This is a genomic window from Mesorhizobium sp. L48C026A00, from assembly GCF_000502375.1.
GTDB lineage: Bacteria > Pseudomonadota > Alphaproteobacteria > Rhizobiales > Rhizobiaceae > Mesorhizobium > Mesorhizobium muleiense.
The window spans coordinates 167,592-216,380 of the sequence record NZ_AYWU01000010.1; the positions used below are offsets into that span (position 1 = coordinate 167,592).

Consider the following 48,789-nt stretch of genomic DNA (forward strand, 5'->3'; position numbering starts at 1 on the left):
TATATTTGCAGAGCCGTGCGCCGATCAAAAACAGCATGGCTACGGCTACCGCGTTCGACGCGCGCATCGCCGTCGGCAGATCGTCGATGAACAGGAACGGCATGCTGGGTGGAAGCGTCGATAGGATGACCAGCAAGCAGATTGAAACTGCAGCTCTGACAGCCCGAATGTTCACAATGCGGCGATTGTCGGATGCTGGAAGAGATCTGATGCGCGTGACGATACTTTCGGCGTCGGCCTCGGATGTGACCAGGCGGACGTCCTTCGGCAACTCGGAGAGGAAGACGCGCCGCGCCTCTGCCAGGGGCATGACGCGGATGGCCTCAAGGAAATTTAGGCGCTTCACCCGCTCCACAGCTGTCGTCAAGGCAAACATGACGCCGTCGACAATTCCCCAAGCGAGGTTGCAGCCCAGGGCAGCCAACAGCACGGCCCCACCTTGTCGCCTTCGCCAACCGCTCATGGTGCCTGTGAAGGAAAGCGCCATCAATAGTCCGAAAATTACCTCCGACAGACGGTCAATGGGGTCGAGCACGGGTCTAACGGAATCGGGACCGTTCATGGCAGGACAACCGGCACATGACAACACTTGAGCAATCGCACCTTACAGCAAGCGATTTCCGTTTGGAGGCTAATTCCGCTTGCCGAGTTCCCGTGCTTTGGGCAGAGGCGAACGAGTGGCTCCGCTTCAGCATCGTGGCGCGGCGGTGTAGAACCTGTCCCATAGCGCATCCTTTGATTCGGATGGCAATGATGCGCCATTAAAGTCCGGGAGGCCCATGCCGCGCGCGGCCAGGGCGAAGATGATAGCCCCGAGCGCGACCGCCCACCATCTCGCCGTAAAGTCGGCTGACGCGGGGATTCCGGTCGCGACATAGAAGCCTGGCAGAATCGCCAGGCCGAAGAGCAGCACGCGCTTGGCCGGTGCTCGAAAGGATATCGAATAACATACCAGCCGACGATCCCGAGCACCCATACGATCTCGCCGACTGAACTCGCTTCCATGCTCAATCTAGCTCACCGGCGCCCTTTCGGCGGTATGGACGTCTTGAGGAGGCGCGGGTGCCTCGACATTCTCGATCTGCTAACGGGGGGCCGTTGCCGCGGGGGCGTTTCCGGATTCAACCCCCGGCGGGCCGGTATAGCCGATCGCATTCGGCCCGCCATTCATCTGTCGAAGCTTTGTGATGAAATCACGCGGCATAAGCCAGATACCTGGCGTCTTGTAGCCCATGAAGCTTGCGATGTCGGCCACGAAGGCGTTGCAATTGTAGAGCGACGCGTGCCAGAGCGGCGACTTGGCCTGCAGCTTGCGTATATATGCCACGACCCTCCTGTATTCAGGTTCGGTAAGCGGAACTGTCCAGCTCGCCGACCGGTAGGCGATTTCCAGATCGCCGTCGGTCCATCCGGTCGAGGCCGGCATCGGCGCGAGATGGCCGAGCATATAGATATTGGGATCGTTGGATTTCGGCGCGAGCCCGGCGACTTCGGCATTGATCATCTTTCCCGATTTGTCCATGCGCCCGAAAATCACGAAGGAGTGCCCGTATGTATAGGCGTAGCGGGAGCGGAACTCGATGAAGTACCGGCCTTCTGCTGAATTCACCGTGCTCGTCGGCGCCCCGGCAGCCGCTAGGGTCCGATCATCGGACGTGAAATTCAGTTGAGGTTTATTCTGCGATTGCGATTGGCATGATGCCGCCGCGAGCGCGAGCAGGGCCACGGACAGTGAACGGCCACTTACAAGCGTCATTTCATTCCCGAACTCCGAGGAGCGCAGATCAAAAGCGGGGTCCTGCCCGCCACTGCCGACCTCACGACCGAGCCGAAGAGTCGCCCGATCCGGATTGCTGGCTGATGGGAAAGGCCAGCGGCTCTTTCCCCATCCCGACCTGGGCCGGTTTACTTGTACACGGGCGCCGGTGCAGGCTCTTCGACGACGACAGGCGGCGGAGCCTTCCCCTTCCCCTTCCCTTTGCCGATGTCCATATTTGCGCAGCCGCTTAGGCTGGCGACGGCGAGCGCCGCAACCACTGCGATTAGAATTCTGCTCATCACATATTCCCCTCGGGCGAATCGGTTCAAGCTACAACACGCAAACTAACGGGGGACTACACCGCAGCTAGTGCAGGAAAGACACACCTAGCCAGTTTAACTGTCGGTTGATGGTTGGGAGAGGCATCCTGTCGGGTTCCGTTGCAAAATTGGGCTGTGTTGCAAAGTTTTCGGTAACCAGGCGCATGGCATGGCCTCTGGTGTTTCGCCGGAGAGTTCAGATGTTCAAGGGCCGCCATTTCGACTAGTCCGTCATTCTGCTTTGCGTTCGCTGGTATCTGGCCTACGGCTTGAGCCTTCGCGATTTGAAGGAAATGATGGCCGAGCGCGGCATCGGTATCGATCATTCGGCGATCCACCGCTGGGTCATTCACTTCTCGCCCTTGCTGCTGAAAGGCTTCAATCGGCGCAACTGTGCCGTCAGCGGAAGGTGGCATATCGACGAAACCTATATCAAGGTTCGCGGCCGCTGGATGTATCTCTATCGCGCCATCGACAGCGTCGGCGACACCGTCGAGTTCTGGTTCAGCGAACATCGTGATCTGCCGGCGGCCAAACGCTTCCTGCGCAAGGCGTTGCAGCGTCACGGCCACCCCGAGCGCATCGTCATCGACGGCAGCCAGACGAATCGCGAGGCGATCCTTTCCTGTGACGCGGAAAGCCGGCTGCGGGATCGGTCGCGGTGGCAGCTCAAGCCGATCCGCATCCGAAAGAGCCAGTACCTCAACAACCGCATCGAGCAGGATCACCGGCGCATCAACTGCCGTGTGCGGCCTATGCTCGGTTTCAAACTTGGCAAGCGCTATCGCCAGGCTGGGCGGGATCGAGATGATCCACATGATGCGAAAACGACAGGCGAGGTACGCCTTCAATCCAAATCCGCCATCGCCGAGCAATTCGAAATCATCGCCGTCGCGTGAGGCTGGGGTCGTTCCCAGAGTTTCTATTGCCAGACGACAATTTTGCAACGGAACCGTTCAGATCATTGCTGCACCCTCACCACGGGCGCCATTGCCGCGCGAGCGGCTTAGTCCAAGGGTCAATTCTTCCGGTCTGCGAACAGGAAGGACGCGCCATTTCTTGACATTGCCGGCGCTTCTCCGAAGCTGACCTTCCCCGAGGCAAGAGCATGGGCAAGTCCTGACCTCAGAGCAGGCATCCTCTCGAGAAGCGCGATGCTCGTCGTCCGGCCACCCGTTCCACGCCGATATCTCCGTTTCAGCGGCCTCTTCCAAAGAGATTCCGCCTACTCCATCGATTTGGGATATAGTTGGGAGAACAGGGCAGCCCCCCGCAGCCGAAAAGGAGAAGGGGCGTGGACATCGCGAAATGGCTACGGAGCCTCGGCCTGCAGCAATACGAGCAGGCTTTTCGCGACAACGACATTGAAGCTGAAACGCTTCCCCAGCTCACGGCCGACGATCTCGTGCTCGCCGCTATCGCCGCCCTGCGCGCGAATTCGGATACAGCGGCCACCTCGACCACGCGATCCCTGGCGGCGATCTCAGGGACAGCCCCGCCGCTTCCAGAGGCTGAGCGGCGGCAGGTAACGGTCATGTTCGTTGACGTCGTCGGCTCGACGGCACTCGCAGGCCGCCTAGATCCGGAGGACATGCGCGAGATCATCGGAACCTACCATCGCTGCGTCGCCAGACTGAACCGAAATTCCTGGAGTAGGATACAGTTAAGTACCTTCCTTGCCGAGGAGTTACACCCTAGCTAGACTAGGTTGAGAACCCATAACTGACATCGGCAAGGTCGCTCGATTGTTGAGCGCTGGCAAAGCGGCGTGAAAAAGCCCTCGATTGTTGCAATCCAACGCCTCGACGTGGTCGCAGGCCTGACGGCCTCAGCCGTCGTCCTGCCAAAGGCGATGGCCTACGCGACGGTTGCGGGCCTGCCGGTGAGTGTCGGACTTTACACGGCCTTCGTGCCGATGATCGTCTACGCGTTGCTTGGCACATCGCGCGTCCTGAGTGTAAGCTCTACGACCACCCTTGCGATCCTCGCTGGGACACAGCTCGGGCTCGCAGTTCCGGACGGTGATCCGGATAAGCTGATCACGGCAACTGCGACGCTCACCGCGCTGACCGGAGCCCTGCTGATCGGGGCCTCAGTGCTTCGCCTCGGGTTCGTCGCCAATTTCATTTCGTCTCCCGTTCTGACCGGCTTCAAGGCCGGTATCGGTCTTGTGATCGTACTCGATCAGGTGCCGAAGCTGCTCGGCGTGCACATTGCGAAGGAAGGCTTCCTCCGCGACATTCTGAGTGTGGCGCACCATTTACCCAACACGTCGCTGCTCACTCTGACCATCGCCATCGCGGCAATACTGGCGCTGTTGGCGATGGAGCGGCTCTGGCCCCATTCGCCGGCTCCCCTCGTAGCGGTGAGCGCGGGGATTGGGCTCTCATGGTTCGTCGGTTTGGATTCTGTGGGCGTCGCGATTGTGGGGTTCATCCCACAGTCGCTCCCGTCGATCACCCTACCGACTCTCAGCCTCGTCCAGCAACTCTTGCCGGGCGCGCTCGGCATCGCATTGATGAGCTTCACTGAATCGATCGCCGCTGGGCGAGCCTTCGCCGCCCCCGCCGAGCCACTCATCAAGGCCGACCGCGAGCTTCTTGCAACAGGGGCCGCCAACTTGGCGGGTGCGTTGTTCGGCGCCATGCCGGCGGGCGGTGGTACTTCCCAGACTGCCGTGGTCCGCGCGGTCGGAGGACAAACGCAGAAGGCATCTCTCGTCACGGCCTGTGCCGCGGCGGCCACCATGCTGCTCCTGGCCCCGCTGCTCAGCCTGTTGCCTCAGGCTGTGCTGGCGGCAATCGTGATCGTCTACTCGATCGGACTGATCAAGCCGGCCGAGTTCGTGTCGATCCGCAAGGTACGGCGAATGGAGTTTCGATGGGCGCTGGCGGCCTTCCTTGGCGTACTTGCCTTCGGCACGCTGCAGGGCATCGTCGTGGCGATCGTTCTGTCGCTCGTTGGCTTGGCCAGTCAATCGGCCAACCCAAATGTCTACGTGATCGGCCGCAAGCGGGGCACCGACGTAATCCGTCCGTTGTCACCCGAGCACCCGGACGATGAGACATTCGAGGGCATGCTTATCCTCCGGCCGGAGGGACGGCTCTTCTTCGCCAATGCCCAACGGGTCGCGGATCAGATCCAGGCCCTGGTCGTCGAGCACAAGCCGCGCGTCCTCGCGCTCGACATGAGCCGGGTCTTCGACATCGAGTATTCCGCCCTCCAGATGATAATGGAGGGTGAACGCCGCATAACCGAGCAAGGAATGACGTGTTGGATATTGGCGCTGAACCCCAGCGTACTCGAATACATCCGGGCCTCTGGCTTCGCCGATCGACTAGGACCCGAGCGTCTATTCTCCAGCGTACGGGGAGCGATCCAGCACTATACGACGAGTTTCAATCAAAACTAGGCACCCATTGGCGCTCGGTCGTGAGCCACCTCTCGGTGGGCGTGAATATGACTGGGGATCCTGCCGTGAAGAGCGGTCGGATGGAACTTCGCTGATCATCCCATGTACTCTGTCAGGCGCGAGACAGGCAGCATTGGCTTGGCTCGAAGGAAGGCACGTGCGAAGACCGGGCATTCAGCCGGCCACAGCCGGTGTCCTAGCTGAGATAGTAGGTCAAAGAATAAGACTACATTCCTCAAAGATCAGTGTTGCAAGTCATATGCTTGACCCGTCGATCGTAGTTGCTCAAGTGTTTTTCCTGCGCAACTTCCCGACCCGTCTCCGCCCACCGGATCGGCCTTGCCGCTTACAGTTATGGTGCCGGCCTGCCTGTCTGGCGAAATATAGACGGCAACCCCGTCTTGGCCAATTGTGGACAAATAGAAAGCACGATGCAGGCCGCTAACCTCGCAATGTACTAAGAAAGGAAAGTCATCAAATGATCCCTCGCTGGCATGCGCGATGGCCGCTAACTGCGACAACGCAGTGGCGGCGAAAGTTGCTCTTATGACCATACCACGCGCCTTCACGCGAGGATTCCGCCAAGACGCGACATATGCCATTTGATTGGACCCCACTTTGCTCGCCGTTATTTTTGATGCCGGTTGTGACGGTGGTGTGGACAACCACGCTATTCCCACATCTGCTCTATGAGTGGCTCTTCCCAAACCAAGTTTCGCGCATAAAGTGTCATCTGGCAAGTTTAGGCTCAGCGCAGAAGTCCGTCACCCAACTAAGGACTCAGACCGGCACTTCACCCTTACACAGCCAGACGGGCGGATGCGGACCCGAGCGCCACCAACTTCTTACTGAGGGGCGGCGCGCCGACGTTCTTTGGATTCTGTGTTGCGTGCGTGTATCTTGTGGTCCTGCCCAGGGTCAACGACAGGAGGGTCATACGACTGACGGCAAGACCATGCGGGCTCTTCGATTTGTCGGGTATCAGAAGCCCTTTGAGGTTTGCGACGTACCAATTCCGGAGGCTGGGCCAGGCTCTGTACGCGGGTGGAGATTACCGGGAAGAATGCGCCGTTCATAAGATGGCACGGGACGCGGCAAGTGGATTAGTCACTGAACTGGTTCAAGGTTCCGCAACCCGTCGCTGACTAGCTGCAGCGTGGCGATCAGGCGCTTGTATTCCTCGATGATATCAGTCGAGAAATGCGCGAGTTGGACTGCATCGCCCCAATGGTGTGACGCTTCCCACGCAATCATGTCGCGGCAAAGCTCAATCTGTTGCTCGCGGATTGCTATTCGGTCGGCATTGGTTGGACGCAAGCGCCATGCTCCCGATCAAGAGCCGCCGGCTACGCGCTCGGCTATTGCGAACGCCTGCAGGTTCTTGACCTTGCCGTGGTCCTGATCGGCGGTTGCAATAATCGAGAAGAACGCCGCGCAGGCGATATCCTTCATTGACGCGTTCGGATGCGCTTTCATTGCCGCCTTGGTCAATTGCTTGGGCGTCATGTCTGGCGTCACGACCCGCATCAGGGTGTCGGCAATAGCCTGCATCTCGCCCGCTTCCACAGCAAAACTCCACTTGGCGACGCCAAGCATATTAGCAGGATTGCGGGGAAACCCCATCAACCAAAGTTTGGTCCGTCAAGTATACAATCGCCGCGTCTTCCGGAGGCCACAGCCGGGCCAGCGATCTCCATGCAGCGGGGCCGGTCACTTCCAGAAGGGGCGGGTCTCGTCGAGGCTTCCCCACAAGGTTTTTGCGCCAGCCCAACCAAATTCGGCGCGCGCCTGACTCGCTCCGATCACCCATCCGATGGCGCGTTGCGCGGCCGCATCGCCGGCGCCGGGCGCTTCCGCTCCCGTCAACATGGCTCTGACGACCGCCGCGTCGTTCAGGTCGCCGAAGACTGCCTGAAGTTTCTTCAATTGCTTCAGGAACGGTTCAGCACGTTTCGCCGGGTACAAGGGAGAGAAGAACTCAACCGCATAGCGCAGCTTCTTTAGTTCCTTGCGCAACTCGTGGCGCTGCTCCACATCGAGAGTCTCCAGTCCACGTGCGTGCTTGCTAACTTTCTTCCAGCGCTTGCTGAGTGCCTTGCCAGCCAACTCGACGACCGGCGCTGCAAGCCGCTCGGTCTGGCCAAAATCTTGAGGAACGAGCCAGCCTCGCGCCTCCACGAAAGGCGCCAGGTCGTCAGGAACGCCTGCACGCGCGCGTCGGGGAGAACCTTGCGAAGGTGATCGTGCAGTCCCCCAGCCTGCCTCGAGAGAGCAGCGGCAAGGGGCGGCAGACCCGGTTCATCCGCGTGGGCCTCGGCCTCCCGCCGTACGATATTGTTCGCCACCATATCGATATCCCTGAGACGCCCGACCTCCTGGCCAAGCCAGCGGGCTTCCATGCTGAGCCGCGTCATTTCCGGGCTCTTCAGAACGGAAGCGCAGACAGAGAACGCGCTTCGCAATCGGCGCAGGCCGATCCGCAACTGGTGCGGCCCTTCGGGATCGTCCAGCTCCCGGATCACCACGACATTCGTGGCGACCTGATCGAGGCACTCGCGAAGGACGTCGCGTGCCGCCTGCTCGGCGATCTGAGCCCGATCGAGTGCAACGTCCTCGGCATTGCGGGGCGCGAGAGGCGGGTCGATCCATCCCTGTTCCGCGAGCAGATAGCCGCGCGCCGCCTTGGAAAGGCGGGAGAACCTCAGGCCCCCCTCAGGAACCAGTAGATGTGCAATGTCGAACAGTCCGCCCAGGCTGTCCTCAATGAGTTCGATCTCGAGTTCACGCAACTCGGCCGAGCGCCCCCCGGCGTGGATTTCGCCGATGTCTATTGCCAGTTCCGCACGCGTGCCGTCCTCAAGGGACAACTCGCTGGCGGAACGCCTGATCACGGTCTCGCAGACGAACTCAAGCGGCGCGCCGTTCACGCGGCGAACGACTTCCTCTCGGACCGCTGCGTCCGGAATCGCTTCGAGAAACAGCCGCCCGCCCGGAGCCGGGTTCTCCACCTCGCCAACCTGCGACAGACCGCCATGCTGCTCTGGCTTGGTCTTGACGGTCTGTATCCAACGCCGCCCGTCGCGCCGGAGTCTGAGCGCAATTCCTGCCTTCTTCAGCGCATGATCAGGGGTGTCGAGATAGATGCTTCTGAGTGTCCTGGTTTTCGGGCGGCCAGTAACCAGCTTCAACGCCTTCGCGCGCGCGCCCAGTTGGCTCGACGTCAGTTCGTCGAGGAGAAATTTTAGCTCGATCTCGCTCATTGGCCGAGTGTTGTCAGGCCCGGTACAAGGCTATAGAGTAGCTGAAACTAATAAAATAGCTATGCCAGCTAAGGATTCAACCCGGTGGGCTTGCGCCTTCCCGTGCTTACGAGCCTTTCCGGTTATCAACCGGGCTGGGTGCGGAGCGATGTCTCTGCCGGGCTTGCAGTTGCCGCGGTTGGGCTTCCCAGTGCCATCGCCTATCCTGCGATAGCGGGCCTGCCGCCTGAGACCGGCATCTACGCGAGCATCGCGCCGCTGGTTGCCTACGCGATCTTTGGCCCCTCGCGTCAGCTCATAGTCGGTCCGGACGCGGCTACGATGACGGTGCTTGCGGCGGTTTTGGTCGCCGTTACCGCGAGCGTGCCAGTCGGGCTCGAAGTGGAGCGAACTGCGATCGCAGCAATCCTCGCGCTTGGCGTCGGTTTGTTTTGCCTGGCGGCGTGGGTGCTTCGGCTCGGCGTTCTTGCAACCTTCCTGTCGCGTCCCATCCTGACGGGGTTCTTCATCGGCATCTCGCTTTCGATCCTGATCGGCCAAATCGGTCGCTTCACCGGAGTCAAGGTCGAGGCGGAAGGCCTGCTCGCACCGGTCCTCGAACTTCTGCGCAAGGCCGGATCGATACATTGGCCGTCTCTTCTGCTGGCCTTGGGGATGTTCGGTTTGTTGCAGATCGCGCGGGCCATGCGTTTTCCGGTTCCCGGGCCAGTGCTGGTCGTGGTCCTCTCCGTAGTGCTTTCGGCCGTTTTCGACTTTGAAGGACGCGGCATCGCCGTAGTCGGCGATATTCCGACAGGGTTGCCCTCGTTGTCGTTGCCAGCGATCGCTGACCTTCCGATCCAGACATTGGCCCTCGGCGCCGCGGCGATCTTCCTCGTGAGCTACGGCGCCGGCATCATTACGGCCCGCAGCTTTGGGGCAATAGGCGGCTACCCGGTCGATCCGAACCGCGAACTCATCGGATTTAGCGCTGCGAACATAGGGGCGGGCCTTTTCGGCGCCTTCCCGGTGACGGCCTCCGACTCGCGCACGGCGGTCAACCTTACCGTTGGCGGACGCTCGCAGGTGACGAGCATCGTGGCTGCCGCGACCCTGATCGCGACACTGCTGTTTCTCGGTCCGACCCTAAGGATTATCCCGATCCCTGCGCTCGGGGCGATTCTTGCGGCTACTGCAATCAGCCTGATAGATCTCGCCGCCCTTAGGCAGATTTGGCGCATCAGCCGCATGGAGTTCGTCTTCGCCCTCATTGCGATGTGGGGTCCGATCGGTCTGGGCGTCCTTAACGGGGTTGTCATCGCGATCGGCGCGACGCTGGTCTATGTTTTGCGCAAGCTGATGTTTCCCCGCGACGCTATGCTCGGCCGTGTTCCAGGCCATGACGGTTTCTACAAACTGCATCGAACGCCCGAGGCCCGTCAGGTACCCGGCCTCGCCGTATGCCTCATTCAAGGCAGCCTGCTGTTCTTCAACACCGACTACGTCGCATCGCGGCTGCGGTCCATTGCCGAGGAATTGCCGGCAGACACACGCTGGCTGCTGATTGATGCAAGTGCAATTTCCCAGATCGACAGCTCGGCAGCGGCAATGCTGGAGGAGCTATGTGACGAATTGCGCAATCGCGGGATCAGGCTTGGCGTAGCGGAGCTTCACGCCGAAGCGCGCGATATCCTTGTTCGCGCCGGCGTGATCGAGCGCATTGGCTCCGACATGGTCTTCGACATTCTCGAAGAGGCGTATCATGCGTTCGAGGCCCAAGCGTGACAGTTCAGGGACTCTCCTGCTGTCACCCAACTGTCATTTTAATGGCTGCGTGCCAGTGGAGCGGAGGAAGACATGATTAAGAAGAATAGAGACAGGGCGGCGGCTACGATATCCGAACCGGCGGAGGAAGCGAAATCGGGAGGAAAAAAATATGCGAAGGAACTCGCCCGGTTGCATGTTGAGCTTGCCCACCTTCAGGCCTGGGTGAAGAAGTCTGGTGCCCGCATCGCGATCATTTTCGAGGGCCGTGACGCCGCCGGGAAAGGCGGCGTGATCAAGCGCCTGACCGAGCGGGTCAGCCCACGAGTGTTCCGCGTCGTCGCCCTGCCGGCTCCGACCGATCGAGAGAAGACCCAGATCTACATGCAGCGCTACATCCAGCACCTGCCCGCCGGAGGCGAGATCGTGATATTCGACCGCTCCTGGTACAACCGTCCTGGCGTCGAACGCGTCATGGGTTTCTGTAGCGACAAGCAGGCGCGGCGCTTTCTCGAACAGGCGCCGACGTTTGAAACCGCCCTGGTCGAAAGCGGCATAACGCTGCTCAAATACTTCCTCGATGTGAGTGAGGAAGAACAGGAGCGGCGTTTCCGACAGCGGGCCGACGACCCCCTTCGACAGTGGAAACTGAGCCCGATGGATGTCGAATCGTACAACCGCTGGTGGGATTACACCCGCGCTTACGACGAGATGATCCGTGCAACAGACACAAGGCATGCGCCCTGGTGGATTGTGCCGTCAAACGACAAGAAGCGCGCGCGCATCAACTGCATTTCGCACATTCTGAGCTCCATCCCCTATGAGCGCGTCGAGTTCGAAAAACCTAACTTCAGCAAACGCCAGAAGCGGCCCGACAACTTCGTGGACGATGCAACTCCGCGCAACCTGGTGCCGGACGTGTTCTGACCGAGTGGCACTCGGAACCTATTTTGTTTCCGGGGCCCAACTGAGAAAGAAGCCGATGTCACCAGGTATTCCGCCTGGGAAGTTAATAACCATGGCTTTAAGCTTGTAACCTTGCGGCTTCGCATTCTTCTGGTAGCGCTCATAGAGCTGCTTGGCCTTGCCCTGGAGCGTTTCGGGCCATTGCGGATCAGCGCTGTTGATGGCTCGGCCGCTGTCAGTGCAAAGGGCCGACGGAAAACTATATACTAGTGCTTCGTACTTGCCGTTCTTGACAGCGTTCATCACCAGGCGGCGGACCATCGCGATTTCATTGTCGTTCACCTGGTCCTTGAGGAAACTTTCTGTGAACTTCGTGAGCTCCTGATTTTCTCGCGCCCGCAGCTTTTCCTGCTTGTCTGCCTCCGCCATCTGCTCCTCTAGGAGAGCCATTCGCAATTGCTCAGCGCTCGGCGGCGCCGCATTTATGTCTAAAGCTGTGTCTTTGATGTTGGCCATTTTCTCCTCCACTCGAAACCGTTCGAGAATAGAACACAGAGGCAGATCGACGTCTTGCCAGGTTCGTTGGGCTCAATTCATGCCCACCCAACCGCAAGACGTAAATCAGCAGGGTAGTCGACTGAGGCAGGCTGCCAGCCGCACGTTGAAGGGATCGGCCGCCGCGGCAAGAAGTCTTGTCTTCGCAGTCCAGCTACCATTCCATGATGCCATGTGGGCACATCAAGGTCAAATTCGCGATAGGCGGTAGAATGTGTCGCGACAGGCCGCGCTAGTAGCAATTACCGGAATCGGCTTCCCGGGGCGAGCATGGGCGATAGGACCTGTTTGAGTGATACCCATTGCCATAATACCGGTCGCCATAATACCGGTTGCGGTAATACCGGTCGCGGTAATACGGTTCGCCATAATAGGATCCGCCATAATAGGATCCGCCATAATAAGGTCTGCCATAATAAGGTCTGCCGTAATAGGTTCCGCCGTAATACGGATCGCCGTAGAAGCCGCTTCGGTAATACCCGCCGTAGTAGCCGTTGTTGTTGGCGATCATGCTGCCGAGCAGCGCTCCAGCGACAAATGCGCCGGCGGGGAACCAAAAGTCGTTGTGCCTATGGTATCCCGGACGATAGTGGCGGTAGCCGCGATAACCCCTGTACCAGCCATCTCGAATTTGGATGACATCGGACTGCGCGCTTTGTGCCCTGGGCACGAAGATCGGTGCGGCATCAACTGGAACAGTGCTCGTAAGTGCAAAAGTGGCGACCAGGGAGGTCGCTATGCCTGACAGGAACCTCATGATCGCGTCCTCGCTGGTGGCAATGTTTGCCGTATGCGAAACGTCGTCATTAACTGGAAGAAACGTCGTCGATCCAAATTTTGTTCCCGAGACCGGCAAATTGTCTCAAGCCGCTCCGAACCTTTGACGGTCAGACAGGCCGCCGTCCCCAGAGCTACGGGCGCCGGCAACATCGATTCGCCTGCGTCCGGATGGGGATCCCCGCCGCCGAAAAACTCCCGATGCGTTTTAAGCGAGAATACCAGACCCAGTGAGTAGATGATCAGTTCGGTGAGGTTGCCCAGCGTCGCATTGAGAAGGCCGCCCACCCGTATCGCCCGTCTTGGTCGCCACCGACTCGGTGGCGTAGCTCAGCAGCGCGGCCAGCGGCACGATCGCCAGCACGGAAAGCACAAAAAGCAGCGTGTGTGCTTCGGGCTCGAGTGCTTGGGCGACGAACACCGCAGGCACAAAGGCCAACAACCAGAGAACGGGATTGTCACGGATTTCTTTGTGCAAGGGGGGCCATGGATACGATCAGCGAAATACTGCTTGTCTTAGAACGAGCGCTGGCTGGTCCATGGCTTCAACCCCGCTAGCAGGCTTCCGAGCCATCAGTGCTGGTTGCCAAAAATGTCAGCTATCAGGCAGCGAAATGGGCTGATGAAGGGCGGCTTCGGGTCAACTTATTCCGTAGCGCGAGCGAATCTGGACGACTGGAACGGGTCGAAATCGGTATCTCGTCTTCGGTACCAAGCGCCAGATTTTCAGCACTAGTATCTATTTGGCGCCGAGCCTGGCCAGCACGGCCTTCGGGATGTTGTATTCCCGGATCACCGCGTCGTGCTTGCGCAAGCCGCACAATTCGCGCTGGATGAAATAGCCGTGGACGGCCTCCGCCGCGTCCCTGAGCAACCGAGCACGATGTTCGCCATCGCCGCCGTGTTCACGCAACTTTGCCAGCGTTTCATCTACGCGCCGGCCGGCGCGGCCGAGCGCCGCCGCCTTTTCGCCGAGGATTTCATGGCCGAGCAGGTCGAGCGCGCTCTCCCGCGCTCCCGACCGTCCGAAATTCAATGGCATTCGCACCGACATGTTTCACTCCGGTCTTCCTAAATCTGGCCCTACTCCGCCGGCCGCGTCTCCTCCAGCACGCTCTCCTCGTTGAACAGGAAGCCGCCGGACTGCCGCTTCCACAGCCGCGCATAGAGCCCGTCGAGCGCCACCAGTTCGTCATGCGTGCCTTGCTCGACGATCCGGCCGCCGTCGAGCACCACCAGGCGATCGAGTGCCGCGATGGTCGACAGCCGGTGCGCGATGGCGATGACCGTCTTGTTCTCCATCAGCCTCGCCAGATTTTCCTGGATGGCCGCCTCGATGTCGGAATCGAGCGCCGACGTCGCCTCGTCGAGTATCAGGATCGGCGCGTCCTTGAGGAAGACGCGGGCGATCGCCACGCGCTGGCGCTGGCCGCCCGACAATTTCACGCCGCGCTCGCCGACAAAGGCCTCGTAGCCCTGGCGATCACGATTGTCGCGCAAGTCGAGGATGAAGTCGTGCGCCTCGGCCTTCTTCGCGGCCGCGACCACCTCGGCGTCGGTTGCTTGCGGCATGCCGAGCTTGATGTTGTCGCGCAAGGAACGGTGGAAAAGCGCGGTATCCTGGCTGACGACGCCGATATTGGCGCGCAGCGAATCCTGCGTCACCCTTGAAACATCCTGGCCGTCGATAGTGATCTTGCCGGCCTCGAGGTCGTAAAGGCGCAGGATCAGATTGGCCAGCGTCGTCTTGCCGGCGCCGGACGGCCCGACCAGTCCGACCTTCTCGCCCGGCCGCACGACAAGGTCGATGCCGTTGAGCACGCCGAATCCCTTGCCATAGTGGAACTCGACCTGTTTCACGTCGATGCGGCCGCCGGCGACGACAAGCTCCCTGGCGTCAGGTGCGTCGGTCAGGCCGAGCGGCTGCGAGATCAGCGCCTTGGAATTTTCCAGCACGCCGAGATTCCGCAGGATGCCGTTGAGCTGCATCATCAGCCGTCCGAGCAGCATGTTGAGCCGCAACACCAGCGACAGCGTGAAGGCGACGGCGCCGACTGTGATCGAGCCTTCGACCCAGAGATAGACGGCAAAACAGGCGATCGCGGTGATCATCATCCCCGACAGAGTCGTCAGCGCCATGCGCACGCCGGTCAGCCTGCGGGTGAACGGACGCAGCGCGTCGAGATAGATATCGAAGCCGCTCCTGATGTAACGGTCGTCGCCGTCGGCCGAGAACAGCTTCAGCGTCTGCACGTTCGAATAGGAATCGACGAAGCGGCCGGTGATCATCGAACCGGCCTCGGCGGTTGCCTCGGCATGCTTGCGGATCGCCGGCAGATAGCGCTTGGCCAGCCAGCCGAAGGCGGTGATCCAGATCACCACCAGCACCGCCAGCCGCAAGTCGAGGCCGGCGACCAGCACCAGCGTCGTCACCGTATAGACGACCATGAACCAGACGACCCCGATGAAGCTTTCCATCAAATCGCCGGTCGCCTGGCCCGCCTGCCAGACCTTGGTCGCGATGCGGCCGGCGAAATCGTTCTGGAAAAAGGCGTAGGACTGGCGCGAGACATGACGGTGCGCCTGCCAGCGCACCAGATTGTAGAAGCCGGGCGTGATCGTCTGCTCGTCGACCAGCGCCGCCAGGCCGACGACGATGGTGCGGACGACCAGCACCACGGCGGCCATGAAGACAAGTTCGGGACCGGCGGCAGTCCACAGCGCATCCCAGCTGCGCTCGCCGGGGAGCTGGTCGAGAATGTCGACCAGCCTGCCGACGAAGTAGAACAGTCCAGCCTCGACCAGCGGCGCAATGCCGCCGATGACCAGCATGGCGAAGAAGGCGACCTTCGCCTGGCCGACATAGTGCCAGAGGAAACCCCTGACGCTGACCGGTGGCCGAAGCCCCGCGGGCTCCCTGAACGGATAGACCCAGTTCTCGAACCAGCGATAGACGGCAATCATCATTCTGCTGCCATCATTCTGCTGCCCATCACTCTGCTGCTTGACCCTTGACGATGGCATCGTTGGCGGCGGCGCCGTCGTCGAGCAGGAAGCCGCCCGATTGGCGCTGCCAAAGCTGCGCATAGAGCCCGCCGCTGGCGACGAGTTGCTCATGCGAACCTTCCTCGATGATGCGGCCCTTGTCCATGACGACGAGCCGGTCCATCGCCGCGATGGTCGAGAGCCGGTGCGCGATGGCGATGACGGTCTTGCCTTGCATGAGCTTGTAGAGGTTCTCCTGGATGGCGGCCTCGGCTTCGGAATCAAGCGCAGACGTCGCTTCGTCGAGAATGAGGATCGGCGCGTCCTTTAGCATAACGCGGGCAATGGCAATGCGTTGCCGCTGGCCACCGGACAATTTGACGCCGCGATCGCCTACATGCGCATCGAAACCCGTGCGGCCACTGGCGTCCGAAAGCCTTGATATGAAATCAAGTGCCTCGGCGCGGCGTGCTGCCTCGACCAGCATCTCGTTGTTGGCGTCCGGCCGGCCATAAAGGATGTTCTCGCGCACCGAACGATGCAGCAGCGAGGTGTCCTGCGTGACCATGGCGATCTGGGCGCGCAGCGAATCCTGCGTCACCGCCGCGATTTCCTGGCCCTCGATCAGGATCTTGCCGTTTTCAAGGTCGTAGAAGCGCAACAGAAGGTTGACCAGCGTCGACTTGCCGGCGCCCGAGCGGCCGACGATGCCGACCTTTTCGCCCGGCTTCACCGTCAGCGACAGGCTTTCGATCATGCCTTTCTGCTTGCCGTAGTGGAAGCGGATGTCCTCGAAACGGATCTCGCCCTTGGTCACGACAATGTCCTTGGCGCCAGGCCTGTCTTCGACGACGCGCGGCAGCGAGATCGAGCTGATGCCGTCCTGCACCGTGCCGATATTCTCGAACAGGGTGGACATCTCCCACATGATCCATTGCGACATGCCCCAGAGCCGAAGAACGAGGCCGATGACCAGAGCGACAGCGCCGATCGTCACTACCTGGCCGAGCCACAGCCACAGCGAGATCGCGGTGACCGAAAACAACAGCAGTGAGTTTAGGACGTAGAGCAGGCCGTAGAGCTGCGTCACCAGCCGCATCGACCGGTAGACCGTATCGAGAAAGCCGGCCATGCCTTCCCGGGCGAAGGACGCCTCGCGCCGCGCATGCGAGAACAGCTTGACCGTCTGGATGTTGGAGTAGCTGTCGACGACGCGGCCGGTCATGGTCGAGCGCGCGTTGGCCTGCTCCTCGCCAACCTTGCCCAATCGCGGGATGAAATAGCGCAAGAGCAAGACATAGCCGGCAAGCCAGACGGCAAGCGGTGCCGCCAGCCGCCAGTCGGCCGAGCCGACAATGAACAGCATGCCAAGGAAATAGACCACGACATAATTGAGCACGTCGATGAGCTTGATGACGCATTCGCGCACGGCGAGCGCGGTCTGCATCAGCTTGGTCGCGATGCGCCCGGCGAACTCGTCCTGATAGAAGGCCATCGACTGCTTGAGCAGGTACCGATGCACCTGCCAGCGGATACGCATCGGATAGTTGCCCATCAGCGTCTGCTGGTTGAGGAGCGCATGGAACCAGACCGTCGCCGGCAGGGCGAACACCACGATGAAAGCCATGCCGGCGAGCTTCCAGCCCTCGGTCTGCAGGAATGTCTCGCGATTCTGCACCGACAGCCAGTCGACGATCCGGCCCATGAAGCCGAACATCCACACCTCGGCAAGGGCGATAGCCGTCACCAGCATCGCATCGATCGCGATGTAAGGCCAGGCGCCGCGCGTATAGTGCACGCAGAACGCGATCAGCGTCTTCGGCGGCTCGACCGGCTCCTCGGCAGGGAACGGATCGAGCCTTGTTTCAAACCAGCGGAACATTGTCTTGGTACTCACATGCTCGTTTTCGCTCTCGCCGCGCGGGAGCGTGTAGCGTCCTGGGAGCGCATGGCATCATGGGTCGCGTGGCAGCAAGGACCGGCGTCCCGGAATCACCCGGGCCGCCGATCCTGCTTCGCGCAATATAGGATGTCGCGGGCTTTTCGCCGACAGGCTCGTTTGACGATCCTGACAGCGCTGTGTCGACCACCCGGAGTTTCGCGCCGGTTTTCGCGCCAGGGCGGATCAGCCTAATGATCCGGCGCACCAGCGACGGCCGGCTGCGGTCGGGAACCGCGCGCGAGAAGTCGACGTCCGGCAGCATGCCGCGATGCGGGCGCCGGCGGGTTTCGGCGTGAACCGCCGACGAGTAGGTTTCGCCGACCAACAGCGTCCAGGTCGCCATCCTGCGCTCGTGCAGGTTTCTTGAACCGGGAATTTTGCAGGGATCGAACATCGGTCCGCCCTCCATGTGAAAATAGGGAAAAAAATCCGGCCTGTTCGCAGCTGAATGGCCAGCGAAAGACGGGGGTTGAACAGCGGCGTGCTCAGGCGGGGCGTTCAGCCCCTTCGACAGCTTGAAAAACATCGCAGGATTCCTTCGAAGACCGAAAAAGGGTTTCGGCTAAGAATCGGTGCGATCGAAGTCTAAAAGGTCAGGAGAATCGTCGAACCGAAACCGCCGGCAGGCTGGTAAGCCCACATGAGGGGCGCTGGATGTGCATGATCATCATGAATTACCCCTCCATCGGTTCGGGTTGACAATGCCCGGCGTATAACCGACTTCGCAGAAAATGACCACCCGCCGGTCCAGAAATTTCCAAAACCGCGAACCTGTTGTGGCCGATCTGCCACTTATTAGAAGGATGCGGAAATGAACAACCGTCTCCGCATCGCGCTCTACCAGCCGGATATCGCCGGCAACACCGGGACGATCCTGCGCTTCGCGGCTTGCCTTGGTCTCGGCGTCGACATCATCGAACCGGCCGGGTTCCCGCTCTCCGACCGGGCGCTGAAACGGGCCGGCATGGATTATCTCGAAATGGCGGCGCTGACCCGGCATGTCGACTGGCAAGCCTTCGAGAACTGGCGCAGAGGCGAAGCGCGGCGGCTGGTGCTGCTGTCGACCAGAGCCGCGACCGCCTACACCGATTTCGCCTTCGCCGATGCCGACATTCTTCTGTTCGGCCGCGAATCCGCAGGCGTGCCTGACCGTGTCCACGAAGCGGCGGATGCGCGACTGATCATCCCGATGCAGCCGGGCGCGCGCAGCATCAACGTCGCGCTTTCCGTCGCCATGGTGGCCGGCGAGGCGATCCGGCAGCTCGGATAGGATTTGCAGATCTTCAGTGGGCGCAGCCAACCCGGCCGCTTTCTGGCCCCCGGCTGCTTCCTGGCCCCCGGTTGCTTCCTGAACAATGACCGCACCCTCGCTTGTCACTCGTACCCAGGCGCACATCGCCTTCTCCTGCGGTTTGCATATCAAGGGTTTCTTCGTTACAAGCTCAACTAAACTTTAGGTCAAGCGGAAAATTAAAATGGCTGCGGTGACGGAATTGACGGTCGGCCAGGTGGCCACGCGCAGCGGGGTGGCAGTGTCGGCGCTGCATTTCTACGAGGCGCGCGGATTGATCCGCAGCCACCGCACATCAGGCAACCAGCGGCGCTACGGCCGCGACGTGCTGCGGCGGGTGGCGATCATCAAGGTGGCACAGGAGGTCGGCATCTCGCTGGCCGAGATCGGCGAGGCATTGGCATCGCTGCCTGAAGGCCGCACGCCGACGCGCGGGGACTGGAATGTGCTTTCAACCGCCTGGCGCGACCAGCTCGATCGCAAGATTGCCCAGTTGAAGAAGCTGCGCGACGGGCTGACCGACTGCATCGGCTGCGGCTGCATGTCGATCGACAAGTGCCCGCTGCGCAACAAGGAAGACCGGCTGAGCGCCCAAGGCCCGGGCGCAAGGCGGTTGTTGGTCGCTCGCTAATCCGCCGCCGGCAATCGCCTGATGGTGAATTCGATGACGTCGCCCGGCCGCTCGAACCAGCTTTCGATCTCGGTCCAGTAGGCCTGCTTGGGAAAGCGCTCGAACCACTCCTTCGCCTTGAGCCGCGCATCGGAGCGCGGCAGGACGAAGGTCTCGCGCAAAAACCCGTCGCGCGGCATGCGCTCGCGCTCGGCGCGCGAACGGTCGAGCCTCTTCTTCAGGCCATCCAGCGGCGGTCTTGCCGGAGTGCGCACGAAAGAACTCCATTCACACTTGACCCTTGCACCTAAGAGATTAGGGATCGCGGCCGGAAAAGACGAGTCATTTGTCGGGGTACGCCCGACAACAGGAGACAGCATTTGCAACGACCCGAAATACCGGCGGGGCTGCCGGCCGACATCGAACAGAAGAAGATGAAGGCGCGGCTGTGGTTCGAGACGCTGCGCGAGCGCATCTGCGCCGCCTTCGAGCAGATCGAGCAGGACCTGCAGGGGCCGCAGGCCTCATGGTCGCCCGGCCGCTTCGAAAAGACGCCGTGGCAGCGCGACGCCGGCAAGGGCGGCGGCGGCACCATGTCGATGATGCGCGGCCGCGTCTTCGAGAAGGTCGGCGTCCACACCTCGACGGTCTATGGCGAGTTCTCGCCGGAGTTCAGGAAGCAGATGCCGGGCGCCGAGGAAGACCCGCGCTTTTGGGCGAGCGGCATTTCGCTGATCGCCCATCCGTGGAACCCCAACGTGCCGGCGGTGCACGTGAACACGCGCATGGTCGTCACCTCGCGCCAATGGTTCGGCGGCGGCGCCGACCTGACGCCGGTGCTCGACCGTCGCCGCAGCCAGGGGGACCCGGACACGGTCGCCTTCCACCGCGCCATGCAATTTGCCTGCGAGAAGCACGCTGGCGTCGCCGACCACGCGAAATTCAAGGCCTGGTGCGACGAGTATTTCTATCTGCCGCACCGCAACGAACCGCGCGGCACCGGCGGCATCTTCTTCGACTGGCTGCATTCGGACGAGGACAGAGGCGGCTGGAACGCCGATTTCAACTTCGTCCAGGATGTCGGGCGCACTTTTCTCGTCGTCTACGGGCATCTGGTGCGGGCCAATTTCAACGACAACTGGACCGACGGCGACCGCGAAGAACAGCTCATTCGCCGCGGCCGCTATGTCGAATTCAACTTGCTTCACGATCGCGGCACCATCTTCGGGCTGAAGACCGGCGGCAACGTTGCCGCGATCCTGTCCAGCCTGCCGCCAGAGGTGAAATGGCCGTAAAATCTCAGTGAGTTGGACGTGAGTCGCAATCGGGTCCAAATCGCAGGATTCTGGCGGCGAATGTGGCGCGCAGAATATCTTTTTCGTCTAATATCCATTTGAAAAAGCAAGACTATTTTTCGTTACGGGCCGGGAAACGCCGGCGGTTCTCGCCTCCCTGGAACCGCGACCCGACGCGACCGGACGGCCCATGATTGAGTGGGGCACCTCCGAAAAATGGTGCCTTCATTTCCAGGAGAGCATGCCATGCGCAAGCTTATTATGTCGGTTGCGGCTGCCGCCGTTCTTGCCTCTGGTGGCGCTGCCTTCGCAGCGGTCAAGCACACCACGGGCACGATCAAGACTTACGATGGAACGGCCATGAGCCTTGTTCTGGATAACGGATCTACCTTTACGCTGCCCAAGGCCTTCAAGAATCCTGGCCTGAAGGCTGGCGAAAAGGTCCGCGTTTCGTGGGACATGAGCGGCAAGCACAAAATTGCCGAGGCAGTCAGGATCGTGAAGTGATGGCCTGCCCGCTGGAGCAAGACGAGGTCTTGCCTCCGGGGTAGCGTCAAGAGGGCGGAGCAGCGATGCTCCGCCTTTTTCGGTCTCTGCAGCAACCAAAACCATCCGATCGTGTTATGCTGGTTCGGCCAGCGCATGACCCGAAAACCGAACCGGTTTCCGACAGAGATCATGCGTCGATCAAAGGTGCTGGAGCTTCCGTGTCAGAGCAGATGCGGCACTCCGAGGAGGAAAGGGAGAAATCCGATGAAGGAATTCCACTGCGGCTCGCTGGTTCCGGGTTGTGACTGGCATACGCGCGCCGACGAGGAAGCCGAGATCATGCGTCGTGCCGTCGAGCATATGCGTGAGACGCACGGCGAGACGATCATTCGCGAGACGATGATCGAAGCGATCCGTTCGCGCATCGAAAAGGCTCGCGACGCGGCCTGATTTGCCTAATTTTCGAGTGCTTCTGCGGCGCGCTTGAGAAGTGCGCCGCGATCCAGCGCAAAGCCGGACTCGATCCACTCGTTTTCGAGGTTCTTCAGGGTTGCGCCGAGTTTCGGCCCGGGCGACGCGCCAAGCCTCGTCAGATCGGCGCCCTTGAGCGGAAAGTCGGGCTTTTTCCATTTTCCGGCAAAGGCCAGCAGCCGCGAAAAGCCGCCAGCTTCCAGCAGCGCGTCGTTGTCCTCGACGGCGCGGGCTCGAGCGGAAGCGAGCGACAGCCGCAAGCGATCGACAAGGCCCTGACGATCGCCGCGATAGAGCCGTTTTGCGAGTTCCGCTTCGGTCGTCTTCGGCCCGACGGGCGCTGTCAGCGCCCACTGCCTGAGGCGACCGGCGTCGCTGACGGAGGACCTCAACCGCTCGGCGAGCGTCTTCATCCGCGCTGCGTCCGGCGGCACGATCGCTTCCAGCCTGAGCAGCGGGTCCAGCGTCCAGCCGAGATCCTTCTCCGCCCTGGTCAGCGCATGGATCGCATCGATGCCCCATTTCTCGCTCTCCGGCAGAACGCTGGTGAGCACGCCCGCCTGGCGCATCCACAGCAGGGCGCGCGATGGATCGGGGGCCGACAGCAGCTTCTTCAGTTCGGACCAGACGCGCTCGACCGAGAGTTGGCCAAGCCCCTCCTTGAGCCGGGCGCAAGCCTTCAGCCCTTCGGCATCCGGCCGGCCGTCGCCATACCAGGCGAAGAAGCGGAAAAAGCGTAGGATGCGCAGATAATCCTCGCGGATGCGCGCCTCCGGATCGCCGATGAAGCGCAGCCGGCGCGCCTCGATATCGGCAATGCCGCCGACCAGGTCGACGATCGTGCCGTCGGCCTCGGCATAGAGCGCGTTGATGGTGAAATCGCGTCGTTCCGCATCGGCCTTCCAGTCGCGCCCGAACAACACTTTTGCCCGCCGTCCGTCGGTCTCGATGTCGGCGCGCAGCGTGGTCACCTCGAATGGCTTGCCGCCGGCGACAATCGTGATGGTGCCGTGCTCGATGCCGGTCGGCACCGCCTTGAAACCCGCCGCCTCGGCGCGGCGGATGGTCTCGTCAGGCACGGTTGTGGTGGCGATATCGACGTCGGCAACCGGCTGGCCGATGAGCGCATTGCGCACCGCACCGCCGGCGACGCGCGCCTCCTCGCCGCCATCCGCCAAAGCCGCCAGCAGGCGCTGCAAATGCCGTTCCCCGAGCCAGTCGGCTTTGCCCGCGAGCGACACCCGGCCGCTCACGTATAGAGCCTTTCATAGAGCGTGCGGATGATGCCCGCGGTGACGCCCCAGATGCGCTGTCCGTCATAGGGCATTTCGTAGAAGACCCATTCGAGATCGTTCCACATGCGGCTGTCGCGGCCGTGGTTGGCCGGGTCCATCAGAAAGCGCAGCGGCACTTCGAAGGCGGCGTCGACCTCCTCGGAATTCAGCGTCAGTGAAAAGTCCGGCCGCACTATTCCCAGCACCGGGGCGATCCGGTAGCCGCTGCCGGAGACGTAATCGGGCATGCGGCCAATGATCTCGACCCGATCCTGGCCAAGCCCGATCTCCTCGAATGTCTCGCGCAATGCCGCCGCCTCCGGGCTCGGATCGGTAGGATCGATCGTGCCTCCGGGAAAGGCCACCTGCCCCGAATGGCTGCGCAGCTTTTCCGCCCGCTTGGTCAGCAGAACCGTTGCATCGCGTCCATGATCGACCACCGGGATCAGCACGGCGGCATCGCGCAGCGCCTTTGCGAGCTTCAAACGCGGATGTCCCGGGTTGAAGCGATGGTCGCCATAATCGTCGGCGGCATGCGCCAGCGGCTGCGCCGCGACGCTGGCGCGAAAATCCGCGGCCGAAAACGGCGCCGGCGTCACTTGGTCCATAGTGTCACCTGGTTCATCGCGTCACCTGGTCCATCATGCCCCGGTTCATTTGGCCCCGGTCCATTTGGCCCCGGTCCATTTGGCGTCGCCCTCTCATGCGCTCAGCCGCTGCAGCTTTTCCGCCGGCATGATCGGATAGACCGCACCCTTCGAGCGGACGGCAAACATCCTTCGGCCGCCGACCTCGATCTCCTCGCCATGCTCGACCAATTCATACATGACCGGCCGCGCCAGCAGCGCCTCCAGCCGTCCGCGCACCAGCACATAGGGTTTCAGGCCGCCGGTTGCCTCCTCGTCGACAAAGCGCAGCGGATGCTCCGGCCCGGCCTCGACCACATCGCCGACATTGGTACGAAAGGTGATGACCTGGCCATCGCCGGTGCCGCAAACATCCATCTCGACGGCTATGAAGGGCGCGTCGACCACGCGGATGCCGACCCTTTCCACCGGCGTCACCAGGTAGGTCCTGCCGTCTTCGTCCTTGCGCAGCACGGAGGAAAACAGCTGCACCAGCGGCATGCGGCCGATCGGCGTGCCCTGGTAGAACCAGGTGCCGTCCTGCCGGATCTCCATGTCGAGATCGCCGCAAAAGGCCGGATTCCAACGATCCACCGGCGCCGGCCCGTTGCCCGCGCGGGCGGCACGCGAGATCAGCGCCTCCAGTCCGCGCGCCTCGGTCGCTGCCGTCAAACTTCCTTCACGATCGTCGGCGCGTTCTGTCATGGTCACGAAATAGTCACTGTTGTTCCGCTTGTCAGCCTAAGTCAGTGATTTAAGTTCAAAGACGGGCGCCACGCGAGGCCGAATCGCGGCACTCTGTGGCGTCGAAGCTGCAAGCCGGTATTTCCAACGAGAAGGATCGATGCTGCATGAGCGTGATGATCAAGGAAAGCCCGATCAGCGAAGAGGACATGATCGCCCTGGCCGAGACGGCGCTGGCCGACATTTCCAGGGTTCGCGAGGGCGTCGGCCGCGTCATCTTCGGCCAGGAAAGCGTCGTCGAACGCACGCTGGTGGCGCTGCTCGCAGGCGGCCATGCGCTGCTGGTCGGCGTGCCCGGCCTCGCCAAGACCAAGCTGGTCGAGACGCTGGGCATCGTGCTCGGCCTCGATTCCCGCCGCATCCAGTTCACGCCCGACCTGATGCCGTCCGATATTCTCGGCTCCGAGGTGATGGAGCAGGACGAATTCGGCAAGCGCTCGTTCCGCTTCATCTCCGGGCCGATCTTCGCGCAACTGCTGATGGCCGACGAGATCAACCGCGCCTCGCCGCGCACCCAGTCGGCGCTGCTGCAGGCGATGCAGGAATACCACGTCACCATTGCCGGTGTCCGCCATGACCTGCCGGCGCCCTTCCACGTGCTGGCGACGCAGAACCCGCTGGAGCAGGAGGGCACCTATCCGCTGCCCGAGGCGCAGCTTGACCGTTTCCTGATGCAGGTCGACATCCTCTATCCGGAAATCGAGGCGGAGCGCCGCATCCTCCTGGAGACCACCGGCATTGAGGACGCCAAGGCGCAGAACGTGTTGCAGCCGGCGCGGCTGAAGGAGATCCAGACCCTCATTCGCCGCATGCCGGTGCCGGAAAGCGTCGTCGAGGCGATCCTCCAACTGGTGCGCTCGGCGCGCCCCGGCCAGGGCAATGCCGAGACCGACAAGCACGTCGCCTGGGGCCCGGGCCCGCGCGCCAGCCAGTCGCTGACACTGTGCGCCCGCGCCCGCGCCCTTTATGACGGACGGCTGGCGCCGTCGATCGACGACATCAGAGCGCTGGCCGAGCCGGTGCTGCAGCACCGCATGGCGCTGACCTTTGCCGCCCGTGCCGAGGGCACGACCGTGCGCGACGTGGTGGCGAAACTGGCAAAAGGCATCTGATGGCGCGTATAGGCGAGGCCCAGGCACCGGCGGCGACGCGTGATGCGCTCGCCCGCGGCCGGTTGCGGGCATCGCTGGTGCCGGACCTGCTGGTCGAGGCGCGTCGCATCGTCAACACGGTGATCGCCGGCTGGCACGGCCGCCGCAAGCGCGGCATCGGCGAGAATTTCTGGCAGTTCCGGCCCTATGTCGAGGGCGACTCCTCGCGTATCGACTGGCGCCGCTCGGCCCGCGACGACCACATCTATGTGCGAGACCGCGAATGGGAGGCCGCCCATACGGTGTGGCTGTGGGCAGATCCCTCGCCTTCCATGCTCTACAAATCGACCGGCGCCACCGTCTCGAAGGAGTCCCGCGCGCTGGTGCTGGCGCTGGCCATGGCCGAGCTTCTGTCGCGCAGCGGCGAGCGTATCGCCTGGCCCGGGCTGACCGATCCGTTCACCGCCCGCAACGGCGCCGAGCGGATCGCAGCACAACTCAGCCATGCCGGCGAATTGCCGGCAAAGCCCGACCTGTCCGCCATCCGCCGCTTCTGCGACATCGTCATCGTCAGCGACTTCCTCGATCCGGTCGAGGACACAATCGCCTGGCTTGACGTGCTCGCCCGCCACGGCGTGCGTGCCCATCTGATCGAGGTCGCCGACCCGGCCGAGGAGAGATTCCCCTATGCCGGCCGCACCGAATTCACCGATCCCGAGACCGGCGACAAGCTGACCGCCGGCCGCGCCGAAACGCTGGGCGATGACTACCGACTGCTTTACATCGCCCGCCGCCAGGAACTGACCGACTGGTGCAAGCGCCTCGGCTGGAGCTTTACCGTCAACCACACCGACCGCCTCGCCTCCGATGCGCTGGTGCGTGTCCACATGGCGATGACCGTCGATGGCAGCTCAGCCGGGAGGATTCGCGCATGAGCTGGCTGCCGCTCTCCTTCGGAGCGCCGATGGTGCTGTGGGGCCTTCTGGCCCTGCCGGTGATCTGGTGGCTTTTGCGGTTCACCCCGCCCAAGCCGCAGACTGAGGTCTTCCCGCCGCTGAAGATCCTGGCCCGCGTGCTGAAGCGCGAGGAGACGCCGCAACAGAGCCCGTGGTGGCTGACGCTGCTCAGGCTGCTGATGGCGGCCCTTATCGTTGCGGCGCTGGCCGAACCTGTCTTCAACCCGCGTGAAAGACTGCCGGCCGAGGGCACCGCTCTTGCGTTGGTCATCGACAATGACTGGGCAAGTGCCGCCGACTGGGGCCAGCGCGTCGCCACTGCCGAACGGCTGATCGCCGATGCCAGCTCCAACGACGTGCCTGTCATCATCGCCTTCACCGCCGAAAAACCGAATGCCGAGATCGGCCCGTTCGACGCCGCCACCGCGCTCGACCGGCTGCGCGCGGCAAAGCCGCGGCCGATCCCGACCGACCGCCCGGCCGTCTATGCCCGCGTCGCGACAACCCTGGAGAGCTTGCCGGGCGCCAGCGTCGCCGTGCTCGCCGATGGTCTGGCGGCGGAAGGCGACGAGGCCGCCTTCAACACGCTTCTGTCGAAGAACGCCGCCCGTGTCGTCTGGGCCGCCTCCGACCGGCCTGGCCTGATCGGCCTGACCGGCGCCGACAACCAGGTGGACGGCTTCGAGCTGACCGCCATCCGCGCGCCGGGCGATCCGGCGCCGGCTCAGGTGACCGCCGGCGCCTTCGACGACAAGGGCCGCCGCATCGCCGACGCCACGCTGACCTTCTCGCCGGGCGAATCCACCGCCACCGGCACGATGGCGGTGCCCTTCGAGCTGCGCAACGACTTCGCCTCGATCGCGCTCGACGGTCAGCGGCAGGCCGGTGCCGTCCGCGTGCTCGACGAGAGTTCCAAGCGCCGCCGCGTCGGACTGCTGTCGCAGGCCGAAGCCGACCAGGCGCAGCCGCTTCTGTCGCCGCTGTACTACATCCGCCGCGCACTGCAGCCCTTCGCCGACCTCGCCGAGCCGTCGAGCGCCGACCTTGCCGACGCCATCCCGCAGCTCCTCGACCAGAAGCCGGCGATGATCGTCATGGCCGATGTCGGCACCATTCCGCAGCAGGTGCGGCAAAGGCTGGTCGACTGGGTCGACAATGGCGGTACGCTGGTGCGATTCGCCGGCTCGCGGCTGGTCGCTGCCGGGAATGACGACGACCTGCTGCCGGTCAGGCTGCGCACCGGCGAGCGCTCGCTCGGCGGCGCGCTGTCGTGGACGACGCCGCAGCCGGTCACCGATTTTCCGAAGACCGGCCCCTTCGCCGATCTCGCTCCGCCGGCAGAGGTCACCGTCACCAGGCAGGTGCTGGCCGAGCCGACGCCCGATATTGTCGAGCGCAGCTGGGCCACGCTTGCCGACGGCACGCCGCTGGTGACCGGTATGAAGAAGGGCAAAGGCACGCTCGTCCTGTTCCATGTCACGCCGGAGGCGACCTGGTCGAACCTGCCGATCTCCGGCAGCTTCGTCGAGATGCTGCGCCGCATCGTGCAACTGTCGCGCAACCAGGGTGCGGCGGTCGCCAATGCCGAAGCCGCCGCCGCCTCGCTGGCCCCCTACCGCATGATATCAGCCGATGGCACGCTGGTGCCGCCGACGCCGGATGCACGGCCGCTGGTGCCGGGTGCCGGCCCGCTGCCGGTGACGTTCGAGAATCCGCCCGGCCTGTATGGCTCCGACACCGGCGTCATCGCTCACAATCTGCTCAATGCCGAAAGCCGCTTGGCGCCGCTGGTCCGTCCTCAGATCACCGTGCCGGTCACCACCGTCCAGTACGCTTTCGACGAATCGCACAATTTGAAGGGCCCGCTGGTGGCGGCAGCTCTCCTGCTGATGGTCCTTGATACGCTGGCGGTGTTCTGGATGGGCGGCCTGTTATCGCGCCGGCCGCGCCGCGCCGGCACGGCCGCCGCAATCACCGCCGCCCTGCTGATTGCGCTCGGCGCCCTGGTCGGCCACACCGACATCGCCCGCGCCGACGATGCCAAACCCGGTGATGAGCGGGCGATCGAGGACATTTCGAAAACCCGGATCGGCTATGTGCAGACCGGCGACCGGAGCGTCGATTCGATCAGCCAGGCCGGGCTGGAGGGCCTGACCCGCTTTCTGATCGAGAAGACCGCGCTCGAGCCGGGGGCGCCGGCCAGCGTCGATATCTCGAAGGACCAGCTTGCCTTCTATCCGCTGATCTATTGGCCGATCGATCCTGCCGCGCCGATGCCGAGCCAGGCCGCAATCGCCCGCGTCGACGCCTATATGCAGCAGGGCGGCACGGTGCTGTTCGACACGCGCGACCAGTTCGCCACCGGCATCGGCGCGGAGCAGGCTAGCCCGGCGACGGAGCGGCTGCGCGACATCCTCGGCAACCTCAACGTGCCGGCGCTGGAGCCGGTGCCGTCGGACCATGTGCTGACCAAATCCTTTTACATCCTGCCTGAGTTTCCCGGACGCTTCGCCGGTGGCCCGCTCTGGGTCGCGGCGTCGCTCGAAGCCAGCAACACCGAGAACCGCCCGGTACGTACCGGCGACGGCGTCTCGCCGATCATGATCACCGCCAATGATTTCGCCGGCGCCTGGGCGGTCGACGAGAATGGCGACCCGCTTTTGCCGACCGTGCCGTCGGATCCGATGCAGCGCATTTATGCGCTGCGCGCCGGCGTCAACATCATGATGTACATGCTGACCGGCAACTACAAATCCGATCAGGTGCATGTGCCGGTGCTGCTCGAACGGCTGGGGCAGTAAGCCATGAACTTGTCGCTCGCCTTCGAACCGCTCATCTCCTGGCCGCTGCTCGGCCTGGTGCTGGCGCCGCTGTTGCTGCTGGCATTGGTCGGCCTGTGGTTCCGCCAGCGTGGCGCGGTCTTCCGTTTTGCCGCCCTGCTGGCGCTGACTGCGGCCCTGCTCAACCCGGTGTTGCTCGACGAAGAGCGCGAGGCGCTGAAAAGCGTCGTCGCCGTCGTAGTCGACCGCAGCCAGAGCCAGGACATTGGCGAGCGCACCAGGCAGACCGACGAGGCGCTGGCCGGGCTTCAGCAGCGCCTCGGCCGCTTCAAGCAGTTCGACGTCCGCGTCGTCGAGGCCGGCAAGTCGGAAGCCGCCGAGGAGCGCACCGAAACGCGGCTTTTCGGGGCGCTTGAGAGCGCTTTCCGCGACGTGCCGCCTTCGCGCATCGGCGGCGCCATCATGATCACCGACGGCGAGGTGCATGACGCCCCAGGCGGCACGCCCGACTTCAACGCCCCGCTGCACGCTCTGATCACCGGCAACGACCAGGAAAAGGATCGCCGCATCCGCTTCGAGAATGCGCCGCGCTTCGGTTTGGTCGGCAAGCCGCTCGAAATGACCTATCGCGTCATCGGCACCAACAACGAGGCGGGCTCGGTCGATGTGCGCGTCTCGGTCAATGGCGAGCAGGTTTCAGTCGAGCGCGCCACCATCGGCCAGGCTATGCCGCTGCAGGTGACCATTCCCGGCGCCGGCCGCAACATCGTCGAGCTCGCCATCGATCCCGAGCCCGACGAACTCACCGACACCAACAACCGCGCCATCGCGCTGATCGACGGCATCCGCGAGAATTTGCGCGTGCTGCTGGTCTCCGGCGAACCGCATGCCGGCGAACGCACCTGGCGCAACCTTCTGAAATCCGACGCCTCGGTCGATCTTGTCCACTTCACCATTCTGCGGCCGCCGGAAAAGCAGGACGGCACGCCGATCAACGAATTGTCGCTGATCGCCTTCCCGACGCGCGAACTGTTCGTCGAGAAGATCAAGGATTTCGACCTGATCATCTTCGACCGCTACCAGCACCGCGACGTGCTGCCGGTCCTCTATTACGACTACATCGCCGAATATGTCGAAAAGGGCGGCGCGCTGCTGATCGCGGCAGGACCCGAATATGCCGGCGAAAGTTCCATCGCCCGCACGCCTTTGATGTCGGCGCTGCCGGCGATGCCGACCGGCGAAGTCGTCGAAAAGGCCTTTTATCCGCGCCTCACCGAGCTCGGCCAGCGCCATCCGGTGACGCGCGGGCTTGACGGCTCCGCCACTGAACCGCCGCACTGGAGCCGCTGGTTCCGCACCATCGGCGTCGAGAACCCCGGGGGCGAGGCGGTAATGAAGGGCGCCGACAACCGTCCGCTGCTGCTGCTCGACCGCAAGGGTGAAGGCCGCGTCGGCATGTTTTTGTCCGACCAGGGCTGGTTGTGGGCGCGCGGCTTCGAGGGCGGCGGCCCGCATGTCCAGCTCTATCGCCGCATCGCCCACTGGCTGATGAAGGAGCCCGAACTCGAGGAGGAGCGGCTGACTGCCGACGGCCGCGGCATGATGCTGGAAATCCGCCGCCAGACGATGAGCGACGATCCCGGCCCGGCGCAGATCATCACCCCGTCCGGGAAGGCGATGACCGTCAAGCTCGAGAGAGCCGAACCCGGCGTCTTCCTCGGCAGCATCGAGACCAGCGAGATCGGCCTCTATCAGGTCGGCAATGGCGACCTGAAAGCGCTTGCCCATGTCGGCCCGGTCAACGCACCGGAATTCACCGACGTCGTCTCCACCGAGAACCGGCTGAGAGCGCCGGCCGAGGCCACCGGCGGCAGCGTGCGCCGGCTGGCGCAATCGTCGACCCTTGGCAATCTCGCCGGCGGCGTGACGCTGCCGTCGGTCGTCCCGGTCCGCTCCACGGGCGCGGCGGCCGGCAACGACTGGATCGGCCTGCGCACCACCGACGACAGTGTGCTGAAGGCCGTCTCGCGCGTGCCGCTGTTCGGCGGGTTCCTCGGCCTCGGCCTGCTGCTGCTGGCATTGGGCTCGATGTGGTACCGCGAGGGGCGGTAGCGACGCCGATTTTCCTTCTCCCCTTGTGGGAGAAGGTGGCCGAGCCCACGGGTCTTGCCTCCGGCAAGCCCGAGGACAGGCTCCGCTCGGTCGGATGAGGGGTGTTCCAGCTTGGCAGCGACGGCACTCCGTCCAGCACCCCTCAACCGTCTTGGCGCTGCGCGCCAATCCACCTTCTCCCACAGGGGGAAGGGAAGCGGGCGCGCTACTCCTCCGGTTCCGTCGTGAACATCAGCGGGTAGCCCTTGGCCTTGCCGGCATCGGTCGCCCGAGTCGCCTTGGTCTCGGCGACGTCCCTTGTGAAGACGGCGACGACGCAGACGGCTCAGTCGCCCGGGCCAGCAAACAAAATGAGATTTCCGTCTGGATCCATAACAATGAAGTTTCTGGCACCCCAGGGTTCTTTCCTGAGGACTTAGTGAAAGGGCACCCCTGCGGCCTGAAAATTCAGAAAGAGCTGTTTAATCTCGTCTGCAGTATCGACTGTGATCCCGGCGGAGAGCAGGTGTTCACGTTGCCGTATATCGCCAACGAACACAGGTTCGCAAACCAGCCTCAGCGCGAGTTGCGCATTGTCACGTGTCACCTGTCCGTAAAATGCCGGGTCGCCGTAAACAAAGTCGACTCCGAAGCCGAGCTTGGTGGTGAAGAATTCGAACGACGCTTTGATGTCGGTGACGAACAACTGCGCTGAGGTTGAACTCAGAACGGGTGCAGGTACGGTCTGTTTTTTCTGATCTGTCATGGCTGGGGCTCCTGTCTTGAGCGCCTGCCATCCCTCGAACCCCGATTGACGCGCGATCAGTTCCTGCGCGTCGCTGAGCTTGAAATTTGCTTCCAGTACCTGATTGTCATCGAGATGCTGGAAGCGTGGCAACGCAGCCCTGATCTCGGCTGCGACCGGATAGTACCGTTCGCGGTGCCACCGCAAATATTGCTTGGCCTGCTTTTTGAGGTTTTCGAGATTCGGCATGGGCGCAACTGTGGTTACAGTATAGGCGGGCATTGCCCTTTCGACGTTACACCGATGCGCCCTACGCAGCGCTGCGAACGTGCCTCGGCGATGAGCAGTTGTCAATCACCGCACTCCGTCCAGTACCCTCAACCGTCTTGGCGCTGCACGCCAATCCACCTTCTCCCGCAGCAAGGGGAGGAGGGGAAGCCGGCACTACTCCTCCGGTTCCGTCGTGAACATCAGCGGGTAGCCCTTGGCCTTGCCGGCATCGGTCGCCCGTGTCGCCTTGGTCTCGGCGACGTCCCTGGTGAAGACGGCGACGACGCAGACGCCGCGCTGGTGCGCGGTGATCATCACCCGCCGAGCCTGGTCCTCGCTCAGCTTGAACTCGCCCTTGAGCACCGTCACCACGAACTCGCGCGGCGTGAAATCGTCATTAAGGAGGATGACCTTGTAGAGCTTCGGCCGTTCGATCTTCGGCTTCGTCTTGGTGCGGGGTTTGGTGACGATCTCAGGCATCGGAACCGGCAACTGCGCGCAAGAATTTCGCTTTCATCCTGACATGAACGAAAGCAATCGTCCATTTTGAACCGCCCGCAAACCGCCTTCCTGGCGGGGCGCCGCCGTTCACAAGTCCATGCCTTATGTGGGACCGCCGCTAAGCCGCGCAGAGACCGCGAAGAAACGATACGGGCCGTTTCGTTTAGAAATAGCTACCGCCGCAACACCGCCGACAACACATCCCTGATGCCGATGGCGCCGACGAAGCGCGACTGGTCGTCGAACAGCGCCACCGGTGCGGTCTGCGAGCGGTGCATGGCCAGCATCACCGTCTTCAGCGAGGTGCCGGGATTGGCCCAGAATACCTGCGTCGTCTCCTCCGGCTGCGCCTCGACATCGGCGCACGACACCCAGAACGCCGGCTTGCCATCGCGCTCGGCCGCCGCCACCAGCCCGTGCTCATCGATCTTGAAACGCGTCGTCTTGCGGCGGTCGAGCCACACCCAGCCGTCCTCGCCGTGGTCGAGATCACGGCGGTCGCGCATCACGTTCCAGGCAGTCAGCACCGAGAGCGGATTCACATTGGCGATGAAGTCGCGGACATAGTCGTTGGCGGGGCGCAGCACGATGTCTTCCGGCGCGCCGGTCTGCACGATGCGCCCGCCTTCCATGATGGTGATGTGGCTGCCGATCTTCAGCGCCTCCTCGAGATCGTGGCTGACGAAGACGATGGTCTTCTTCAGCTCGGCCTGAAGCTGCAGCAATTCGTCCTGCAGCTTGGTCCGGATCAGCGGGTCGAGCGCCGAGAACGGCTCGTCCATCAGCAGGATCGGCGCTTCGGTGGCAAACGCGCGCGCCAGCCCGACGCGCTGCTGCATGCCGCCGGAAAGCTCGTGGGCGTATTTCGACGCCCACTGGTCGAGGCCGACGAGCTTCAACTGGCGGTCGACGCGCGCCTTGCGCTCGGCTTCGGGCACGCCGGAAAGCTCGAGCCCAAAGCCGACATTTTCCGCGACGGTGCGCCAGGGCAGAAGGCCGAACTGCTGAAACACCATGGCGACCCGCGTCTGTCGGATGTGGCGCAGCGTGGCGGCGTCGCAGGTTGCGACATCGACCATGCGGTCGCCGTCCTTGACCATGACATTGCCGCGCGCCGGCACGTTGAGCAGGTTGACGGCGCGCAGCAGCGTCGATTTGCCGGAGCCGGAGAGGCCCATCAGGACGGAAATCTCGCCCTCGTTGACGGTCAAATTGGCACCGGCGCAGCCGAGCACGGCGCCGGTCTTCTCCAAAATTTCCTGACGCGTTGCGCCCCTGTCGACGAGCGCCAGCGCTTCCTTGCGCGCCGCGCCGAAGACGATGTCGACATTCTTGAAATCGACCGCAGCGCTCATTTGGCGGCTCCCGTGCCGATGCGGCTGATGCGGTCGAGGATGATGGCGAGCACGACGATGGCGAGGCCGGCTTCGAGGCCGAGCGGGATGTTGACCGAGTTCAGCGCGCGCACCACCGGCTTGCCCAGGCCGTTGGCGCCGATGAGCGCAGCGATCACCACCATGGAGAGGCAGAGCATGATGCACTGCGTCAGGCCCGCCATGATGGTCGGCAGCGCCGCCGGCAGCTCGACTTTCCACAGCAGCTGGCGTTTCGTCGCGCCGAAGGCTTCGCCGGCCTCGATCATCGGTTTCGGCACCGAGGTGATGCCGAGATGCGTCAGGCGGATCGGCGCGGGAGCGGCGAAGATGACGGTGACGATGAGGCCGGGTGCGATGCCGAGGCCGAAGAGAATGAGCACCGGGATCAGGTAGACGAAGGTCGGCATGGTCTGCATCAGGTCGAGGACCGGCTGGAGATAGCGGTAGCCGCGCTCGTTATGCGCCGCCCAGATGCCGATCGGCACGCCGATGGCCATCGAGGCCGCAGCGGCGCCCACGACCAACACCAGCGTCTCGACGGTTTCCTGCCAGAGATCCTGGTTGACGATGAAGAGCAGGCCGAGCGCGACGGCAAGCGCCAGCTTCCATGATTTCTGCAGGTACCAGGCAAGCCCGGCTATGGCGGCGACCAGGAGGACCGGGGGGACGAGCAGCAAAAGATCGACGAGCCCGTCGAGAACGACGGTGAGCCCGTCGGCGATACTGTCGAAAAACCACTCGAAATTGGTGGTCAGAAAGTCGAAGAAGGTCTTGCCCCACCGCCCGATCGGGATCTTGAAGCTCGAAATCAGTTGCGAAACCGGATCCATGGCAAATGTCCCCTCATTCTTCTTCACCTCTCCCCTGACGGGGTGGGCCGAACCGCGCAGCCGAGCCGGGTGGGATGGTCACGGTTATGCTCCGTTCCGAACCATCCCAACCGCGGCGCGTGCCGCGCCGAACCTCCCACACGGGGGAGGTGTAAGTTTGCTACGAACCCAGTGCGGTTTTCACCGCGGCCGCGGCGTCGCCGCCGTCGAAGGTCGTCACGCCGGCGAGCCATGGCGTCATCGCGTCCGGATTGGCCTTGAGCCATTCGGTGGCCGCGGCTTTCGGGTCGGCGCCGTCATTGAGGATCGCACCCATGATCTCGTTTTCCATCTTGAGCGAGAACACCATGTTCTTGAGCAGCGCGCCGACGTTCGGGCATTCGGTGGTGTAGCCGGCCCGGACATTGGTGGCGACGGTCGCGCCGCCGAAATTCGGGCCGAACACCTCGTCGCCACCCGACAGATAGGCCATCTTGATGTTGGCGTTCATCGGATGCGGCTCCCAGCCGAGGAAGACCACGTCTTCGCCCGATGCGGCCGCCTTCTGCACCGCCGACAGCATGCCGGCTTCGGAGCTTTCGACAAGCTCGAAATCCTTCAGGCCGAACTTGTCGGCGGCGATCATGTCGAGGATCAGGCGGTTGCCGTCATTGCCGGCTTCGATGCCGTAAATCTTGCCGTCGAGCTTGTCCTTGAATTTGGCGATATCGGCGAAATCCTTCAGACCGGCATCATAGGTGTGCTGTGGAACGGCGAGCGTATATTTCGCGCCTTCCAGGTTGGTCACGACCGTCTCGACCGACTTGTCTTCGAGATAGGGTTTTATGTCGGCTTCCATGGTCGGCATCCAATTGCCAAGGAAGACGTCGACGTCCTTGTTCTTCAGCGAGGTGTAGGTGACCGGAACCGACAGCACCTGCACGTCGGGCTCGTAGCCGAGCGCTTCGAGGATGACGCTGGCGGTAGCGGTGGTGGCGGTGATGTCGGTCCAGCCAACATCGGCAAAACGCACCGGCTTGCAGCTTTCCGGCTCGGCGGCGAGTGCACCGCTCGCCGAAAGAAATGCCGCCAGACCGAAGCCGGCGGCGAGTAGTTTCATACGCGACATCTGTATTCTCCCATTGTGATCTGTCGGCGAAGCGAAATTGCGGATTTGTCTCCGCCTTGTTTCGTCAGCCAAACACCATTCTGGTGCGGTTTCAAGCGATAAGACAATCGCGATCAACGGCGCGGGCTGGCCGACCAGCGACAGATTCGCCGCTTTTCCGGTGGCCAGGCGCTTTTCCGGTGGAACGTCGGGACGCCCCCTCCCCGCGTTGGGACAACTCGGCTTAAAAGGGCGGCATGGCCAAGCTGTACTTCCACTATGCGACGATGAATGCCGGCAAGACGACGATGCTGCTGCAGGCCTCCTACAATTACCGCGAGCGCGGCATGACGACGATGCTGTTCGTCGCCGGCCACTACCGCAAGGGCGACACCGGGCTGATCTCGTCGCGCATCGGCCTGGAGACGGAGGCTGAGATGTTCCGCGACGGCGACGACCTGTTCGCCAGGGTCGCCGAGCATCACGACCACACGACCGTGCATTGCGTCTTCGTCGACGAGGCGCAGTTCCTCGAAGAGGAGCAGGCGTGGCAGCTTGCCCGCATCGCCGACCGGCTGGACATCCCGGTGATGTGCTACGGCCTGCGCACGGATTTCCAGGGCAAGCTGTTTTCCGGCTCGCGCGCGCTCCTGGCGATAGCAGACGATCTGCGCGAGGTGCGCACCATCTGCCGCTGCGGCCGCAAGGCGACGATGGTCGTGCGCCTCGGCGCGGACGGCAAGGTGGCGAGACAGGGCGAACAGGTGGCGATCGGCAAGGATGTTTATGTCTCGCTCTGCCGCCGCCATTGGGAAGAGGAAATGGGCCGCGCCGCGCCCGACGATTTCATCGGCTTCACCAAGGCCTGAGCAGCGCCGTCGGCGACGCTGCCGATCTCCCCCTTGCGGGCCCTTGCGGGGGAGATCGGGTGCGGCTTCGGCTTTTCGCCAATCACCAGCGGTGGAAGGCAGGCCGATGGGGTCGGGTTTTGTTTGAGGTATCGCGGCATCTTCCGCCTTTCCTTCCCCCCTTGCCATACATATATTCGCGGCGTTCGCGACACGAACAATTGCCGAAGCGGGAGGCTCCTATGGCGACATTGCAGAATTTCGATGCCGAAATTGCCAAGACCAATCAGGTCGTGCAGGACATGCGCACCAAGATCGAGCAGTCCGGCGCCGTGCTCGACACGCTCGCCAGGACCGACAGGAAGATCGGCGACGCCAATTTCGACCTCGAGAACGCCCGCATCGAGGATGTGCTGAAGCAGCAGAAGGTGATGGAAGGCAACATCGCCGACCTGATCATCGGGCTGGAGGACGCCACCAACGTCTTTGGCGCCGAATTCGAGAGCATGAAGAACTACACCGGCTGGGAAAGCTTCGTCGGCATATTTTCCGACCAGAGCAAGCAGCGCATGCGCACCGACCGCGTCCGCAACATGTCGCTGGCCGGCAATCTGCAGGAGCTTCTGGCGAAATCCGACACCATCGTCGGCATCCTCAAGGCGCAGAAGCAGATCCTCGACCAGCGTTACAAGACCTCCGAGGCCAGCCTGTCGCAGGTGATCGAGCGCCGCAAGGCAACCATGTCGAATCTCGAGACCGTGCAAAAGCGCATCGAGGAGCTCAATCCGATGCTGCTCGACATCGAGAACAAGATCGCCGCCTCGACCAGCCAGAAGGAGCGCACCGAGCTTGAGGGCGAGCGTTCGAAACTGGCAACCGAGTACAACGAGAAGCAGGCCAAGGAGCAGGAACTGCTGGCCGAAAGCCAGACGCTGGAGCGCTACACCTCGATGTTCCAGACCTTCGTCGATTCGCTCAACAACCAGATCGCGGCGCAGTCGACGCTGATCAACAAGCTGACCATCGATACCGAGCAGCGCATCGTGCTCTACAAGGCCCTGGAAGATTCGCTGAAGACCGCCGCCCAGCAGGACGTCGCCCACAAGATCAACACGCTGGGCAGCCAGGTCGACAACACCGCCGAGGAAACCATGGCCGGCATCGGCGCGGCCTCGCAGAAGCACATTGGCGATCTCCTCGAAATGCACGAGAAGAACATGGTGGCGACCGCCGACATACAGCGCCGCAAGAAGCTGGCCGACGATGCCTTTGCCCGCCGCTTCGACGACGTGCTGAAAAAGCACAATGCGGCAAACTACGTGCAGTCGTAATTGCTGCATATCTCCCAAGGGCTGGCTGCATGACCCCCGAAAACGAAGCCGCAACGCGGTATTTCTCGGCGATCACCGCGGCACTCAGCGGCCTCGAAGTGTTCATGCGCGACGATCGCTCGCCGCTCTACCGGCACGGCATCGTCGCCAAGATCGTCGCCGAATACATAGCGCGGCTCGACAACTCGTTTTCCTGCTGGCGCAACCGGCTGGGCTTCATGGAGACATTCCGCATCTCGCGCGCCGAAAGCGGCTTTCCGGTCTTCCAGAACGTGCTCGAACTTGAAAACGACCGCCGCCAGGCCGATACGCGTCTCGCCAACATACCGCTGGCCGACGAGTTGCGCGACGAAATGGCCGACTTCATCCTGCGCCACAAGGAATTCCCCGAGGCGCTGCAGAAGTCGATGGCCGAGCGGCTTTATCTGGAAGGCGTCAGGAGCGAGACGACCTTCGGGCCGTTCACCTTGGCGCAGACGGCAAAAGTCTCGGTCAATCCGAAGACCAGGCGGCCTTACTACCTCGCCCATTGGGCAGCCTTCGACGGCAGCGCCAACCTGCCGCTGGTCTACATGGTGACGGTCGAGGATTCCTCCGAAGAGATGATCGGGCAGCTTGTCGACCGCAATGGCAAGCTCAACGAAAAGGTCGACGTTCCGCTTCCGGTTGAAGGACTGCTCAATCCCGAGCTTGCCCACCGCTTCGACGACTTCACCGAGAAGAACTCCGCCTATACGCTGTCGCCGGCTACGATCGCGGTCAACCTCGACAAGGATTTCGAGCAACTCCACCCCAAGCAGCTGCGCCGCGTCGTGCTCGGGCCTTTCTATTCGGCCGGGATCACCGACAACAATTCGACGGTGACCGACATTCTGGACAAGGTGCGCAAGCCGGAAAACGCCTGGCTGCTGACCTGGACCATCCAGGAGGTTTATTCGAAATCCGAAAAGCCAGGTCGCAAAGGGTTGTTTTCGAGCGAGAAGGCGACGCAGGAATTCTTCATCGACACCGACGATCTGGAGGCGGCGCGACAAGGCGTGTCGAGCTACGAGAAGCACGCGCTGATCCCGCATGAGGCCTATCAGGCGCTCTACGCCGCCGGCGAGGCGCAGAAGATCTTTTCCGGCTACAAGGTCCACATCCTGTCCAAAGGACAGGTCATCAGTGACGTCTGACAGTCAAACCGCGGAGCATCCTTCATGGACACCGGCCTGACCACGATTTCGGAAGCGGCAATCGAAAAGCACCGCGCCACCGCGCAGAGCTTCATCACCCGCATCGTCGTGCTGGAGGACCCGTCGCGGGAATCCGGTACCGCACTGGCCGGCACCAACCGCCGCTTCGTCTCGACCGTCTCGGTCGGCTCGGTGCGCCGCACGCGCGAGGTCGAGCTTTCCAAGACCGTCGCCGACGTCCATCCCGACGACCAGCTGCTGAGCATTGCACAGCACATGCTGCTTTATCGCACCCGGCGCGGGCTGGCGATCGCGCTGGCCATCGCCGATGTCTTCGCCGAAGGCTCAGATCTCGAGAGCCTGAAGGCGAAAAACGCCCGCGCGCCGCTCGAAGGCGACGAGGCCGCCGCCTTCAAGAAGCTGCTGTCGGCCTCGGCCTATATTTCGGCCTTCAGCCTCGCCTCCTATCTGTTCCAGCTGATCGACAGCGACGGCGAGGCGCCGAACGACACGCCCGAGCCGGACTTTTTGTTCGACACGCCGCAGGACGCGGTGAAATCGATCGTGGCCGGCCTCGACAGGGCGATAGCAGGCGCGAAGGACGACGCCGATCTGATGACCCGGGCGCGCGCATTCGCCCGTGTCGTCATCGACGGGCTTTTGGCGCGAAAGGGCCGCTTCGACGGCATTGGTCCGTTTGAGAATGCGCATATCCGCATCGACGTCGACGACTTCACCCTCGACGGCTTCGACGTCGCGCCGGGCAAGCGGTCGAAGCCGCTGGTAATGACCTTCAAGAAGCCGGAAGAGGTCGTCGGCAACCACATCGCCAAATACCAGTCGGTCAAGCTCGCCAAGATGCTGATGGCATACGACTTCGAGCGCGAGCTGAACCCGTTCGTCGAGCTCGGCGGCTTCCTGTTCACCTTCATCGGCGACGGCGCGCCCGGCACTGGCAAGACGACGCTGATCCAGATGATCGCCGGTCTCGTCAACGGCTACTGCCAGGTCGCCGGCTATCCCTTCGCCTACGAGAATTTCGGCGTCGACCAGATCTCCTCCTACCAGGGCAAGTCGGGCCAGAACTGCCGCCAGTTCATCAACAATGTGCTGAACTCGCGCGTCATCGGCTTCGGCACCATCGACGACATCGACCAGGTGGCGGCCCGCCGCTCCGACGATCGCGCCTCGGCCGGCCAGCAGGAAATCACCGGCGTCCTGATGGACGCATTCGGGGGTGCGGCCACGGTGGTGCGCGGCAACTGCTCCTTCGGCATGTTCTCCAACTATCCCGAAAACGTCGACGACGCGCTGCGCCAGCGCGCCGGCGCCCGCTGGCTGGTCAATGGGCCCCAAACGCGCGACGACTATATCGACATCTTCGTGCTGCTCGCCGGCAAGAACCACAAGATCCCGCTCGGCGACCACAAGCTCTATGCCGCCCAAGAAATCCAGCGCGCGGTGATGGAGGCCTATGAAGAGCACGAGAAGCCCAGGGAAGACGGGCTGATGAAGGTCTATGAGCGCTACATGAAGGAGAACGGCGCGCCGAAGTCGATGGCCGACATCGGCACCTATCTGCACATGATCAAGGAGGCCGAGCCGCGCTTCACCGGCCGCGCCATCAAGAATGTCACCGATGCGATCAAGATGCGCGCCATGGACCTCGAGTTGCCGGACGAATGGTTCGAGAAGCCTGAAGTCTTCATGCACAAGAGCTACGACGACAAGAAGGCGATGATCGAGGAACTGCGCGGCCCGTTCTCGATGGACATGGTCATGCAGGAGGTCAACCGCTACGCCGACTCGGAGTTCCGCTATTCCGACAAGTCAGACGACGCCGCAGTGACCAAGATGATCCGCGACACCCGCCTGCGCGACCGCGCGGTCCGCGAGATCGAGGAGCTGAAGAAGAAGGGCCTGTGGAATGCGTGAGGCGCGCCGACGCTCCCTTCTCCCCTTGTGGGAGAAGGTGTCGCCGAAGGCGACGGATGAGGGGTGCTCCAGCTTGGCGCCGATGGCGCTCCGTCCAGCACCCCTCATCCGTCTCGGCGCTGCGCGCCGATCCACCTTCTCCCACAAGGGGAGAAGGGATGCCCGCGCCCCTCATCCGCCCTTCGGGCACCTTCTCCCCGTGAACGGGGAGAAGAGATAGATGAGCCCCGCCAGGAAGTCCGACCTTTTGCGCGAGAACGAGCTGATCTATGGCCGGCTGCTGACCATCGACGAGCCACATCTGATCCAGCGCTACAACAAGGCTTTGGTCGCCTTCGGCCTGAAGCCGACGAAGCTGAAGAGCTTCGAGATCGACCGCACCGGCTTCTCGCCGCAAGTGGCCGAGGAATGCGGCGACTACAGCTACCTCGATCCCAACGAGATCAATCGCCGCTTCATCCTCCTGACGCCGTCGCAGGTCGACCTGCCGGTGGTCCACACCGCCTTTTCCAACACCTCGCAGCTGATGTTCGAGTTCATGTCGACGAACCAGCGCGCCATCGACGCGCTGACCATCAAGGATGTCATCTATGGCGAGATCGAGGATTCGGTCCCCAAGATCGACGACATCGAGGACCTGCTGTCGATCAACCAGGTCGAGTTCAAGGTTCTGTCGGCGGAGGACGTGCTCGGCAAAGCCGCCGAACTCGGCAAGCTCGTCGACCGGTTGAAGCAGGAACCGGACGCCTGGCGCGACAGTGCCATGCTCACCCGCATGGTCGAGCTTGCCAAGATCTGCGGCGACATCCGCGAGAACGCGCTGGTGCCGGATCAGGTGATCTTTCGCCACAGCGCCTATTGGACCAGCCATTTCGGCGGGCTCTATGTGTTCATCGACCCCGACATGACGACGGTGATCAGCGACCCGGCAGCACCCGGCTTCCGCCGCTCGCGGCCGTGGCAGGTGAGCTACCTCTCGATCAATGATGCCGACAGGGTGTTCAAGTTCCTTGCCGCGACCGGCCGCATCGAACTGCCGCGGGCCTCGTGGATCGAAACATCAGGCTATCTCGAGCACCGCGCCGAAATGGTGGTCCGGGCGCTGATCCGCGACGCCGAGCCCGACCGCAACCTGACCGACGTCGACAAGGTCTGGCTGCAGACCTGGATCCACAGCCATGCCGACCTGATCACCAGGGACGGAAATTTTCCCTTTCTCAACGCCGCCAAGCGCGAGATCGCTCACCTCGGCTATCTCAAGATCGAGGACGTGTTCCCGCAGCAGCGTTTCCTGACGATCCGGGCCAAGCCCGGACATCCCGACGCCTGGCTGACCAACCAGTTGATCTCGGATTTCGTGCCGCAGGACTTCGTCTCGCGCTACGTCTTCAACAAACCGGGTTTTTACAGGGACTATGACGGCTTCAGCGACGCTTGGCGATCGCATGTTGTGGACGTTCTGAAAACCACATATCTGAAAGACAAGGTGGCGTTTCGCACACGCCTGTACGGCCTTACCGATTGAATGCCTAACCTTATCGAATACTTGGCTGACTGACGAGGGGTGACATCGCCATGCTTGATCCGATCGTGAATTTTTTCACACGGATATTCCAGTGGATCGGCCGCGGCATCGGCTTCGCCGTCGGCGTGATCCTGTGGCCGTTCATGTGGGCCGGGCGCTGGTATACGCAGCGCGGCTGGATCCTGAAGGCGGTGCTCGGCCTCGCTCTGCTCATGCTGATCGGCCTCTACGGCTATTTCATCTGGAACACGCAGGTTTGGAGCAATTTCAATCCCGCCTATGCGGAAGCATATAGGTTCACGCAGCCGGCCGGAACCGCGCCGGCGCAGCCCGCTCCTTCCGCCACCGGGGAAACCGCTGGCGTCGAGGNGTCGAGGGAGAGGTCAAGACCTGCACCCACTCGGCCATTGTCCAGGTTACGGCCGATCTCATCGATTTCAACGTCAACGAGAATGCCTGGATCTCGTCGATGATACTCTACAAGCTCGGGCTCTTCGGCATGGACTGGGACCGCACGCCGTTTCTCGACAACAAGGCCTCCTTCCAGCGCGGGGTCAATCAGGCCATCCGGCGCACCACGGTCGAGCTTGTCGACACGCTGGGCCGCGTCCGCGGCACCAGCCAGATCGACCAGAACCTGCAGGATGCGCGCGGCGCGATCACCTTCGACGAGGAAACCTGGTACTTCGGCCTCAGGCCCTTTGGTCCGAAAACCCCGACGCCGAGTTTTTATCGCACGGCGGCGAGCAGCCTTCGCGCCTTCAACGACCGGCTCATGAAATGCGAGGTTGTCTTCAACGCGCGCGCCGACAATCTGTTGCAGTTCGTCGATCGGATCGCGAGTGACATAGGCTCGACGTCGGACCTGATCCGTGACCGTTCGCAGAACTTCAACAGCGGCTGGTTCGACACGCGCGCTGACGACCGCTTCTGGTTCGCCTACGGCCAGCTCTACGGCTATTATGGCATCCTGACGGCGGCGCATCACGATTTTCAGCAGATCCTCGACAATCGCGGCCTCACGCCGCTGTGGAACAGCGTGGAAGGCCAGCTCAAGGCAGCGCTCGCAATCCAGCCTCTGATAATCTCCAACGGCCGCGAGGATGGCTGGATCATGCCCACCCACCTCACCACGATGGGTTTCTACGTGCTTAGGGTTCGATCGAACCTTGTCGAGGTCAGGTCCGTCCTGGATCGGTGAAGCAAGGGACTGGTGAAAGCCATCCTGGCTTGAAATCACCGCTGCCCGAGATCGGCGACGTTCTGGCGCGGCAGTTCGGCTGCGCATTGCGAGGAGCGGAACCTGATCGTCTCGTCGTCGTTCAACCGTGGGCGGCAGCCAGCGAGGACACGCGATGGATATCCGGGAAATTGCTCGAAATCTCTATGCCACGATCGATGCGCAAGACTGGGATAGACTGGCCGGTCTGGTCTCTCCGGATCTCGCCGTTCATCTCGCCAGCGCCAGTCCGATCGGCTTTGATGACTGGCGAAAATCCCTGACCGAATTCTTTGTTGGATTCCCGGACGGCCATCACGTCATCGACGACTATGTCGGCGATGCCGACACGGTGGTCACGCGCGGTCGCTTTCAGGGCACGCACACCGGCACCTTCCACGGCGTCGCACCGAGCGGAAATTGCGTCTCGGTTGGTGTGATTAACATTGATCGCGTCGAGAACGGCATCGTGGTCGAACATTTCGGCCAGCTTGACGGCTTGGGGCTGATGCACCAGATCGGCGCATTCTAGCGCCACCGCTCGAAGCGCCGACCGGCGTTCCAACCCTGTCGCATTCCGTGCATTCCGCGGCTGTTTTGAGACGGCAGGACGGCGCGTGCTCTGGCTTCTATACGGCGCGACAACCCGCGAAGATCCGGGTCAGGTCGACCAGGAGCCGTCTTTCTCTATAGGAAACATAGTTGCATGCAAGTTGACGCCACGGCAGCGACAGGGGTAGAACGTGCCCTCGCCTGCAGCGCCAGGCTGTTCCGAACAGGCTTGCGACCACACTGATCAAACCCGTCCCCTCCACCGTCCAATCCAGAGGAAAGCCGCCATGGCCGAAGTGAAGTCCGACATCGAGATCGCGCGCGCCGCCGACAAGAAGCAGATCCAGGCGATCGGCCAGAAGATCGGCATTCCAAGCGAGCATCTTTTGCCTTACGGCCACGACAAGGCGAAGATCTCGGCCGAGTTCATCAAGTCGGTGAAGGCAAACAAGGACGGCAAGCTGATCCTCGTCACCGCCATCAACCCGACGCCGGCCGGCGAAGGCAAGACGACGACGACGGTGGGCCTCGGCGACGGTCTCAACCGCATCGGCAAGAAGGCCATCGTCTGTATCCGCGAGGCCTCGCTCGGGCCGAATTTCGGCGTCAAGGGCGGCGCTGCCGGCGGCGGCTATGCGCAGGTCGTGCCGATGGAGGACATGAACCTCCACTTCACCGGCGATTTCCATGCCATCACCACGGCGCATAATTTGCTTTCGGCGCTGATCGACAACCACATCTACTGGGGCAACGAACTCGGTATCGATATCCGCCGCGTCGTCTGGCGCCGCGTCATGGACATGAACGACCGCGCACTGCGCGAGATCATTTGCTCGCTCGGCGGCGTCGCCAACGGTTTTCCGCGCGAGGGCGGCTTTGACATCACCGTCGCCTCGGAGGTCATGGCGATCCTGTGCCTCGCCACCGACCTGAAGGATTTGGAAAAGCGCCTCGGCGACATCATCGTCGCCTATCGCCGCGACAAGTCGGCCGTCTATGCCCGCGACCTCAAGGCCGACGGCGCCATGGCCGTGCTGCTCAAGGACGCCATGCAGCCCAACCTCGTGCAGACGCTGGAGAACAACCCGGCCTTCGTCCATGGCGGCCCCTTCGCCAACATCGCGCATGGCTGCAACTCGGTCGTCGCCACCACGACGGCGCTAAAACTTGCCGACTATGTCGTCACCGAAGCCGGTTTCGGCGCCGATCTCGGTGCCGAAAAGTTCTTCGACATCAAGTGCCGCAAGGCCGGCCTGAAGCCGGCGGCCACGGTCATCGTCGCCACCGTGCGCGCCATGAAGATGAATGGCGGCGTCAAGAAGGAAGACCTCGGCAAGGAGAACGTCGAGGCGGTCAAGAAGGGCTGCGCCAATCTCGGCCGTCACATCGAGAATGTCAGGCAGTTCGGCGTGCCTGCGGTGGTCGCCATCAACCATTTCTATTCCGACACCGACGCTGAAATCAGGGCGATGAAGGACTACGTCGCCTCGATGGGCGAAGAGGCGATCCTATGCAAGCACTGGGCCCACGGCTCGGCCGGCATCGAGGAACTCGCCAACAAGGTGGTGACACTCGCCGAATCCGGCTCCTCGCAGTTTGCGCCGCTCTATCCCGACGCCATGCCGCTGTTCGAGAAGATCAACACCATCGTCCAGCGCATCTATCGCGGTTCCGAAGCGATCGCCGACAAATCGGTGCGCGACCAGCTCCACGCCTGGGAGCACGCCGGCTACGGCAATTTGCCGGTCTGCATGGCCAAGACGCAGTACTCGTTCTCGACCGATCCGAACCTGCGCGGCGCGCCGACCGGCCACACCGTGCCGGTGCGCGAGGTCAGACTGTCTGCCGGTGCCGGCTTCATCGTCGTCATCTGCGGCGAGGTCATGACCATGCCCGGCCTGCCCAAGGCGCCGTCCTCGGAGAAGATATTCCTCAACGAGATGGGCCAGATCGAAGGCCTGTTCTGAGAATTTCGAAGGCCGCAATGATAGGGGCGCCGCAGCGATGCGGCGCCGTCTTTTGCTTGGCCGCGCCAAACTTCTAAGCGGCGCTCCGCGCCAGCGCGCGCTGGTTGGAGGCATAGGGCGTATCGCGCTCGGGCAGCACGCCGGTCTTCAGGCAGTCGATCCATTCGGCGGTCTTGAGAACGGCGGCGAAGCGCGACTGCAGGACAACCGTCACCACGCGATGGATGTCCTCGGCCGAGGCGTAGCCGGCGCTGTTGGCATAGGGCAGCGACCCCGTTGCATCCGACAGGAACTCGACGGCAAAGCCCATATGGACGGCATGGATGACCGTCGACAGATCGCAATTATGCGTCATGTAGCCGATGACCGTAATAGTATCGATAGCGTTGGCGCGCAGCCATTCCTCGAGGTCGGTGCCGGTGAAGGCGCTTGGCAAGGTCTTTTCGATGTAGTGGTCACGGTTTCGCCTCGCGATCTCGGGATGCAATTCGGCGCCATGGCTGCCCTTGGCGAAGACTGGTGAGGTTTCCGGCGCCAACTGCTTGACGACCACCACCTTGACGCCTGCCTCGGCGGCCGCGTCCATGGCGCGCGCCACATTGGCGACGGTGTCGCGGAAGGGCGGGTGCTTGATGGCGAGATTGCCGCCGTCATAGTCGTTCTGAACGTCGACGACGATGAGGGCACGGCGTGGCGCTTTGCCTTTGGCTGATTCCGACATGGAGTTTTCCTTTCCCGTTGACATTGATGGGTCGAGGATAGACTCGGCATCGGTCCGCAAAAGTGTCCCGATTGACATAGTTCGAAATAATTGGGACATTCCGGAAACTCTCATGGTGCTTATCATGGCCGATCCGATCGTTGCCGCCATCGCCTTCGATGGCATCAGCCCGTTCCACCTCTCCGTGCCCTGCCTTGTATTCGCAGAGGATCGCACGACACTCGGCCTGCCGCGCTTCGAGTTCCGGGTCTGCGCGATTGAGGACGGGCCGATCCGCACCGATGCGGGGCTGACCATCAGCGCCCCGCACGGGCTTTCCGCGCTTGATGGCGCCGACATCGTCATCTTGCCCAGCTGGAAGAACCTCGAAGTCCCACCGCCGGCGGCACTGATCGAGGCGCTGCGTCGCGCGCACCGGGGCGGTGCGCTGATTGTCGGATTGTGCCTGGGAACGTTCGCTGTTGCGGCGACCGGACTGCTTTCGGGGCGGCGAGCCGCGACGCACTGGGCTTTTTCCGACCAGCTGCAGGCCCTCTATCCCGACATTCTCGTCGAGCCGGAGGTGCTCTACATCGACAATGGCGATGTCGTGACCTCGGCCGGTGTCGCCGCCGGGCTCGACTGCTGTCTCCACATCATACGGGCCCGCTATGGCGCGGAGGCGGCACTCCGGCTTGCCCGGCAGATCGTGCTTTCTCCTCATCGGCAGGGCGGGCAGGCGCAGTTCATAGAGCGTCCGATCGCCAGGACCGAAAATGCCGACCGCTTCAGCCACGCCATCGACACCGTGCGCAAGACGTTGCACGCGACGCACAGCCTGGACAGTGTCGCCGCTACCGCCGGCCTCACCCGCCGGACCTTCGCGCGCCGCTTCCAGAAAACAATCGGCACCAGCTTCGGCGACTGGCTGATCGATCAGCGCGTCGCGCTGGCGCAGCGGCTGCTGGAAGCAACGGAAAAATCAATGGACACGGTTGCCTTCGAGGCCGGCTTCGGCAGCGCCACCTCGCTGCGCCAGCATTTTTCGGCGCGGCTCAGAACCACGCCCGCGCAGTACCGCCGCGAATTCTCGAAGAACGCTCAGGAGCGCGTGGCGCAGGCGCCGAGGTGAGACAATCGCTTCAGGTCTGGCGCAGCCCCTCATTGCCCTGCCGGGCATTTCTCCCCGTATAGTGACGGGGAGAAAGACGCCGTCTCCGACGATTTCGCCAACTGTCAGCGTTGCAAAAGGGGTGCCGAGGTTGCGGCCAGTGTCCAGTTGATAGATGGGTAACACTTTGAACCGGATACATGGGTTACAGTTTTCCCCCTGTCGTGTCCGCCGCAGCGC

The 48,789-nt window shown here is 62.7% G+C and carries 40 protein-coding genes and 7 pseudogenes (1 of these 47 cut by a window edge); 23 read left to right on the forward strand and 24 right to left on the reverse strand.

The window, feature by feature from the left end; translation table 11 throughout:
• The 4 genes and pseudogenes from X738_RS61020 to X738_RS61035 all read right to left on the reverse strand — a co-directional run.
• Positions 1–562, reverse strand: the 5' portion of a protein-coding gene (locus X738_RS61020) for a VIT1/CCC1 transporter family protein (protein WP_023799921.1). The gene continues 86 nt to the left of window position 1, outside the view; 562 of the gene's 648 nt are visible here — the first part of the coding sequence; it begins with the start codon at positions 560–562; its stop codon lies beyond the left edge, outside the window.
• 228 nt (positions 563–790) lie between these two features.
• Positions 791–1,005: pseudogene (locus X738_RS87115) on the reverse strand (protein-S-isoprenylcysteine O-methyltransferase); the annotation flags it as partial.
• Between the two features lie 79 nt (positions 1,006–1,084).
• Entirely contained in the window at positions 1,085–1,756 is a 672-nt protein-coding gene (locus X738_RS61030; protein ID WP_031255272.1) for a hypothetical protein, read from the reverse strand.
• Between the two features lie 149 nt (positions 1,757–1,905).
• Positions 1,906–2,058 carry a hypothetical protein gene (locus X738_RS61035; protein WP_023799924.1) on the reverse strand — a complete coding sequence of 51 codons (153 nt, stop codon included), beginning with the start codon at positions 2,056–2,058 and terminating at the stop codon, positions 1,906–1,908.
• A 254-nt stretch (positions 2,059–2,312) separates the two neighbouring features.
• On the opposite strand from X738_RS61035, the pseudogene X738_RS61040 reads away from it, so the two are divergent.
• From X738_RS61040 to X738_RS61050, 3 genes and pseudogenes are all read left to right on the forward strand, one after another.
• Positions 2,313–2,978: pseudogene (locus X738_RS61040) on the forward strand (IS6 family transposase).
• A 395-nt stretch (positions 2,979–3,373) separates the two neighbouring features.
• On the forward strand, positions 3,374–3,781 hold the full coding sequence (locus tag X738_RS61045) for an SAM domain-containing protein (RefSeq protein WP_023799926.1): 408 nt from the start codon (positions 3,374–3,376) through the stop codon (positions 3,779–3,781).
• Between the two features lie 66 nt (positions 3,782–3,847).
• Positions 3,848–5,491: a SulP family inorganic anion transporter gene (locus tag X738_RS61050; protein ID WP_023799927.1), complete on the forward strand. Its 1,644-nt coding sequence runs from the start codon at positions 3,848–3,850 to the stop codon at positions 5,489–5,491.
• A gap of 1,107 nt (positions 5,492–6,598) precedes the next feature.
• Here X738_RS61050 and X738_RS84845 read toward each other — a convergent pair.
• From X738_RS84845 to X738_RS61060, 3 genes and pseudogenes are all read right to left on the reverse strand, one after another.
• Entirely contained in the window at positions 6,599–6,808 is a 210-nt protein-coding gene (locus tag X738_RS84845; RefSeq protein ID WP_023799928.1) for a hypothetical protein, read from the reverse strand.
• Between the two features lie 15 nt (positions 6,809–6,823).
• Positions 6,824–7,087, reverse strand: coding sequence for a hypothetical protein (locus tag X738_RS61055; protein ID WP_023799929.1), 264 nt, complete (start codon positions 7,085–7,087; stop codon positions 6,824–6,826).
• 114 nt (positions 7,088–7,201) lie between these two features.
• A pseudogene (locus tag X738_RS61060) lies at positions 7,202–8,751 on the reverse strand (CYTH and CHAD domain-containing protein).
• A gap of 84 nt (positions 8,752–8,835) precedes the next feature.
• Between X738_RS61060 and X738_RS61065 the strand changes: the two are divergent.
• Both X738_RS61065 and ppk2 read left to right on the forward strand, forming a co-directional pair.
• The gene (locus X738_RS61065; protein ID WP_023799932.1) at positions 8,836–10,515 is read left to right on the forward strand and encodes a SulP family inorganic anion transporter; all 1,680 of its coding nucleotides are present in this window, start codon (positions 8,836–8,838) and stop codon (positions 10,513–10,515) included.
• Between the two features lie 72 nt (positions 10,516–10,587).
• Positions 10,588–11,421, forward strand: a complete 834-nt coding sequence (ppk2, locus tag X738_RS61070) for a polyphosphate kinase 2 (protein ID WP_023799933.1) — start codon at positions 10,588–10,590, stop codon at positions 11,419–11,421.
• 18 nt (positions 11,422–11,439) lie between these two features.
• Here the strand turns inward: ppk2 and X738_RS61075 are convergent, their stop codons facing one another.
• The 6 genes and pseudogenes from X738_RS61075 to X738_RS61095 form a co-directional block, all read right to left on the reverse strand.
• Positions 11,440–11,916, reverse strand: coding sequence for a hypothetical protein (locus X738_RS61075; RefSeq protein WP_023799934.1), 477 nt, complete (start codon positions 11,914–11,916; stop codon positions 11,440–11,442).
• A gap of 271 nt (positions 11,917–12,187) precedes the next feature.
• Entirely contained in the window at positions 12,188–12,712 is a 525-nt protein-coding gene (locus X738_RS88395; protein WP_084833752.1) for a hypothetical protein, read from the reverse strand.
• Between the two features lie 257 nt (positions 12,713–12,969).
• Positions 12,970–13,210, reverse strand: a pseudogene (locus tag X738_RS61080) (calcium/proton exchanger); the annotation flags it as partial.
• A 261-nt stretch (positions 13,211–13,471) separates the two neighbouring features.
• Positions 13,472–13,786, reverse strand: a complete 315-nt coding sequence (locus X738_RS61085) for a DUF6665 family protein (RefSeq protein WP_023799937.1) — start codon at positions 13,784–13,786, stop codon at positions 13,472–13,474.
• A gap of 29 nt (positions 13,787–13,815) precedes the next feature.
• Positions 13,816–15,699, reverse strand: a complete 1,884-nt coding sequence (locus X738_RS61090) for an ABC transporter ATP-binding protein (protein ID WP_023799938.1) — start codon at positions 15,697–15,699, stop codon at positions 13,816–13,818.
• A gap of 25 nt (positions 15,700–15,724) precedes the next feature.
• Positions 15,725–17,599 carry an ABC transporter ATP-binding protein gene (locus X738_RS61095; protein WP_023799939.1) on the reverse strand — a complete coding sequence of 625 codons (1,875 nt, stop codon included), beginning with the start codon at positions 17,597–17,599 and terminating at the stop codon, positions 15,725–15,727.
• 871 nt (positions 17,600–18,470) lie between these two features.
• Between X738_RS61095 and X738_RS61100 the strand changes: the two genes are divergently transcribed.
• Both X738_RS61100 and soxR read left to right on the forward strand, forming a co-directional pair.
• On the forward strand, positions 18,471–18,929 hold the full coding sequence (locus X738_RS61100) for a tRNA (cytidine(34)-2'-O)-methyltransferase (RefSeq protein WP_023799941.1): 459 nt from the start codon (positions 18,471–18,473) through the stop codon (positions 18,927–18,929).
• Positions 18,930–19,134: 205 nt separating this feature from the next.
• Positions 19,135–19,581 (forward strand): redox-sensitive transcriptional activator SoxR, encoded by a 447-nt coding sequence (gene soxR, locus X738_RS61105; protein ID WP_023799942.1) that lies wholly within the window; start codon positions 19,135–19,137, stop codon positions 19,579–19,581.
• On the opposite strand, the gene X738_RS61110 is transcribed toward soxR, so the two are convergent.
• Complete coding sequence (locus X738_RS61110) at positions 19,578–19,835, reverse strand: hypothetical protein (RefSeq protein WP_006202578.1); 258 nt, start codon at positions 19,833–19,835, stop codon at positions 19,578–19,580. The genes soxR and X738_RS61110 overlap by 4 nt on opposite strands.
• Before the next feature lie 105 nt (positions 19,836–19,940).
• Here X738_RS61110 and hemF point away from each other — a divergent pair, with 105 nt between their 5' ends.
• The 3 genes from hemF (at position 19,941) to X738_RS61125 (ending at position 21,794) form a co-directional block, all read left to right on the forward strand.
• Positions 19,941–20,855, forward strand: coding sequence for an oxygen-dependent coproporphyrinogen oxidase (gene hemF / locus X738_RS61115; RefSeq protein ID WP_023799943.1), 915 nt, complete (start codon positions 19,941–19,943; stop codon positions 20,853–20,855).
• Between the two features lie 246 nt (positions 20,856–21,101).
• Positions 21,102–21,362 (forward strand): DUF1344 domain-containing protein, encoded by a 261-nt coding sequence (locus X738_RS61120; protein WP_023799944.1) that lies wholly within the window; start codon positions 21,102–21,104, stop codon positions 21,360–21,362.
• A gap of 246 nt (positions 21,363–21,608) precedes the next feature.
• Positions 21,609–21,794, forward strand: coding sequence for a DUF1059 domain-containing protein (locus X738_RS61125; protein WP_023799945.1), 186 nt, complete (start codon positions 21,609–21,611; stop codon positions 21,792–21,794).
• 5 nt (positions 21,795–21,799) lie between these two features.
• On the opposite strand, the gene X738_RS61130 is transcribed toward X738_RS61125, so the two are convergent.
• The 3 genes from X738_RS61130 to X738_RS61140 all read right to left on the reverse strand — a co-directional run bounded on the left by X738_RS61130 (position 21,800) and on the right by X738_RS61140 (position 24,420).
• Positions 21,800–23,068 (reverse strand): CCA tRNA nucleotidyltransferase, encoded by a 1,269-nt coding sequence (locus X738_RS61130; protein ID WP_023799946.1) that lies wholly within the window; start codon positions 23,066–23,068, stop codon positions 21,800–21,802.
• Positions 23,065–23,697: a CoA pyrophosphatase gene (locus X738_RS61135; protein WP_023799947.1), complete on the reverse strand. Its 633-nt coding sequence runs from the start codon at positions 23,695–23,697 to the stop codon at positions 23,065–23,067. The genes X738_RS61130 and X738_RS61135 overlap by 4 nt, the downstream gene beginning before the upstream one ends.
• A gap of 93 nt (positions 23,698–23,790) precedes the next feature.
• Positions 23,791–24,420 carry a DUF1285 domain-containing protein gene (locus X738_RS61140; protein WP_023799948.1) on the reverse strand — a complete coding sequence of 210 codons (630 nt, stop codon included), beginning with the start codon at positions 24,418–24,420 and terminating at the stop codon, positions 23,791–23,793.
• A gap of 146 nt (positions 24,421–24,566) precedes the next feature.
• On the opposite strand from X738_RS61140, the gene X738_RS61145 reads away from it, so the two are divergent.
• From X738_RS61145 to X738_RS61160, 4 genes are read left to right on the forward strand one after another with little or no spacing between them, the layout of a single operon-like run.
• Positions 24,567–25,571 carry an AAA family ATPase gene (locus X738_RS61145; protein WP_023799949.1) on the forward strand — a complete coding sequence of 335 codons (1,005 nt, stop codon included), beginning with the start codon at positions 24,567–24,569 and terminating at the stop codon, positions 25,569–25,571.
• Positions 25,571–26,485: a DUF58 domain-containing protein gene (locus X738_RS61150; protein ID WP_023799950.1), complete on the forward strand. Its 915-nt coding sequence runs from the start codon at positions 25,571–25,573 to the stop codon at positions 26,483–26,485. The genes X738_RS61145 and X738_RS61150 overlap by 1 nt, the downstream gene beginning before the upstream one ends.
• On the forward strand, positions 26,482–29,307 hold the full coding sequence (locus tag X738_RS61155) for a DUF4159 domain-containing protein (RefSeq protein WP_023799951.1): 2,826 nt from the start codon (positions 26,482–26,484) through the stop codon (positions 29,305–29,307). Before X738_RS61150 ends, X738_RS61155 begins: the two co-directional genes overlap by 4 nt.
• A 3-nt stretch (positions 29,308–29,310) precedes the next feature.
• Positions 29,311–31,398, forward strand: coding sequence for a membrane protein (locus tag X738_RS61160; RefSeq protein ID WP_023799952.1), 2,088 nt, complete (start codon positions 29,311–29,313; stop codon positions 31,396–31,398).
• A gap of 205 nt (positions 31,399–31,603) precedes the next feature.
• Here the strand turns inward: X738_RS61160 and clpS (X738_RS82755) are convergent.
• The 6 genes and pseudogenes from clpS (X738_RS82755) to X738_RS61185 all read right to left on the reverse strand — a co-directional run.
• Positions 31,604–31,720 (reverse strand): annotated as a pseudogene (gene clpS / locus X738_RS82755) (ATP-dependent Clp protease adaptor ClpS); the annotation flags it as partial.
• Positions 31,721–31,723: 3 nt separating this feature from the next.
• Positions 31,724–32,371, reverse strand: a pseudogene (locus X738_RS61165) (VOC family protein).
• A gap of 195 nt (positions 32,372–32,566) precedes the next feature.
• Complete coding sequence (gene clpS / locus X738_RS61170; protein WP_023799954.1) at positions 32,567–32,872, reverse strand: ATP-dependent Clp protease adapter ClpS; 306 nt, start codon at positions 32,870–32,872, stop codon at positions 32,567–32,569.
• 194 nt (positions 32,873–33,066) lie between these two features.
• Complete coding sequence (gene choV / locus X738_RS61175; RefSeq protein ID WP_023799955.1) at positions 33,067–34,248, reverse strand: choline ABC transporter ATP-binding protein; 1,182 nt, start codon at positions 34,246–34,248, stop codon at positions 33,067–33,069.
• Positions 34,245–35,099 carry a choline ABC transporter permease subunit gene (choW, locus tag X738_RS61180; RefSeq protein WP_023799956.1) on the reverse strand — a complete coding sequence of 285 codons (855 nt, stop codon included), beginning with the start codon at positions 35,097–35,099 and terminating at the stop codon, positions 34,245–34,247. Before choW ends, choV begins: the two co-directional genes overlap by 4 nt.
• A 160-nt stretch (positions 35,100–35,259) precedes the next feature.
• A complete protein-coding gene (locus X738_RS61185) occupies positions 35,260–36,207 on the reverse strand; it encodes a choline ABC transporter substrate-binding protein (protein WP_023799957.1) in 948 nt (315 codons plus the stop codon).
• 236 nt (positions 36,208–36,443) lie between these two features.
• Between X738_RS61185 and X738_RS61190 the strand changes: the two genes are divergently transcribed.
• The 8 genes and pseudogenes from X738_RS61190 to X738_RS61225 all read left to right on the forward strand — a co-directional run bounded on the left by X738_RS61190 (position 36,444) and on the right by X738_RS61225 (position 46,738).
• Positions 36,444–37,055: a thymidine kinase gene (locus X738_RS61190; protein ID WP_023799958.1), complete on the forward strand. Its 612-nt coding sequence runs from the start codon at positions 36,444–36,446 to the stop codon at positions 37,053–37,055.
• Positions 37,056–37,276: 221 nt separating this feature from the next.
• Positions 37,277–38,365 (forward strand): hypothetical protein, encoded by a 1,089-nt coding sequence (locus tag X738_RS61195; protein ID WP_023799959.1) that lies wholly within the window; start codon positions 37,277–37,279, stop codon positions 38,363–38,365.
• Between the two features lie 29 nt (positions 38,366–38,394).
• The gene (locus tag X738_RS61200; RefSeq protein WP_023799960.1) at positions 38,395–39,540 is read left to right on the forward strand and encodes a hypothetical protein; all 1,146 of its coding nucleotides are present in this window, start codon (positions 38,395–38,397) and stop codon (positions 39,538–39,540) included.
• Between the two features lie 24 nt (positions 39,541–39,564).
• Positions 39,565–41,475 (forward strand): AAA family ATPase, encoded by a 1,911-nt coding sequence (locus tag X738_RS61205; RefSeq protein ID WP_023799961.1) that lies wholly within the window; start codon positions 39,565–39,567, stop codon positions 41,473–41,475.
• A gap of 220 nt (positions 41,476–41,695) precedes the next feature.
• Entirely contained in the window at positions 41,696–43,000 is a 1,305-nt protein-coding gene (locus X738_RS61210; RefSeq protein ID WP_023799963.1) for a DUF6638 family protein, read from the forward strand.
• A gap of 50 nt (positions 43,001–43,050) precedes the next feature.
• A pseudogene (locus tag X738_RS61215) lies at positions 43,051–44,201 on the forward strand (DUF2333 family protein).
• 127 nt (positions 44,202–44,328) lie between these two features.
• Positions 44,329–44,751 carry an ester cyclase gene (locus tag X738_RS61220; protein WP_156942605.1) on the forward strand — a complete coding sequence of 141 codons (423 nt, stop codon included), beginning with the start codon at positions 44,329–44,331 and terminating at the stop codon, positions 44,749–44,751.
• 307 nt (positions 44,752–45,058) lie between these two features.
• The gene (locus tag X738_RS61225) at positions 45,059–46,738 is read left to right on the forward strand and encodes a formate--tetrahydrofolate ligase (RefSeq protein WP_023799967.1); all 1,680 of its coding nucleotides are present in this window, start codon (positions 45,059–45,061) and stop codon (positions 46,736–46,738) included.
• A gap of 73 nt (positions 46,739–46,811) precedes the next feature.
• Here the strand turns inward: X738_RS61225 and X738_RS61230 are convergent, their stop codons facing one another.
• Positions 46,812–47,459, reverse strand: coding sequence for a cysteine hydrolase family protein (locus tag X738_RS61230; protein WP_023799968.1), 648 nt, complete (start codon positions 47,457–47,459; stop codon positions 46,812–46,814).
• Positions 47,460–47,583: 124 nt separating this feature from the next.
• Here X738_RS61230 and X738_RS61235 point away from each other — a divergent pair, with 124 nt between their 5' ends.
• The gene (locus X738_RS61235; RefSeq protein WP_031255280.1) at positions 47,584–48,570 is read left to right on the forward strand and encodes a helix-turn-helix domain-containing protein; all 987 of its coding nucleotides are present in this window, start codon (positions 47,584–47,586) and stop codon (positions 48,568–48,570) included.
• Positions 48,571–48,789: the final 219 nt, after the last annotated feature.

Bases quoted from the DNA above. Each gene is read 5' to 3' on its own strand.
- X738_RS61125 (WP_023799945.1), top strand. From the start codon at position 21,609: ATGAAGGAATTCCACTGCGGCTCGCTGGTTCCGGGTTGTGACTGGCAT.
- soxR (WP_023799942.1), top strand. From the start codon at position 19,135: ATGGCTGCGGTGACGGAATTGACGGTCGGCCAGGTGGCCACGCGCAGC.
- X738_RS61120 (WP_023799944.1), top strand. From the start codon at position 21,102: ATGCGCAAGCTTATTATGTCGGTTGCGGCTGCCGCCGTTCTTGCCTCT.
- X738_RS61055 (WP_023799929.1), bottom strand. From the start codon at position 7,087: ATGCTTGGCGTCGCCAAGTGGAGTTTTGCTGTGGAAGCGGGCGAGATG.
- X738_RS61140 (WP_023799948.1), bottom strand. From the start codon at position 24,420: ATGACAGAACGCGCCGACGATCGTGAAGGAAGTTTGACGGCAGCGACC.
- X738_RS61195 (WP_023799959.1), top strand. From the start codon at position 37,277: ATGGCGACATTGCAGAATTTCGATGCCGAAATTGCCAAGACCAATCAG.
- X738_RS61135 (WP_023799947.1), bottom strand. From the start codon at position 23,697: ATGGACCAAGTGACGCCGGCGCCGTTTTCGGCCGCGGATTTTCGCGCC.
- X738_RS61205 (WP_023799961.1), top strand. From the start codon at position 39,565: ATGGACACCGGCCTGACCACGATTTCGGAAGCGGCAATCGAAAAGCAC.
- choV (WP_023799955.1), bottom strand. From the start codon at position 34,248: ATGAGCGCTGCGGTCGATTTCAAGAATGTCGACATCGTCTTCGGCGCG.
- X738_RS61160 (WP_023799952.1), top strand. From the start codon at position 29,311: ATGAACTTGTCGCTCGCCTTCGAACCGCTCATCTCCTGGCCGCTGCTC.
- clpS (WP_023799954.1), bottom strand. From the start codon at position 32,872: ATGCCTGAGATCGTCACCAAACCCCGCACCAAGACGAAGCCGAAGATC.
- choW (WP_023799956.1), bottom strand. From the start codon at position 35,099: ATGGATCCGGTTTCGCAACTGATTTCGAGCTTCAAGATCCCGATCGGG.
- X738_RS88395 (WP_084833752.1), bottom strand. From the start codon at position 12,712: ATGAGGTTCCTGTCAGGCATAGCGACCTCCCTGGTCGCCACTTTTGCA.
- X738_RS61030 (WP_031255272.1), bottom strand. From the start codon at position 1,756: ATGACGCTTGTAAGTGGCCGTTCACTGTCCGTGGCCCTGCTCGCGCTC.
- X738_RS61095 (WP_023799939.1), bottom strand. From the start codon at position 17,599: ATGTTCCGCTGGTTTGAAACAAGGCTCGATCCGTTCCCTGCCGAGGAG.
- X738_RS61150 (WP_023799950.1), top strand. From the start codon at position 25,571: ATGGCGCGTATAGGCGAGGCCCAGGCACCGGCGGCGACGCGTGATGCG.
- X738_RS61145 (WP_023799949.1), top strand. From the start codon at position 24,567: ATGAGCGTGATGATCAAGGAAAGCCCGATCAGCGAAGAGGACATGATC.
- X738_RS61185 (WP_023799957.1), bottom strand. From the start codon at position 36,207: ATGTCGCGTATGAAACTACTCGCCGCCGGCTTCGGTCTGGCGGCATTT.
- X738_RS61085 (WP_023799937.1), bottom strand. From the start codon at position 13,786: ATGTCGGTGCGAATGCCATTGAATTTCGGACGGTCGGGAGCGCGGGAG.
- X738_RS61155 (WP_023799951.1), top strand. From the start codon at position 26,482: ATGAGCTGGCTGCCGCTCTCCTTCGGAGCGCCGATGGTGCTGTGGGGC.
- X738_RS61190 (WP_023799958.1), top strand. From the start codon at position 36,444: ATGGCCAAGCTGTACTTCCACTATGCGACGATGAATGCCGGCAAGACG.
- X738_RS61090 (WP_023799938.1), bottom strand. From the start codon at position 15,699: ATGATGATTGCCGTCTATCGCTGGTTCGAGAACTGGGTCTATCCGTTC.
- ppk2 (WP_023799933.1), top strand. From the start codon at position 10,588: ATGATTAAGAAGAATAGAGACAGGGCGGCGGCTACGATATCCGAACCG.
- X738_RS61035 (WP_023799924.1), bottom strand. From the start codon at position 2,058: ATGAGCAGAATTCTAATCGCAGTGGTTGCGGCGCTCGCCGTCGCCAGC.
- X738_RS61200 (WP_023799960.1), top strand. From the start codon at position 38,395: ATGACCCCCGAAAACGAAGCCGCAACGCGGTATTTCTCGGCGATCACC.
- X738_RS61225 (WP_023799967.1), top strand. From the start codon at position 45,059: ATGGCCGAAGTGAAGTCCGACATCGAGATCGCGCGCGCCGCCGACAAG.
- X738_RS61210 (WP_023799963.1), top strand. From the start codon at position 41,696: ATGAGCCCCGCCAGGAAGTCCGACCTTTTGCGCGAGAACGAGCTGATC.
- X738_RS61230 (WP_023799968.1), bottom strand. From the start codon at position 47,459: ATGTCGGAATCAGCCAAAGGCAAAGCGCCACGCCGTGCCCTCATCGTC.
- X738_RS61235 (WP_031255280.1), top strand. From the start codon at position 47,584: ATGGCCGATCCGATCGTTGCCGCCATCGCCTTCGATGGCATCAGCCCG.
- X738_RS61075 (WP_023799934.1), bottom strand. From the start codon at position 11,916: ATGGCCAACATCAAAGACACAGCTTTAGACATAAATGCGGCGCCGCCG.
- X738_RS61100 (WP_023799941.1), top strand. From the start codon at position 18,471: ATGAACAACCGTCTCCGCATCGCGCTCTACCAGCCGGATATCGCCGGC.